Origin of the sequence: Acinetobacter johnsonii CIP 64.6, from assembly GCF_000368045.1 — a bacterium.
Classification (GTDB): domain Bacteria; phylum Pseudomonadota; class Gammaproteobacteria; order Pseudomonadales; family Moraxellaceae; genus Acinetobacter; species Acinetobacter johnsonii.
On record NZ_KB849236.1, the window covers coordinates 550,487 to 608,157 of the forward strand.

Annotated in this window: 60 protein-coding genes and 1 pseudogene (1 of these 61 cut by a window edge); 39 read left to right on the forward strand and 22 right to left on the reverse strand. The window is 40.1% G+C overall.

Annotated elements, in window-relative coordinates:
* The 3 genes from F986_RS13800 to F986_RS13810 form a co-directional block, all read left to right on the forward strand.
* A partial coding sequence (locus F986_RS13800) for an IS3 family transposase (protein WP_004696067.1) occupies positions 1–581 on the forward strand: 581 nt, incomplete at its 5' end.
* A 187-nt stretch (positions 582–768) separates the two neighbouring features.
* The gene (locus tag F986_RS13805; protein ID WP_005100823.1) at positions 769–1,794 is read left to right on the forward strand and encodes an IS30-like element ISAba125 family transposase; all 1,026 of its coding nucleotides are present in this window, start codon (positions 769–771) and stop codon (positions 1,792–1,794) included.
* Positions 1,791–2,870, forward strand: a complete 1,080-nt coding sequence (locus tag F986_RS13810; RefSeq protein WP_004696070.1) for a LysM peptidoglycan-binding domain-containing protein — start codon at positions 1,791–1,793, stop codon at positions 2,868–2,870. The genes F986_RS13805 and F986_RS13810 overlap by 4 nt, the downstream gene beginning before the upstream one ends.
* 1 nt (position 2,871) lies before the next feature.
* Here the strand turns inward: F986_RS13810 and F986_RS13815 are convergent, their stop codons facing one another.
* On the reverse strand, positions 2,872–3,738 hold the full coding sequence (locus F986_RS13815; RefSeq protein ID WP_004696071.1) for a tetratricopeptide repeat protein: 867 nt from the start codon (positions 3,736–3,738) through the stop codon (positions 2,872–2,874).
* 177 nt (positions 3,739–3,915) lie between these two features.
* On the opposite strand from F986_RS13815, the gene F986_RS13820 reads away from it, so the two are divergent.
* The 6 genes and pseudogenes from F986_RS13820 (at position 3,916) to F986_RS13845 (ending at position 7,106) form a co-directional block, all read left to right on the forward strand.
* Positions 3,916–4,164, forward strand: coding sequence for a hypothetical protein (locus tag F986_RS13820; protein WP_227555154.1), 249 nt, complete (start codon positions 3,916–3,918; stop codon positions 4,162–4,164).
* 11 nt (positions 4,165–4,175) lie between these two features.
* Positions 4,176–4,619 carry a hypothetical protein gene (locus F986_RS13825; RefSeq protein WP_004696075.1) on the forward strand — a complete coding sequence of 148 codons (444 nt, stop codon included), beginning with the start codon at positions 4,176–4,178 and terminating at the stop codon, positions 4,617–4,619.
* 16 nt (positions 4,620–4,635) lie between these two features.
* Positions 4,636–5,112: a hypothetical protein gene (locus F986_RS13830; RefSeq protein WP_004696077.1), complete on the forward strand. Its 477-nt coding sequence runs from the start codon at positions 4,636–4,638 to the stop codon at positions 5,110–5,112.
* A gap of 177 nt (positions 5,113–5,289) precedes the next feature.
* Positions 5,290–5,391 (forward strand): annotated as a pseudogene (locus F986_RS18785) (putative type VI secretion system effector); the annotation flags it as partial.
* A 76-nt stretch (positions 5,392–5,467) separates the two neighbouring features.
* Positions 5,468–6,290 (forward strand): IS5 family transposase gene (locus F986_RS18060; protein WP_094148576.1). Its coding sequence is split into 2 segments (ribosomal slippage): positions 5,468–5,848 and positions 5,850–6,290, totalling 822 coding nucleotides; the frame shifts between segments, so codons are not numbered across the junction.
* Positions 6,291–6,314: 24 nt separating this feature from the next.
* Entirely contained in the window at positions 6,315–7,106 is a 792-nt protein-coding gene (locus F986_RS13845; RefSeq protein WP_004696079.1) for a putative type VI secretion system effector, read from the forward strand.
* A 127-nt stretch (positions 7,107–7,233) separates the two neighbouring features.
* On the opposite strand, the gene F986_RS13850 is transcribed toward F986_RS13845, so the two are convergent.
* A complete protein-coding gene (locus F986_RS13850; protein WP_004696081.1) occupies positions 7,234–8,076 on the reverse strand; it encodes a hypothetical protein in 843 nt (280 codons plus the stop codon).
* 251 nt (positions 8,077–8,327) lie between these two features.
* Here F986_RS13850 and F986_RS13855 point away from each other — a divergent pair, with 251 nt between their 5' ends.
* Positions 8,328–8,894: a TetR/AcrR family transcriptional regulator gene (locus F986_RS13855; RefSeq protein WP_004696082.1), complete on the forward strand. Its 567-nt coding sequence runs from the start codon at positions 8,328–8,330 to the stop codon at positions 8,892–8,894.
* Between the two features lie 388 nt (positions 8,895–9,282).
* On the opposite strand, the gene F986_RS13860 is transcribed toward F986_RS13855, so the two are convergent.
* A complete protein-coding gene (locus tag F986_RS13860) occupies positions 9,283–10,083 on the reverse strand; it encodes a DUF2071 domain-containing protein (RefSeq protein ID WP_004696084.1) in 801 nt (266 codons plus the stop codon).
* 108 nt (positions 10,084–10,191) lie between these two features.
* Positions 10,192–10,971: a ferredoxin--NADP reductase gene (locus tag F986_RS13865; RefSeq protein ID WP_004696086.1), complete on the reverse strand. Its 780-nt coding sequence runs from the start codon at positions 10,969–10,971 to the stop codon at positions 10,192–10,194.
* Between the two features lie 102 nt (positions 10,972–11,073).
* Here F986_RS13865 and tsaA point away from each other — a divergent pair, with 102 nt between their 5' ends.
* Positions 11,074–11,781, forward strand: coding sequence for a tRNA (N6-threonylcarbamoyladenosine(37)-N6)-methyltransferase TrmO (gene tsaA / locus F986_RS13870; protein WP_017397215.1), 708 nt, complete (start codon positions 11,074–11,076; stop codon positions 11,779–11,781).
* A 49-nt stretch (positions 11,782–11,830) separates the two neighbouring features.
* Here the strand turns inward: tsaA and F986_RS13875 are convergent, their stop codons facing one another.
* Positions 11,831–12,121, reverse strand: coding sequence for a hypothetical protein (locus tag F986_RS13875; RefSeq protein ID WP_004696090.1), 291 nt, complete (start codon positions 12,119–12,121; stop codon positions 11,831–11,833).
* A gap of 47 nt (positions 12,122–12,168) precedes the next feature.
* Between F986_RS13875 and F986_RS18065 the strand changes: the two genes are divergently transcribed.
* Positions 12,169–13,313 (forward strand): IS3 family transposase gene (locus F986_RS18065; protein ID WP_115613877.1). Its coding sequence is split into 2 segments (ribosomal slippage): positions 12,169–12,433 and positions 12,433–13,313, totalling 1,146 coding nucleotides; the frame shifts between segments, so codons are not numbered across the junction.
* A gap of 39 nt (positions 13,314–13,352) precedes the next feature.
* On the opposite strand, the gene F986_RS13890 is transcribed toward F986_RS18065, so the two are convergent.
* Both F986_RS13890 and F986_RS13895 read right to left on the reverse strand, forming a co-directional pair.
* Positions 13,353–14,150 carry a hypothetical protein gene (locus F986_RS13890; protein WP_004696092.1) on the reverse strand — a complete coding sequence of 266 codons (798 nt, stop codon included), beginning with the start codon at positions 14,148–14,150 and terminating at the stop codon, positions 13,353–13,355.
* 109 nt (positions 14,151–14,259) lie between these two features.
* The gene (locus F986_RS13895; RefSeq protein ID WP_004696094.1) at positions 14,260–15,513 is read right to left on the reverse strand and encodes an MgtC/SapB family protein; all 1,254 of its coding nucleotides are present in this window, start codon (positions 15,511–15,513) and stop codon (positions 14,260–14,262) included.
* A gap of 208 nt (positions 15,514–15,721) precedes the next feature.
* Here F986_RS13895 and F986_RS13900 point away from each other — a divergent pair, with 208 nt between their 5' ends.
* The 4 genes from F986_RS13900 (at position 15,722) to F986_RS13915 (ending at position 20,087) form a co-directional block, all read left to right on the forward strand.
* Positions 15,722–17,479 carry a type IV pilus assembly ATPase TfpB gene (locus tag F986_RS13900; protein ID WP_004696096.1) on the forward strand — a complete coding sequence of 586 codons (1,758 nt, stop codon included), beginning with the start codon at positions 15,722–15,724 and terminating at the stop codon, positions 17,477–17,479.
* A 101-nt stretch (positions 17,480–17,580) separates the two neighbouring features.
* On the forward strand, positions 17,581–17,943 hold the full coding sequence (locus F986_RS13905) for a NirD/YgiW/YdeI family stress tolerance protein (protein WP_004696098.1): 363 nt from the start codon (positions 17,581–17,583) through the stop codon (positions 17,941–17,943).
* Between the two features lie 144 nt (positions 17,944–18,087).
* Complete coding sequence (locus F986_RS13910) at positions 18,088–18,750, forward strand: response regulator transcription factor (protein WP_004696101.1); 663 nt, start codon at positions 18,088–18,090, stop codon at positions 18,748–18,750.
* Positions 18,750–20,087 (forward strand): sensor histidine kinase, encoded by a 1,338-nt coding sequence (locus F986_RS13915; protein ID WP_004696102.1) that lies wholly within the window; start codon positions 18,750–18,752, stop codon positions 20,085–20,087. Before F986_RS13910 ends, F986_RS13915 begins: the two co-directional genes overlap by 1 nt.
* 122 nt (positions 20,088–20,209) lie before the next feature.
* Here F986_RS13915 and hemP read toward each other — a convergent pair whose 3' ends face one another.
* Positions 20,210–20,377, reverse strand: coding sequence for a hemin uptake protein HemP (gene hemP, locus F986_RS18070; RefSeq protein ID WP_004696105.1), 168 nt, complete (start codon positions 20,375–20,377; stop codon positions 20,210–20,212).
* A gap of 150 nt (positions 20,378–20,527) precedes the next feature.
* On the opposite strand from hemP, the gene F986_RS13920 reads away from it, so the two are divergent.
* Complete coding sequence (locus F986_RS13920; protein ID WP_004696106.1) at positions 20,528–21,427, forward strand: NUDIX domain-containing protein; 900 nt, start codon at positions 20,528–20,530, stop codon at positions 21,425–21,427.
* A gap of 12 nt (positions 21,428–21,439) precedes the next feature.
* Here the strand turns inward: F986_RS13920 and F986_RS13925 are convergent, their stop codons facing one another.
* On the reverse strand, positions 21,440–21,988 hold the full coding sequence (locus F986_RS13925) for a tetratricopeptide repeat protein (RefSeq protein ID WP_004696109.1): 549 nt from the start codon (positions 21,986–21,988) through the stop codon (positions 21,440–21,442).
* Positions 21,989–22,009: 21 nt separating this feature from the next.
* Entirely contained in the window at positions 22,010–24,406 is a 2,397-nt protein-coding gene (gene mrcB, locus F986_RS13930) for a penicillin-binding protein 1B (RefSeq protein ID WP_004696110.1), read from the reverse strand.
* Between the two features lie 151 nt (positions 24,407–24,557).
* On the opposite strand from mrcB, the gene F986_RS13935 reads away from it, so the two are divergent.
* Both F986_RS13935 and F986_RS13940 read left to right on the forward strand, forming a co-directional pair.
* Entirely contained in the window at positions 24,558–25,496 is a 939-nt protein-coding gene (locus tag F986_RS13935) for an NAD(+) kinase (protein WP_004696112.1), read from the forward strand.
* 3 nt (positions 25,497–25,499) lie between these two features.
* The gene (locus F986_RS13940) at positions 25,500–25,766 is read left to right on the forward strand and encodes a YeaC family protein (RefSeq protein ID WP_004696113.1); all 267 of its coding nucleotides are present in this window, start codon (positions 25,500–25,502) and stop codon (positions 25,764–25,766) included.
* A gap of 560 nt (positions 25,767–26,326) precedes the next feature.
* Here the strand turns inward: F986_RS13940 and F986_RS13945 are convergent.
* The gene (locus tag F986_RS13945) at positions 26,327–27,322 is read right to left on the reverse strand and encodes a glycosyl transferase family protein (RefSeq protein WP_004696115.1); all 996 of its coding nucleotides are present in this window, start codon (positions 27,320–27,322) and stop codon (positions 26,327–26,329) included.
* A 409-nt stretch (positions 27,323–27,731) separates the two neighbouring features.
* On the opposite strand from F986_RS13945, the gene F986_RS13950 reads away from it, so the two are divergent.
* Together F986_RS13950 and F986_RS13955 are read left to right on the forward strand one after the other, a co-directional pair.
* Complete coding sequence (locus F986_RS13950) at positions 27,732–29,075, forward strand: dicarboxylate/amino acid:cation symporter (protein WP_004696118.1); 1,344 nt, start codon at positions 27,732–27,734, stop codon at positions 29,073–29,075.
* A 142-nt stretch (positions 29,076–29,217) separates the two neighbouring features.
* Positions 29,218–30,360 carry an acyl-CoA dehydrogenase family protein gene (locus F986_RS13955; protein ID WP_004696119.1) on the forward strand — a complete coding sequence of 381 codons (1,143 nt, stop codon included), beginning with the start codon at positions 29,218–29,220 and terminating at the stop codon, positions 30,358–30,360.
* A 55-nt stretch (positions 30,361–30,415) separates the two neighbouring features.
* On the opposite strand, the gene F986_RS13960 is transcribed toward F986_RS13955, so the two are convergent.
* Positions 30,416–30,934: a DJ-1/PfpI family protein gene (locus F986_RS13960; RefSeq protein ID WP_004696121.1), complete on the reverse strand. Its 519-nt coding sequence runs from the start codon at positions 30,932–30,934 to the stop codon at positions 30,416–30,418.
* Positions 30,935–31,389: 455 nt separating this feature from the next.
* Here F986_RS13960 and pheA point away from each other — a divergent pair, with 455 nt between their 5' ends.
* From pheA to F986_RS13980, 4 genes are all read left to right on the forward strand, one after another.
* Entirely contained in the window at positions 31,390–32,499 is a 1,110-nt protein-coding gene (gene pheA / locus F986_RS13965; protein WP_004696123.1) for a prephenate dehydratase, read from the forward strand.
* Positions 32,500–32,566: 67 nt separating this feature from the next.
* Complete coding sequence (hisC, locus tag F986_RS13970; protein ID WP_004696125.1) at positions 32,567–33,658, forward strand: histidinol-phosphate transaminase; 1,092 nt, start codon at positions 32,567–32,569, stop codon at positions 33,656–33,658.
* 3 nt (positions 33,659–33,661) lie between these two features.
* A complete protein-coding gene (locus F986_RS13975) occupies positions 33,662–35,911 on the forward strand; it encodes a bifunctional prephenate dehydrogenase/3-phosphoshikimate 1-carboxyvinyltransferase (RefSeq protein WP_004696127.1) in 2,250 nt (749 codons plus the stop codon).
* 108 nt (positions 35,912–36,019) lie between these two features.
* Positions 36,020–36,385 carry a hypothetical protein gene (locus F986_RS13980; protein WP_004696129.1) on the forward strand — a complete coding sequence of 122 codons (366 nt, stop codon included), beginning with the start codon at positions 36,020–36,022 and terminating at the stop codon, positions 36,383–36,385.
* Between the two features lie 114 nt (positions 36,386–36,499).
* Here the strand turns inward: F986_RS13980 and F986_RS13985 are convergent, their stop codons facing one another.
* Together F986_RS13985 and F986_RS13990 are read right to left on the reverse strand one after the other, a co-directional pair.
* Positions 36,500–36,940 (reverse strand): DUF2147 domain-containing protein, encoded by a 441-nt coding sequence (locus F986_RS13985; RefSeq protein WP_004696132.1) that lies wholly within the window; start codon positions 36,938–36,940, stop codon positions 36,500–36,502.
* 371 nt (positions 36,941–37,311) lie between these two features.
* A complete protein-coding gene (locus F986_RS13990; protein WP_010327145.1) occupies positions 37,312–37,941 on the reverse strand; it encodes an alpha/beta hydrolase in 630 nt (209 codons plus the stop codon).
* A gap of 126 nt (positions 37,942–38,067) precedes the next feature.
* Here F986_RS13990 and yaaA point away from each other — a divergent pair, with 126 nt between their 5' ends.
* Both yaaA and F986_RS14000 read left to right on the forward strand, forming a co-directional pair.
* Positions 38,068–38,847 carry a peroxide stress protein YaaA gene (gene yaaA, locus F986_RS13995; protein WP_004696136.1) on the forward strand — a complete coding sequence of 260 codons (780 nt, stop codon included), beginning with the start codon at positions 38,068–38,070 and terminating at the stop codon, positions 38,845–38,847.
* A gap of 15 nt (positions 38,848–38,862) precedes the next feature.
* Positions 38,863–39,489 (forward strand): HD domain-containing protein, encoded by a 627-nt coding sequence (locus F986_RS14000; protein ID WP_004696137.1) that lies wholly within the window; start codon positions 38,863–38,865, stop codon positions 39,487–39,489.
* On the opposite strand, the gene F986_RS14005 is transcribed toward F986_RS14000, so the two are convergent.
* The gene (locus tag F986_RS14005) at positions 39,486–40,913 is read right to left on the reverse strand and encodes a cryptochrome/photolyase family protein (RefSeq protein ID WP_004696140.1); all 1,428 of its coding nucleotides are present in this window, start codon (positions 40,911–40,913) and stop codon (positions 39,486–39,488) included. The two genes, F986_RS14000 and F986_RS14005, sit on opposite strands and share 4 nt — an antisense overlap.
* 228 nt (positions 40,914–41,141) lie before the next feature.
* Between F986_RS14005 and F986_RS14010 the strand changes: the two genes are divergently transcribed.
* The 4 genes from F986_RS14010 to F986_RS14025 all read left to right on the forward strand — a co-directional run bounded on the left by F986_RS14010 (position 41,142) and on the right by F986_RS14025 (position 44,560).
* Positions 41,142–41,339 (forward strand): hypothetical protein, encoded by a 198-nt coding sequence (locus F986_RS14010; protein WP_224216868.1) that lies wholly within the window; start codon positions 41,142–41,144, stop codon positions 41,337–41,339.
* Positions 41,340–41,751: 412 nt separating this feature from the next.
* A complete protein-coding gene (locus F986_RS14015; protein ID WP_004696144.1) occupies positions 41,752–43,074 on the forward strand; it encodes an NCS2 family permease in 1,323 nt (440 codons plus the stop codon).
* Between the two features lie 67 nt (positions 43,075–43,141).
* Positions 43,142–44,143 carry an adenosine deaminase gene (locus F986_RS14020; RefSeq protein WP_004696147.1) on the forward strand — a complete coding sequence of 334 codons (1,002 nt, stop codon included), beginning with the start codon at positions 43,142–43,144 and terminating at the stop codon, positions 44,141–44,143.
* Positions 44,144–44,197: 54 nt separating this feature from the next.
* Entirely contained in the window at positions 44,198–44,560 is a 363-nt protein-coding gene (locus F986_RS14025; protein WP_004696148.1) for a hypothetical protein, read from the forward strand.
* A gap of 26 nt (positions 44,561–44,586) precedes the next feature.
* On the opposite strand, the gene F986_RS14030 is transcribed toward F986_RS14025, so the two are convergent.
* Positions 44,587–45,141 carry a cytochrome b gene (locus tag F986_RS14030; RefSeq protein ID WP_004696150.1) on the reverse strand — a complete coding sequence of 185 codons (555 nt, stop codon included), beginning with the start codon at positions 45,139–45,141 and terminating at the stop codon, positions 44,587–44,589.
* Positions 45,142–45,377: 236 nt separating this feature from the next.
* Here F986_RS14030 and F986_RS14035 point away from each other — a divergent pair, with 236 nt between their 5' ends.
* The 3 genes from F986_RS14035 (at position 45,378) to rnhB (ending at position 46,897) form a co-directional block, all read left to right on the forward strand.
* On the forward strand, positions 45,378–45,755 hold the full coding sequence (locus tag F986_RS14035; RefSeq protein WP_017396847.1) for a hypothetical protein: 378 nt from the start codon (positions 45,378–45,380) through the stop codon (positions 45,753–45,755).
* Positions 45,756–45,892: 137 nt separating this feature from the next.
* On the forward strand, positions 45,893–46,255 hold the full coding sequence (locus tag F986_RS14040; RefSeq protein WP_004696154.1) for a hypothetical protein: 363 nt from the start codon (positions 45,893–45,895) through the stop codon (positions 46,253–46,255).
* A gap of 63 nt (positions 46,256–46,318) precedes the next feature.
* Positions 46,319–46,897 (forward strand): ribonuclease HII, encoded by a 579-nt coding sequence (gene rnhB, locus F986_RS14045; RefSeq protein ID WP_004696156.1) that lies wholly within the window; start codon positions 46,319–46,321, stop codon positions 46,895–46,897.
* A 57-nt stretch (positions 46,898–46,954) separates the two neighbouring features.
* On the opposite strand, the gene csrA is transcribed toward rnhB, so the two are convergent.
* The 3 genes from csrA to alaS form a co-directional block, all read right to left on the reverse strand.
* On the reverse strand, positions 46,955–47,209 hold the full coding sequence (csrA, locus tag F986_RS14050) for a carbon storage regulator CsrA (RefSeq protein WP_004696158.1): 255 nt from the start codon (positions 47,207–47,209) through the stop codon (positions 46,955–46,957).
* A 273-nt stretch (positions 47,210–47,482) separates the two neighbouring features.
* Positions 47,483–48,763 (reverse strand): aspartate kinase, encoded by a 1,281-nt coding sequence (locus tag F986_RS14055; protein WP_004696161.1) that lies wholly within the window; start codon positions 48,761–48,763, stop codon positions 47,483–47,485.
* 66 nt (positions 48,764–48,829) lie between these two features.
* Entirely contained in the window at positions 48,830–51,523 is a 2,694-nt protein-coding gene (gene alaS / locus F986_RS14060; protein ID WP_171057585.1) for an alanine--tRNA ligase, read from the reverse strand.
* Positions 51,524–51,916: 393 nt separating this feature from the next.
* On the opposite strand from alaS, the gene gap reads away from it, so the two are divergent.
* Both gap and F986_RS14070 read left to right on the forward strand, forming a co-directional pair.
* Entirely contained in the window at positions 51,917–52,951 is a 1,035-nt protein-coding gene (gene gap, locus F986_RS14065; protein WP_004696165.1) for a type I glyceraldehyde-3-phosphate dehydrogenase, read from the forward strand.
* Positions 52,952–53,064: 113 nt separating this feature from the next.
* Positions 53,065–53,370 (forward strand): hypothetical protein, encoded by a 306-nt coding sequence (locus tag F986_RS14070; protein WP_004696167.1) that lies wholly within the window; start codon positions 53,065–53,067, stop codon positions 53,368–53,370.
* Positions 53,371–53,379: 9 nt separating this feature from the next.
* On the opposite strand, the gene F986_RS14075 is transcribed toward F986_RS14070, so the two are convergent.
* A complete protein-coding gene (locus tag F986_RS14075) occupies positions 53,380–53,679 on the reverse strand; it encodes an AzlD family protein (protein WP_004696169.1) in 300 nt (99 codons plus the stop codon).
* Positions 53,676–54,422 (reverse strand): AzlC family ABC transporter permease, encoded by a 747-nt coding sequence (locus F986_RS14080; protein WP_004696170.1) that lies wholly within the window; start codon positions 54,420–54,422, stop codon positions 53,676–53,678. The genes F986_RS14075 and F986_RS14080 overlap by 4 nt, the downstream gene beginning before the upstream one ends.
* A gap of 165 nt (positions 54,423–54,587) precedes the next feature.
* Here F986_RS14080 and F986_RS14085 point away from each other — a divergent pair, with 165 nt between their 5' ends.
* Positions 54,588–55,043, forward strand: coding sequence for an Lrp/AsnC family transcriptional regulator (locus tag F986_RS14085; protein WP_004696172.1), 456 nt, complete (start codon positions 54,588–54,590; stop codon positions 55,041–55,043).
* An 88-nt stretch (positions 55,044–55,131) separates the two neighbouring features.
* Here F986_RS14085 and F986_RS14090 read toward each other — a convergent pair whose 3' ends face one another.
* Positions 55,132–55,644 carry a hypothetical protein gene (locus F986_RS14090; protein ID WP_004696174.1) on the reverse strand — a complete coding sequence of 171 codons (513 nt, stop codon included), beginning with the start codon at positions 55,642–55,644 and terminating at the stop codon, positions 55,132–55,134.
* A 429-nt stretch (positions 55,645–56,073) separates the two neighbouring features.
* Between F986_RS14090 and F986_RS14095 the strand changes: the two genes are divergently transcribed.
* Together F986_RS14095 and F986_RS14100 are read left to right on the forward strand one after the other, a co-directional pair.
* A complete protein-coding gene (locus F986_RS14095) occupies positions 56,074–57,240 on the forward strand; it encodes an ATP phosphoribosyltransferase regulatory subunit (protein WP_004696176.1) in 1,167 nt (388 codons plus the stop codon).
* A gap of 69 nt (positions 57,241–57,309) precedes the next feature.
* Positions 57,310–57,671 carry the start of an adenylosuccinate synthase gene (locus F986_RS14100; RefSeq protein WP_004696178.1) on the forward strand. 958 nt of this gene lie beyond the right edge of the window, so only the first 362 of its 1,320 coding nucleotides appear in the window; its start codon is at positions 57,310–57,312; the stop codon falls past the right edge of the window.

Here is a 57,671-nt window from a genome sequence, read left to right on the forward strand (position 1 = left end):
CGTTATATTGCAAACCAAATTTAAGCCAGGCTAATCAAGCTCACCGCAAATATCCATATCTGCTCAAAGGATTGGCTATTCAGCGCAGTAATCAAGTGTGGTCTACGGATATAACGTATATCCCTATGGCAAAAGGCTTTGTTTATTTATGTGCTGTGATTGATTGGCATAGCCGCAAGGTACTTGCGCATAGAGTATCGATTAGTATGGAGGTTACATTTTGCATAGAAACATTAAATGAAGCTATTGAAAAATATGGTCGACCTGAAATATTTAATACAGACCAAGGCAGTCAGTTTACCAGTGATGCATTTATTGATGTATTGAAATCAAATGGCATTCAAATCAGTATGGATGGTAAAGGTCGATGGGTTGATAATGTGATGGTTGAACGATTATGGCGGAGCGTTAAATATGAAGAGGTGTATCTCAAAGCCTACAGCAATGTTTTGGATGCGAAGAAGCAATTAAACGCATATTTTGAATTTTATAATTTGAAACGACCTCATTCGAGTCTGGACAAAATGACTCCAGATGAGTTTTACTATGACCAGCTACCACAACAAAATAAGGTAGCTTAACTAGAGCAGAGTATCACTTATAAATAAGCTTTTAGTTGTTCAAACATGTGGGACCACCTCTAACTTTATATACACATTCTGAAAAAGGTATATTAAGAGTTTTTGTAAAAGATGGACCAACAAAATATAAGAGGGCAGAGTAAAACTTGAAGTGCGACATAAACCACCTAATTAATTTAAAGGGTTTATGGAGTATATAAAATTGTCATACCATCATCTTAACTTTGAAGATCGTACTGCATTAATGCTTGAGTCAAGAAAAGAAGGCTTTTCAGCCAGAAAATTTGCTGAACTCATTAAAAGACATCCTAGTACGATCTATCGTGAGCTTAAAAGAAATAGCATCAATGACGTTTATCAAGCTCAATATGCTTCTGATAACACCTTCGCTAGACGTAGACGTGGTCACAGAAAACTCAAAATCGATTCAATCCTCTGGAAATTTATTGTTGAAGCGATCCGTTGTTTATGGTCTCCTCAGCAAATAGCAAAACGTTTAAAGACATTTCCTGATTTGGATCAAACAATGAATGTAAGCCATACAACGATTTATTCAACGATACGAGCATTACCAAAGGGTGAGTTGAAAAAAGACTTATTATCCTGTCTGCGTCATGAAAATAAAAAGCGAAAAGCTAACGGTGAACCTAAAAAAGATTCTATATTACAGGATATTAAAACTATTCATGAGCGCCCAGCCGAAGTTCAAGAAAGAAAAATACCGGGTCATTGGGAAGCTGATTTAATTAAAGGTAAAGACAATAAAAGTTCGATAGCAACACTTATTGAACGAAATACACGGCTCTGTATCTTGGCAACATTACCTGATGCAAAGGCAGAATCAGTGCGCAAGGCTTTAACTGAAGCTCTGAAATATTTACCTGCAGAACTGCGTAAAACGTTGACCTATGACCGTGGACGCGAGATGGCAGAACATAAAATACTTGAAGAAGATTTAGGCATAGATGTATATTTCTGTGACCCACATTCACCCTGGCAAAAAGGCACATGCGAAAATATGAATGGTTTAATTAGGCAATATTTACCTAAAGGGATTGATTTAAATCAGGCAGATCAGCATTATTTAAATCAAGTTGCCATGTCACTGAATACTCGTCCTAGAAAAGCGTTAGATTGGCTTACACCATTAGAGAAATTTGCTCAGCTTGTTGATTATCATAAGACTTTTCAAACTGTCGCACCTCATGTTTGAATTCGCCGAGCTTCACACAAATTTATCAGCAGAATATTGAGAAAGATTATTTCCTCAATGGAGCAACATTAACACTACCATTAAGTTTAATGAAAATTTTGGTTACAACAGAAGTAAAAGGGCAATCTAAAACTTATGAAAGTGACTATCATCAGGTGAAATCTGGTGAAAATTTAGCAAGTATAGCTAAAAAATATAATAAAGAAATTTCTCTACTTATGAGAAATAATAACATTCCTGATGCAAATAAAATTAAAGTAGGTCAGAAAATATTTATTGGGAGTTCTAGTGCGTCAAATGAAATGATGCTTCAAGTCGTGGCTCCTAAAGAAGGTTATTTTATTGAAATAGATTATATTGTAAATGCTGGGGAGACTTTATTAAGTATCGCAAAAAAATATAATTTAAACGCAGAAAGAATTAAAAAAGATAATAAAATAATTGATGCGTATAGTCTTTATTCCGGTCAAAGACTAAAGCTAATAAATCATTCTGCAAAGTTTTTAGGCCTAAGTAATCAGAAGCTGATATTAAGTAAATTATATACTGAAGGTTTATTCCCAGTTACTAAGGTTGAGGGAGATTATACCCGACAAATTTCTGTAACTATCGGCGCACAGTTGTGGGAGATACTAGGGACTTCTTTAGAAATAGGGGTTGCCTATGATGCTCGTGGTAACTGGATGCTATACTATGCTGTTGAAGATTCTATAAGTATTGATAAAAATGCGATAAATTTGCATGATGGAAATGTAAAAAAATTAAGTGATGATATTGGATTTTCTCTTGCAGGAAGTAATATTAAAACTAATGCAAAACATGTTTCAGAATTGACTGGAGCAGGTTATAGTTTAACAAATAGTGTTAACTTAGGAGCTTATAATGTGGGAGTTGTAAATGTAAAATCTAAGACAAAAGATTATGAAACTGGAGAGGATAAAGATATTGATGGGGTTGGTGGTGTGGGGCAGATAAATATAGGGAAAAAGAGTATAAAGACCCCAAGTATTGATCATCAAGTTGGAGCCTCAATTGTAATTCCTTTATTTATTTATAATAGAAAGGTTAAAAAGTGATTTAATCGCTCTTATTGGGATTTCTCTTATACTGGTCTAGCCAGTATATAGATTTTCCTAGTTCGTTTTTATCTTTATAGCAAAGAGAAATATTGTATTGTGCAAGATCATAACCCTGTTCTGCATATGGTTTTAATAACTCTATTGCTTTATCAATGTTTTTTTCTGTCCCTTTACCTTTTCTATAAAGAATGGCTAATTTAATTGCAGAGGCACTATAATTTTGATTTGAAGATCTCGTATACCAATCAAATGCTTGTTTGTAATCTTGCTTAACTCCTCTACCATAATAGTATACTTGTCCTACATTAAACTGACCGGCAGCACTACCATGATCTGCAGAAAGTAGAAAATTTTCTAAAGCTTTTGTTGAATCTTGTGGAAAGATAATCCCATTTTCATAATATATACCAATATAATTAATAGCTTCATAAGAACCAAGCTTAGCTGCATTTTCAAAAAGGGTTAATGCTTTTTGATAGTCATGCTCATTTTTTGCACTGTTAAATGCTATTAAGCCTAAGTTATGTATTGATGGGGCATGGTTTTGTTTAGCTGCTAATGTATACCAATGAATAGCTTTTGCTTCATCAGTTTCACCATTAAATCCATATTGATAACTTGCACCAATATCATTTTGAGCGGTTGGATTCCCTTGTTTAGCTAACTCGAATAAAATTGGAAAAGCTTTATCATATTGGTCATTATTGATGAAATTTTCTGCTTGTTTTAGCTTTTTGTTTGTTTCTTGATCATAAACATATACTGTTTCTGAATTTGAGTTCTTCGTATTTGTAGCGTGCTCTTGTTTTGTACTACCACATGAAATCAAGAAGATAAGTGATGCAAGAACCAAAAGATTTTTCATAGAAATTTTAAACTTTAATGGAACATAGATAACAATGAATTTTAATTTAAATTTTTATATATAACAATTAATTAGAAGATTTATTGTTTGTTTTTTTGTAACAAGATAACCTATTTTTATAAAAATTAAGAAGATTAAATACTACAAACTATAAAGCATGAAGCGTACATCGTTAAAGTGAAACCAGTAAAAAATTATAATATCAGTGGAAACATGTTATTAGGAAATTTTGGACTGTATGGGGGGACTATAACAGGGGCAAAAATTGGCTTAATATTAGCGCCTACAACAGGTGGGACATCAATTTTACTTGGCAGAGTAGTAGGTGCTGGAATTGGTGCTGTATTATTAGGTGTTGGGGCTGGTTTTTCGGGTAGCTATGGTGGAACAACGATTGCTAGAAAATATACTGGTGTGTGTGATTAAAGGGTTTGTTTATGAATGAGGTTTTATCAGTAATAAAAGAAATGGTCTTTAATAATAGTATTTTGTTTAATGCAATTTTTTTTATTATTATTTTTAATATTTTTTTGATGCTTTCTACATACATTTATATAAAAATTTATAAAGATGTTTTTTTTGATTTGTTTTTTGGTAAAGAAAATGGTTTGGTTTTTAGAGGAGCTGGTGGGGATTTGGTTGTTGTTGCATATTGGTTTTTAATGCGTTATTCTTTTGAGGTTTTTTCAGCAAGAAAAACACGATTTCCTTCTTGTAAGGATGTTTTAAATAAACCATTTTACATGACACCTAATGCTTATAAGGAAAATATTGATTTATTTAAAATAGAAAGAAATAGCTGGTTGGTTGTTAATTTAACTTCATTATATATAACATATTTTCTTGCTATTTTGTTTTTGTTTTATTTGGTTTTTTTTTGAAATTTTTTAATTTGTTATGCTGGGGTTTTTTGAAGGTTTAAAAAATATTGGAATTAGAGATATTGTAGTTGCTGATGACATATTTCTTGTTTGTGTTTTTTTAATTATTCCTTTTGGTCTTTTATTGCTGTTATTTACATATATGTATAATAAAGTCTATATAAAGAATAATAAGAGAGATTTTTTGGTTTTTTTCTTTGGAGAGAGAGGTGGGGAAGGCTTTTCTAGAGTTGGAGGAGATTTGGTTGTGGTTGCTTATTGGTTTTTAATATATTACTCAAATTATAAAACTTTGTCTGTAAAGTTACACTTTCCATCTATAAATGATGAAAAAAATAAACCAATACCAATTATTCCAAATACATATAGAGAAAATTTGAAAGTCTTTGAAGAAAAACATAAGGGGTGGCTATTAATTAATCTTTCATCTATGTATCTAGGATTTATTCTTGGGATTATATTCTTGGTATATGGTTTTTTTATGGAAAGTTAAATTTAGCTAACCTAAAAATTTATTTATTTTAATATGTTTATGTCAAAAATGGGTGGTCGATGAGCCTGTTAAGGCAGTTGCTAAAAAGAATAATCGTATTTACATTTGGAAAGTGGTTTTATTTATACGGCTAAAGTAGAATTTTTTTTAGTGTCTTGAAAGTCAATTTTAAAGTGAGAAGATCATTTATTACTTTGAACCGTGTTTGAGTATCGTAAGCTTATTGAAAGTGCTCCCTATCCAGAAAATTATATAGAGCAAAAAGAACGGAATGTATAACTAACTAGAAATTAAAAGGTTATTTAAGGTAAATTAGACCTCTTGCGAAAGTAAAAACCACCTCAATATAAATTTCATGAGATATCAGAAATTAAATCGTTTTTCAGATTCTGAATTCAAACGCTTGGTTGGCGTACCTCGACATGTTTTTACTGAAATGGTAGAGGTTTTAGAAAAAGCAGAATCACTCAAAAAGAAATCAGGTCGTCCTCATACTTTAGATATAGAGGATCAGTTGTTATTAACTCTCAATTACTTACGGAACTACAGCACTCAACTGGAATTAGCGGCAAATTACCATATCGCTGAAAGTAATGTGAATCGAACCATTAAAAAGGTTGAAGATGCATTGATGAAATCAAGACGTTTTACTCTGCCAAAACGAAGCATTACCACGGCAGACGAACACTTTAACTGGGTAATTATTGATGCGACAGAATGTTCAATAGAACGTCCGAAAAAAAAATCAGAGTAAATTCTACAGTGGTAAAAAGAAGAAATATACGCTAAAAGTACAAGTGATCTATCATCCGAACAGCAAACAAATCATAGGGCTAGATATATCGAATGGCAGTCAGCATGACATTAAATTGGCAAGAAAAACGGTTAAGAAATTCAAACATTGTGAATATGTTATGACTGATCTAGGGTACTACGGATTAGAGCAAGATGGCTTTAAATTATTGATGCCAATAAAGAAAAAGAAGAATTTACCTTTATTTGATGTTGAGAAAAAGTACAATAAAATGGTTGGAAAAATACGAGTTGTGATCGAACACATTAATAGTCAATTGAAAACATTTAGAATATTAAGTGAACGCTATCGAAATAGACGGAAAAGATTCGGCTTACGCATTAACTTAATTGCTGCACTCGTAAACCGGATAAACTTGCAATAATGACTTTCGCAGGAGATCTATTATTTGAAACTAAATTTAAAGCTTGTTCAAGGCCCAATCTATTCTTTAGAAAAAGCCAAGTCCAAAATACTAGTAAATCAAAATGTAGGAGGAATCGCAACTGGCACCGCTTTTGCAGGTGTACTGGCTGAAAGTAGTTCTTTGCTTACCAGTGCTCCTATACTAGTGATGGCAGGCAAAGCTAAAGATGGCATCACGTTTACAGGGGAAATAGAAGGATATTCCGTATTAGGGCAATTTACGACGACACGTTTTAAAGAAAATGATGAACTTATTGCTGTAATTAGTGAAAAACCTGTAGATGGACGTCATCAAGTTTATGCCATTCTGGATCCTAAATCTGGTTTGCTTTATATGATCTATGAAATGGGCCGTTCAATAAAAATGGGTTATAAGGCTATTATGATACAAACTTATTACTTCACCTTAATTACATGGGGAGTAATAGCAATTTTAATGCTACTGTTTTATATATTTAAGTTTTCTTATTCTTGGGATTCTTTTTTACGCCTAATTATATGGACATTTTGGGGGATTTTTGGAGTGGGTACCTTAATGGGATTTGTAAACTATTTTGGCTATAAGAAGTCATATGAAAATTTCGGAGCATTATCGGAGCAAATATTTGAAAAACTAGGTTTTGAATACCCTAAAGAGCAGGATTTTTATAATGAATTTTTAACGGATGGAGGTGTTCAGATTAGTGTAATGAAATATCGTAATAAGTTAAAAGGTCAAGACCCTTATCCAGAAGATTATTTTGATAAAAAAAGAGCGGTTGAAACTTTAAATTAAGCGTTGAGAAGGCTTTTCACACAATGTTAGTGACTTCAATACTTATTCCAGCATGGCTTTTCATGTATGAATTGAATGCTTTTACCAAGCTTTAATATGCCATGTTGGACTAAATTTAGATTAAAGTTTAGCTTAATACCAAATTCATCTTGCTCCAAAAATTATTCCATAGACTTAAATATTCAGTTTGAAGTTGCTGGAAATACAGAGCTTGTTCAGGTTTATAGCATTGTGTGAATAGCAACCAAATATCGTCTTCATGATTGTCATCGTTAGCAAGGGTTGTATCACATGTTTCTGCAAGGCCATGACATGCATAGTAGCCTTGGGTAAATAAAGGATCATAGGCTGTGAGATTAGTTCTGAGTGCTTCACTAAACTTAATCACTTGTAGTTCAGTACAAGCCAAAATGAGCAGCAAGTCTGCATAAGAATGAATATGTTCTTGAATAAATTGTGCGATTGCAAATGCTTCAGGCTCGGTCTGTTTTTGATTGGTGACATTGAGTTCAAGTTGCTGCATCAGTTGAAGGAAATAGACCAAATGCGATTTAGAGGGCGAGCTTTTCTCAAGTTGGTGGGTATTAAAACCCAATTCATCTAGAAGATTTAGCGACAACAAATAACGTGCATATATCTTAGCTGCAATCCGGTCTTGCTCCACGATATTGCTGTCGTGCTCAAGTTGCAGCGCTTGATATATAGCCATACTCAAAGCATCAGTGAAAATTTTAACAATAGCAGTAAAATAATTCAGATGAATAAACTTCAGCTGTTCAAGGCTCAGTTGGCATTGATGCAGCCGTGTCAGTATCGGATGTTGGAATAAAATATGTTCAGCTGTCGTTTGCTTTAAATGGCTGATCGCTTGAGTATTGGTTGCCCATGATGCTGGGCTTAAGGATCGTTCAATAAAGCGCAAAACTTCTGCGCGGGTATGTTCAGACTGGGTGAAGGAGAGAGCATTCATATACGAGGTAAATTTTAATTGTCATCATTTTTATCATAGTGAAAAAGACTCGATTCTTCTAGTGTTTTATTTATCTTAAAAACTATATATTTCAAATGTTTATTTTAATATTGGTATTGTTTTTTATAAAAAAACGGCGTTGATCTAAATTTGATATATAATATCGTCTTCAATCGATGTATTTCGTTTTCATGTGCTGTTCTTTTGGGTTAATGGCTTAATTTTAAAGTTTTGTGCATCAGGTAAAATAAATGTCAAAAAAAGAAGACATCATTAACACAGCGCTTAATCTCTTTAACTCACATAGTTATAATTCTATCGGTGTGGATCGGATTATTAGCGAGTCTGGCGTTGCTAAAATGACGTTTTACAAATACTTCCCATCTAAAGCTAAATTAATTGAAGAATGCTTAGTGACAAGAAACCAAAATTTACAGCAGTCGCTTGAAGCGACGATTGCTGCATGTGACCCAAGTGATTATCTCTCCCATATTCGTGCAATTTTTGAATGGTACCATGCTTGGTTTCATAGCGCGGATTTTAATGGTTGTATGTTCCAAAAGGCAGTTGAAGAAATTTCAAAAATTTATCCTTCTTCGCTACAGCCTGCAATTGATTATAAAGAATGGTTAAAAGGCAAGTTATGTCAGGCTTTGAATCGTCTAGGTGTGAAGCAAGATGAACAGTTGGCGGCTTTTTTATCCAGTATTTTGGATGGCATGACCATACAAGCGCAAATCGATCCGGACCAAGTGCATTTGGAAGATTATTGGAAGCGTGTAAACACTTTAATCCAAATGGAACTTTCAGCTGCCTAATATATAAATTTTGATTTTAAGGTTAACCTAATACACTCATTATATTGCTGGCTTAAATGCGCTTAAAATAAATCACGTACAAATAAATAAGCGCGATAACGGTTAAGTTATCGCGCTTTGCTGATAATGATTATGTTCCATATCGCACATTATTTGACAATAATGCATGATATGAATATGAGCAACTTAATGTGCTTTCTTATATTTTTGTACCCTCTGAATGTTTTCGGTCATTCAGTATTTCAGCAAAAATAGACAGACTTGTCTGTTTTGTTGAATTATAGAGACTTTGTGGAGAAAAACAACCAATCTCTCATTATTTTGGCTGAAATTTATTCATCATGCTTAATATCCCTTAAAATATGTAGGGTATTCATTATTTATTGTGTTATTCAGCCGAATGATTAAGGCACCTTGGGGGTAAATAAATGGTAAATTCATTGATTGGTTCAATCAGAACACTATAGGGTTTGAGCTGATCTTCATAGCATACAAGATTGAGCCTTGCTAAAAGTTCAAAGCGAGCATAATGCAGCGTTGCAGGTTTTGGATGTAAGCGCCCATGCCACACACGATAGCTGCCGAGTTTTCCATCGCGGCGATGGTAAAATCCTGCCAAAGGATGAGTCAAGAAGACCTGATAACTTTCTAAATTGGGAAAGCCTTCAAAATGCCATGGGTCATGTTCGGACTGAGACAAATGCACATCTGAAGTGGCCCATGCCGATTGGGTACGCATTTTATATTGTGTATATCGACCCTCTGCATCTTGCTGGCAATCAAACTCAATCTGTGCAGAATGCCACGGTAGTTGCCAAACATAACGAGGAACGATCAGTGTCCAAGAGTCCAAAGTCGTTCCTAAAAACCAAACACAACGTTCTTGTGTCTCCTGATCAATCACGTAGACTCGATAATTGGTTTGCCCCATCGTGAATTTTGGAAAAGGGTAAACTGCGGAGCTGAAATCGACATCGATAAAGGGGACTACCGACATCAGTGCATGTTGTTTGCCTTGGTACTGGACCGTGTCTAACTTAAACCGTGCTGGAATGATCTCTTTAAACCGCGCTGGGTCGACGGTATAAGTAATGAGGGCAAAATGCTGGAGTTTACACGCTACATCAATACCGCTGGGCTTGGGTTTTGGATGTAAATAGTCTTTAAATTTGAGTTCTGGAAAGGTCATGGGTTTAAATTCTAGATTTGTTATTTTTTTAATATTAGATAAAACTATGCGTAGAGTAAATAAAAAACCGAAGCCTAAGCTTCGGTTTTTTAATATATTTATACGATCTTATTTTTCAACGAATGCACGTTCAATCACGTAGTCACCAAGTACACCCATACGTGGCGATTCTTTTAAACCATGTTGGTCTAGAAGTGCAGCAACGTCATCGAGGAATGCTGGGCTACCGCAAAGCATTGCACGATCCGTTTCTGGGTTAAAACGTGGTAAACCGATCTTCTCAAAAATCTCGCCAGTTTCAATCACTGTTGTTACACGACCTTGGTTTGGATACTCTTCACGAGTAACCGTTGGGTAGTAAACCAATTTATCTTTAATGCCTAGCTCTTCAAAGAACTCATTGTTCGGAAGTTCGTCTAAAATGAGGTCTTGGTAAGCCAACTCAGAAATGAAGCGTGTACCATGAACCACAATCACTTTCTCAAAACGTTCATAGGTTTCAGGATCACGAATGGTTGCCAAGAACGGCGCAAGACCTGTACCAGAAGAAAGCAGGTATAAGTTTTTACCAGGGTTTAAATCATCAAGTACTAAAGTTCCTGTAGGCTTTTTAGATACCAGGATTTCGTCACCCACTTTAACTTTTTGTAAAATAGAGGTTAACGGGCCATCAGGAACTTTAATTGAGAAAAACTCAAGTTCTTCTTCGTAGTTTGCACTAGCAATAGAATAAGCACGCATTAACGGTTTGCCATTTACTTCAAGGCCGATCATCACAAATTGACCGTTTTTAAAACGTAGAGCAGTGTCGCGCGTCGTTTTAAAAGAGAATAAAGTATCATTCCAATGGTGGACGTGAGTAATCTTTTCGACGTTGAAAGCAGCCATTAAAGGTCTCAATAAATTATCAAATTAGAACAGGTTGCTATTCTAATCTAAAATCATTCTCGATAAACTGAATATATTTAATTGAGCTTATTAGAAAAAGTGATGATGACTGAGTTAACCTTGCCAATTATTGGCTATATGCACTCTTCTTATAAGGAAAAGTTTGGTATTCCTCGGCAGCCTAATTTGGTTCAAGTGGAATCGTATATTGAAATGTCAGCCCCCTATAATGATGTTCTGGCCTTTGAAGGAATTGAGGCATTTAGTCATTTATGGTTGGTGTGGCAGTTTCATGACAATAAAAATCCAGAAAAAACCCAGTTTCGCCCACAAGTTCGTCCGCCACGCTTAGGGGGTAATAAAAAAATAGGGGTATTTGCTACGCGTAGTATGTATCGTCCTTCACCGATTGGTCTATCGGTGGTAAAGCTCAAGTGCGTCAAAAAAGAGGGGAAGTCGGTTCGAGTGTATGTCACAGGAAGTGATTTGCTAGATGGCACCCCGATTGTCGATATTAAACCTTATATACACTACTCAGATGCCGTTATAGATGCGGAAAGTGGCTATGCGCAAGATGAACCTAAACGTAAATCGGTGATATGGTCGGATCGGGCGATCGAACAGAAGCAGCAGCTTTTGATGAGTGAGAAATTGTCTGTACAGACTGCACAAGAGCTTGAAGCCGTTTTATCTTTAGATCCCAGACCGGCGTATCAGGATGATGAAGCGCGAATTTATGGGATGAAATTTGCAAATTTAGATGTGAAATTTAAAGTGAATGAAACGTGTATAGAAATACAGGAGCTATAAGCTCCTGTATCGATTCAAACTTAAACCCACTGAGTTATTCGAAATAGATTTAAAACTTCAGGTTTTGTTTTAAATAATTTGCTGCAACTGAATTGTATAAATCACAACCTTTATTTAAGCCATCTACCTTAGTTAAACGAGCGGTTTTCTCGTCGGCAGACATATTCATTTGATTTATTCGCTCTTTCTCTGATTGAATATCATTTGCAAGATTGGACTCTACGCCAGCAGTTTCTTTTGAACTTGTATAGTAGGCGCCTTTATATTGCGTGTATCCACTAAAAGCGTGTGCTTCGGTTTCATCGTGGCTGAGAGGTGGATCAGGAAATTTGAACAACACTTATAAGTGATATTTTGCTCCCCAAATGATGTTATAAACATCAATATATGGAGTATTTTATGGCACGTAGACCAAGAAGAAATCATTCAAATGATTTTAAAGCTAAGGTAGCACTTGCTGCGATTAAAGCAGAAAAAACACTTGCTGAATTGAGTGCTGAATTTGATGTTCATCAAAACCAAATTATCGACTGGAAAAATCAATTAATTTCAGCTTCCTCGCAAGCTTTCGATCAATCAAAAGCTCCAACAGAACCACCCATCGATCTAAAAAAACTACATGCAAAAATCGGTGAGCAAGCATTAGAAATTGATTTTTTAGAAGGTGTGTTGAAGAAACTGGGCCGCTTCAACCACAAAAGTTAATCGACGACTCACTTCAGATTTCAGTATCTAAGCAAGCTAAGCTGCTGAAAGTCTCCCGTGGTTGTTATTATTATCGCCCAAAACCTGCGAGTGCATCAGATCTGAAGCTGATGCGGTGTATGGATGAATTACATATGCAATATCCTTTTGCAGGTAGCCGTATGATGCGTGATTTGTTGAATCGTCAAGGACATCATATAGGACGACGTCATACACGTACTTTAATGAAGAAAATGGGCATTAATGCGTTATATTGCAAACCAAATTTAAGCCAGGCTAATCAAGCTCACCGCAAATATCCATATCTGCTCAAAGGATTGGCTATTCAGCGCAGTAATCAAGTGTGGTCTACGGATATAACGTATATCCCTATGGCAAAAGGCTTTGTTTATTTATGTGCTGTGATTGATTGGCATAGCCGCAAGGTACTTGCGCATAGAGTATCGATTAGTATGGAGGTTACATTTTGCATAGAAACATTAAATGAAGCTATTGAAAAATATGGTCGACCTGAAATATTTAATACAGACCAAGGCAGTCAGTTTACCAGTGATGCATTTATTGATGTATTGAAATCAAATGGCATTCAAATCAGTATGGATGGTAAAGGTCGATGGGTTGATAATGTGATGGTTGAACGATTATGGCGGAGCGTTAAATATGAAGAGGTGTATCTCAAAGCCTACAGCAATGTTTTGGATGCGAAGAAGCAATTAAACGCATATTTTGAATTTTATAATTTGAAACGACCTCATTCGAGTCTGGACAAAATGACTCCAGATGAGTTTTACTATGACCAGCTACCACAACAAAATAAGGTAGCTTAACTAGAGCAGAGTATCACTTATAAATAAGCTTTTAGTTGTTCAAACATGTGGGACCACCTCTCTGTAATGATAGGCAAGCGCATTATTAAATTTTGTGTATTTAAAATATTTCTGCCCAGTTTGGCTGGCAAAAGCCGTTGCGTATTCATTAAAGCCCTGTTGATATACATCTTCTGCTTCAGATAAGAGTAAATATTCCTGATTATTTGAATATTCTGTTTCCTGTAAACAGGTTGAACCCGCTGGGAATTTTAATGCTTGGTATGCTTTTAATTTTGTATTGATTGCATCTGGATACTTCACGCTATATTGAGGATAGTCCAAGTTCCAATTCAGGTCAGGGTCTACAGTTGAAAGTACGCTTTCACCAGCAATATTACGCTGAGCCACAGTTGTGGTGAATTCTAAACCTGTAGATCCGATTGCGGAATAAGGCCGAAGTTTGATTTGATTATTGATGAAGTTCATTTGGCCAATTAAAGCGCCATAGCTATTGGTAGGGCCGAATGTTTGATACTCGCCTTGTTCAGTTAAGTAAATTTCATTTGTATCATCATCTGCATCGAAAGTAGCATAAGCTTTGCCATCAGCCAGCGTAATTTTTGTATTTAGCACGCCAAAATCAACAGCTTGAGTATGTGAGTCATACCAATAATCAATACGAACAGTTTCCCATTGTTGGGCTGTATTTGTATTATTAGAGTTATTATTTGAAGAATTACTGGATGTTGAGTTATTGCTAGTACTGGTATTGTTAGAACTCTCAGAACTTCCGCCACCACACGCGCTAAGCATTAATGCACTAAAAACTGCAAGCGATAATATTTTAAATTTCATAAAGATCCCGATTCAAAAATATATTATTAATAAAGTTATTGTTTAAAAATGAAGCGGGCTGATTATAGATTAATATGATGAAAATAAAAAATTAATTATTTAAATCGAATTAATAAATCGTCCACCAAAGTAGCCCAATCAAAACCACCATATGCAAAATCTGAATCGGGGCAAAAGCAATAAAGTATTGTTTCCCACCTGTTAAGGCGGCATTAACGGATTTGGCTACAGCGTGTGCAGTCAAACCTAATATAAATGCAGACATTGCTGCCGTGTCTGTCGGTGCCCCTTGCATGACCACAGTTGCCATCGCTGCATGGATTTCAAATAAAGAAGCCAGCAAAGTCCCAGCGATTAAACCTGCATCTCCCAGCCAAAGGTTAAGTCCATACACTCCGGCTTGGATGAGCGTCAAAGTCAGGGCAATAATGCCAGCCTCTTTTAAGCTAAACATGCGTGAATCAGTGGGTTGATGTTGTTCTTGTGCAGGGGCAGATCGTACTAAGGCATAAGCACAGATCCCTAAAAGGACACTTGCTACAAGGGTCGGAAGCAGTATGGTTTTGAGCCAAAGTATACTCACACCTGCGACTATAATCAGCAGTTGCAACAAGGTCGCAATACAGGACATGAGCGCTGCACCTGCATTGGGTTTGGCGAGTGCTCGACCTGCACGTACTTCCATCCCTAAGCTGGCAACTGTCGCTGTACTCGATACAAAACCTGAAGCGATTGCCGATAAAATCATGGCATTTTTAGTGCTCAGCAGTCGTTTGGCAATATGTGCAAGCGCTTGAACAGCAAGAATGAGTGTGACTAATTTTAAAATAATATAGGGATTCAGCACAGCACCCCATAAAGGCGTATTCGGCGTTAAGGGCAAGGCAACTAGAATCAGTGCTAGAAGAAAGATACCGTCTTTAAACTCAGCCTCAGTAATCCATTTCCCCGCAATGCTGTGCATAGGATGTTTGGTCATTAAAATAATGGTCAGGAGCACGGCTAAACCTGCAGCAAGTGATGTATTCCATAAGCACATGGCACCAATAAAATAAGTCATGACAAAGGCAAGTTCAGTGGTTGAACCCAAATCTTCTGTTTGGTTTTTCATTGAGAATATAACGATGCCGCCGATGATCAACGCACCGACTATGCCAATACTGACACCAAATAAAAAACAAATAGCACCGAGGAGTGCACAAATGGCAAAGGAGCGTAGTCCTGCAAAGCTCTGTTGGTTTTCACGTTGCTTGCTTCTTTCACGTTCTAGACCAATCAACAGGCCACAGCCCAATGCCGAAGCCAAGGTGATGAGGACCTCAGATAACGCTAAACTGTTGATGGAAATTGCGCTGAAGTCCAAGCCTACCTCACAAGAGCTAATGATCTGTCTAAAATATAGGCTAATGCTGAAGGTGGATTCAAGTTAAAAGAGCAAGATTTGTGAGTAAATTCGTGATTATATTGATGAGCTTGGCTACTCCTCGATATTTGTAGGATTTGCTTATGCTTTGTGCGAATGAATACAGAAAATCTTGCTATAGTGGGGTTATGTTTGGGGACGTATAACAATGAATTTTAATTTTGAAATTGATACCACTTGGTGCTTAGATCAACTGTTTAAAGATGGGCGAATTACTGAAAAAGAAAAAAATCTAGTACACACCTCGCACCGTCAACGCGATCAATTGAAGTGGCATCCATTACAGTGGATTGCTCATTTTAATCTGGTGGATCAGTCGCATCCACAGTCGAGACTGACATTAAATCGGCTCTGTCAGTGGTTAGCCGAAAAGACCCAATTACCGTTTTATGTGATTGATCCACTCAAAGCTGATGTGCAAGCTTTGACTTCGGTGATGTCTCAAGAATTCTCCTTCCGCAATAAAATCTTGGCAGTTGAAGTTCAGGCCAATCAAGTGTTGATTGCAACAGATCAGCCGTATATGAAAGATTGGATCGCAAATTTGGAGCAGAATGTTGCACCAAAAAAAATCCAGCGTGTATTACTCAGCCCTGAACAATTACAGCGGTATATGGTCGAGTATTATCAGGTGAGTCGCGCCGTTAGTAATTCACAGAAGTCTGGGAGTTACGAGCGTGATAATAAAGGCGTTGAAGCACTTCTACAGTTGGGCGATAGTCAAAACCCTGATGCGAATGACCAACACATTGTTAAATTAGTCGACTGGGTTTTACAGTTTGCTTTTGAGCAAGGTGCCAGTGATATTCACTTAGAACCACGTAAAGACAACGGCAAAGTTCGTTTCCGTATTGATGGGGTGCTGCATACGATTTATAACATGCCTGCCAATACTTTAACCGCGGTGATTTCACGGATTAAAATTTTAGGTCGAATGAACGTGGCGGAAAAACGTAAACCACAAGATGGGCGTTTAAAAACACGGACACCGAAAGGACAAGAAACAGAACTACGTCTTTCGACTTTACCGACTGCTTTTGGTGAAAAGTTGGTGATGCGTATTTTTGACCCTGAAGTTTTAGTACGTAGCTTTCAGCAGTTGGGTTTTGAAGGGCATTTACTCAGTGATTGGCAAGCGCTGACTTCGCATAGTCACGGCATTATTTTGGTGACAGGGCCAACGGGTTCAGGTAAAACCACCACGCTTTATTCTTCTTTGAAACAATTGGCTACCGAACAGGTGAACGTCTGTACCATTGAAGACCCAATTGAGATGTTAGAGCCGAGTTTTAACCAAATGCAGGTGAATACAGGCATTGATCTTGGGTTTGCTGATGGTGTTCGCGCACTGATGCGTCAAGACCCTGACATTATTATGGTCGGTGAGATTCGTGATCATGATACGGCCAATATGGCGATTCAGGCCGCACTTACAGGGCATTTAGTGCTGTCAACTCTGCACACCAATGATGCACCTTCCAGTCTAACGCGTTTGCATGATCTAGGCGTACAGCCGTTCTTAACCGCGGCAACCATTTTAGGGGTATTGGCACAGCGTCTCGTACGTCGTCTGTGTCCACACTGTAAAGTTGAAAAGCAAATCAATAGCCAAGAATGGGAGCATTTGACTTTTGATTACATTATGGAGATGCCTGAAAAAGTCTTTACCGCAGTTGGATGTGAAGAGTGCCGTCAAACGGGCTACAAAGGACGAGTCGGTATTTATGAGTTTATGCCTGTGAGTTTAGAGGCCAAGCAACTCATTGGTGCCAATGGTGACTTGACTGCATTGCGTCAACAAGCCAAAAAAGAAGGTATTGAGCCTTTAAGAATTGCAGGAGCACGTAAAGTTTTAGAAGGTGTCACGACACTAGAAGAAGTGTTACGTGTTGTCCCACTTAACTAAGCGTTTAATGCGTTACTTGAAGCTTTCTTAAGATTCAGCTCATCTAGTTTTGGTTTAATGACTTCATCAAATAGATGAACAATTAAATAGAGGTACTGGATATGAATATGATGATGAAAGCATTATTGGTTGCTGGTGTTATTGGTTCAACGACTGTCGCTGTAGCAAACACCGCAGTGAACCAAGCGGCAGTTGCTGCTTCAACACCAACCACGGTTAAGCATGCGTTAACATTAAAAGATGACAGCCACGTCCAGTTAAAAGGCTATGTGGTCAAAGCCATTGGGGATGAGAAGTATGAATTCCGTGACCAAACTGGTTCAATTACTGTCGACATTGATGATGAATTATGGGGTGGCAAAGCAATTTCGGCTAAAACACCTGTAACCATTATCGGTGAAGTAGATATTGACTACAAACCAGCAAAACGCGTTGAAATTGACGTAGATCAAGTGAAATTCTAAACACACTTGCCCAAGCTCAATTCAATTTTGATTGGGCTTTCTTAAAAAACCACATGGCTAAGATTTGATCTTAGCCCTGTGGTTTTTGTATTTTGAGCCATTTCACGGCATGATCTAAACAATAGTGATTAGGCAGGTTAAGCAGTGCGGATATTATTGGCAGAAGATGATGCCTCTCAAGCTGAGAGTATTAAAACTTGGCTTGAAATGGATGGCTACAGTGTCGATTGGGTGGAACGGGGCGACCATGCCATTTTAGCCATTGAACAGCATCAGTATGACTGTGTGCTTTTAGATCGTGGTTTGCCGCATGCCACAGGCGATGACATTTTGCTGAAAGTCCGTGGCAAGAACCTCTCGACTCCTGTGATTTTTCTCACAGCGCGTGACAGTATTCGAGATCGAGTCGAAGGTCTAGACTTGGGCGCCAATGATTATTTGGTCAAACCTTTTAGTCTAGAGGAATTATCTGCTCGAATTCGCTTACAACTTCGACAGCAACAGCATAGCAGCTCGCAGGTATTGAGTTATGCCAATATCCAACTCGACCCACAAGCCAAAAGTGTGACTCAAAATGGTCAAGCTGTTAATTTAACTGCCAAAGAGTTTCAAATTTTGCATAAATTGATGCTCAAGCCCGAATATGTTGTTACGCGGGAACAACTTGAGGAAAGTCTTTATGCATGGGGCGATGAAATCGAAAGTAATGCGATTGAGGTCTTTATTTATCAATTACGAAAAAAACTCGGTAGTCATTGTATTAAAACCATACGTGGTTTGGGCTACAGAATGAATCAGGACACATAATGGCTCAGCCAATTTCACTGCAGCGTCAGCTTGTTAAAAGTTCGCTCCTCAGTTCGATACTGGCGGGGCTTTTGGCATTGCTGATGTTTATTGGGGTGTCGGTTTATCAGACCATGACTATGCAAGATGAAATCATGGATGAAATGGCCGATATGTTGCTGGCAGATGATTTAACGGTCAGCAATGGTCAAGCCTTGGCAGAGCTTAGTGATGAGTTTGATATTCGCTATCGACTCGATAATGCGCAGCAACTTTTGACTGCATCCGAAGATGTACCTGAAAAAATAACTGTGGATCATTTGAGTTTGGTTTCCGATGAACCTTATGGTTTTTATTGGTCAGAGCAGAAACTGTGGCGTATTTATACTGCACAGGATAATCACGGTTTACAGGTTCAAGTGACCCAGTCGATGTCCGAACGTTTCAATGCATTTTGGCAAAGCATCCTAGTTTTCAGCGGTGTGTTGTTTTTAGTCTGGTGTGTACAGTGGTTGTTGATGCATTTTGCTATTCGACGTAAATTTCGGGTTATACACCAAGTTTCAGAGCAGATTTCAAATAAATCAGTCAATGATTTAGCACCTATTTCTATGCCAGAACCTGAGCTGATTGAGTTGCAACCGATGTTGTCTCAGCTGAATGCCTTATTGGCGCGTTTAGACCAAGCTTTAGTGGCAGAGCAGCGCTTTACCGCGGATGCTTCACATGAGCTACGTTCTCCATTGTCTGCGATACAAATGCGACTTCAGGTGCTCAAGCGCAAGTTTCCTGAACTTGAAAGTGAGTTCAAACCGATCCAACAAGATGTTAGTCGTGGGGTGCAGGTGTTGGATAATCTGTTGTTGCTGGCACGTCTTGACCCTGAGCAAAAGGAAAGCTTGGCGAAGACTAAGTTTGACTTCAGTCTGCTAATGCATGACGTGATTAAAGCTTTACAGCCGTTTGCGGACTCAAAACAGATTAAAATTAACGTGGTGCTTGCAGAGCAAGCCTGTGTCTTGGCGAATGAGCAGCTATTATTTAGCGCACTTCGCAATTTACTCGACAATGCCATTCGCTATAGCTCCGAGCAGGAACAAGTCTTTGTTAAGCTCACGATTGAAAAACAGCAGCTCAGACTGAGTATTGAAAATAGTGGACATGGGGTCGATTCTGCAGTTATCCAGCGCTTGGGTGAACGCTTCTATCGGGCTTTAGGTACAAAAACACAAGGTTCAGGCTTGGGTTTATCGATTTGTCAGAAGATTGTCGATTTACACGCAGGGCAGTTGTTATTTAGTTCATCCGACTTAGGCGGTTTAAAAGTGGAGCTGCTGTTAAATAGGGTTGAGCCTTAGATGTGCAGATTGTGATCTGTGATAAAAAAAGCATAAATGATCAAACTTAAAGACATTAAAAAGCAGTACGCGCTGACATACTGCTTGTTTCCACGATTATTGTTATTGGGTTTTTATAGTTCTTATTTGGTAAGAATGAGTCGATTATTGCGAGTGAGTCGTAGACGATACTCTTCTCCAGCATGCATAATGCGAATTTCACGGCCTAGGGCAAATAAGTTGTTTGAGTGTAGCATTGGTAGTGAATGGGCTGTTTCGTTACGAGTAAATAAGCTAAATGGTGCGTTCATTCTGGCGACTCCGTGGTGTATGTTGAACGATTTAAATGATAATCATTATCGAATGAGGCTGTCAACATTTTCTCGCTGAAAATATAAAAAACTTCAATATCGTTACATGCAATCACTCAATACACTACACATCTGAAATGGAATCTGATTATGTCAAAACCTTTGGTTCAAGTTGCTATAGCCATCCTTTTACATCAAGGCAAAGTGTTGGTGGGCTGGCGCCAGGCGGAACAGCATCAGGGCAATAAGCACGAATTTCCTGGGGGGAAGGTGGAAGCAGGTGAAACGCCTGAGCAAGCTTGTCGCCGTGAAGTGTTAGAAGAGGTTGGAATTGATATACAAGATTGGCATGCTTTTGACTGTATTCAGTTTGAATATGACGATGTGATTGTCAATTTGCATTTATTTCATGCTGTGGTATCAAATCATCTATTGGCAGACATTCACTCACCATGGGCGTGGTTCAAGCGTGCCGAATTACAAGACCTTAACTTTCCAAAAGCTAATCAGGCCATTTTGAAGCGACTTTATGCTGCACCCGTGATTAAAATTTCAGATCAAATCGATGTGTTGAAGGATTTGCCTGAACAACAAGTGCTGTATTGGCGAGTGCCTGCCAGTCCTGACCATATTTTAAAAATTGCAGAACTGAGTGTAGAACAATTGGCACGAGTGATTGTAAATATAGAATTATGGAAAGGTTTAAATTCACTACAACAGCAGGCAGTTGCGGCCATACACCTGAAACAATCTCAACTGATGCAATTGAGTAAAGGAGAGCTGAATGTTGGGCAGCGTTATATAGCGGCCTGTCATGACCGTCGCAGTGCCGAACATGCACAAGAAATTGGCTGTGATGCTCTTTTACTCAGCCCTGTACTTGAAACGCTCAGCCATCCAAATAGTGAAACTTTGGGTTGGGAACAGTTGAGCTTGATTGCAGAAGAGATTCATATCCCGATTTTTGCTCTGGGCGGCTTACAGTTAGCCGATTTAGCCAAAGCACAAAGTTATGGCGCTTATGGTATAGCAGGGCAGCGCTCCATCTAACGGAGCGTGCTTTTAAGACAGACTTTTGATGGCTGTTTGGGCTTGTTGAATGGTTTTCTGATTCTTCTGCATTTGACCTGCTTTTAAGATAATGCTCCAAAGCTGCTTTTTCATGGCGTTGCTTTGGGCATAACTCAAGCCGCGACGTGCAAGCGATTCCGCATTTGCAGGTTGTTTTTGTTGATTGGCAATTAAAGCCAAATACAAAAAGGTCTCACTCGACTGTGGCGCTAAACGCTGTGCTTGCATGGCGTAGCTTTGTGCTTGACTCCACTGGCCTTGGCGATAGGCCGTTTGTGTTTTTTGCATCAGACTTTTAAAAGCAGGAAGCTGTCGCCCATCATCAAACTGTTGTTTGCTTTTCTGTTCAGGAATCACAATCTTCTGACGTTGAATTTCTTCGCGGTCATAAGGGTGAATTGTGACCCCTGAGGGTGTTTTCTGTTCTTTAGCCGCCTGTGTCGGCTTTTCAGGTATCTTTTTTTCAGATGGCTGTGGGAGGCTTTGACAGCCTGCCACAGTCACGATGGTTGCTAAGATACTTAAACGTTTAAACCACATCAAAATTTAAATCCGTCCTATTTATTCAGGTTGATAGCTACCACTCGAAATGACTTGCGTCTCATCTTCTAAGTTACGCTGCATATTCGATTCACTTTCACGAATATAGTTGTCTATGCTGTCGCCTTGTTCAGGTGTAGCTTGGTAACCATCTGTTTCAGGATTGTAAGTGGGTTCAACTTGATAATGCGGTAAGCCACATGCGGTTGCTTTGCGTGGTACGGTATTTCGCAAGAGGGGAATATACATTGCGCCCTCACAACCTTGAGCAGCAAGATAACCCGTGCCACGATCAATCCAATGCCATTGCACATCATCAGGTTGGCGTAAGTTGACTGGTTTTTGACGTAGCTGGCTCATCACATTGGTCCACACTGGCAATGCGCCTGAAGAACCTGTTAAGCCAGTTTGTTTGTTGTCATCTAAACCTAGCCAAACCACAGAAACGTAACTGCCCGAGTAACCTGCAAACCATGAGTCTCGGGTATCATTGGTGGTTCCAGATTTGCCTGCAAGCTTAAGCGAGTTCGGTAGAGTGTTATACGCTGAACGACCTGTACCTGAAGTCATCACTTGTTGTAGACCATAATTCAGGACATAGGCAGAAGCAGGGTCAATGGTTTGTTGGACATTTAAACCGTAACGGGTCAGCAAGCGACCATTTTGATCGACAACAGTACGAATGGATTTAGTCGGATACTTAAAACCGCCTGTGGCAAAGTTGCCATAAATGCTGAGCATTTCCATCGGAGACATGTCTACTGCACCCAAGAAAATGGATGGATAGGTTGGAATATTACTGGTCACACCAAAACGTTTTAGGTGATTGCTAAATGTTGATAAACCAAACTCTTGACCAAGGCGAACAGCTGATAAGTTATATGAATTAGACAGTGCTTGTACCATTGGCACAACGCCATGTTCACCACCACTATAGTTCTTAGGTGTCCATGCTTTACCATTGGCTTGAATACTTATGCTACTGTCTTCAATTGGGCTGGCCCAGTTGTAACGTCCCGATTGAATCGCACTGAGGTAAATCACAGGTTTAAGTAGTGAACCGACTTGACGTTTGGCATCGAGTGCACGGTTAAAACCCGTAAAGTCTTGGGTTGAACCAACAGCTGCGACCAATTCACCATTTTCAGGATGAGCAACCAACACCGCACCTTGTAGCTCTTTTAGACGGCTTGAGCCACGGCTTAAGCGACCAACAGTCGATTTAAACGCATCTTGAATTTTGGTTTGGGCAATCGGATCGAGCGTTGTAAAGATGCGTAGACCTTGGTTGGTCAAATCACCTTCTTGGTATTCGGTACGTAACTGACGACGTACAATGTCTAAGAAATCTGGGAAACGTGAAGGGCCGAGAGTCGGTTTGGCAATCACATTTAAAGGGCGAGCTGTTTCAGTTTCATATTGTTCTTGGGTCAGATAGCCCATGACCAACATGTTGTTTAAAACAATATTACGGCGCTTTTTCGCAGCTTCTGGGTTACGCCAAGGGTTATATAAGGTTGGACCTTGTACCAAACCCACCAAATAAGCTTGTTGCGCAATATTTAGCTCACGCAAAGGCATGCCGAAGTAAAACTGTGAAGCCAAACCATAACCATTAATAGAATAGTTGCCGTTTTGCCCGAGGTTCACTTCATTGAGATAGGCTTCTAAAATTTCATCTTTGTCATAGTGAAACTCAACCAATAATGCCATAAATGCTTCATTGACTTTACGCTTAATGGTTTTTTCAGGGGTGAGGTAGAAGTTTTTCACCAACTGTTGGGTCAGTGTTGAACCACCTTGACGTTTTCCACCCGTTACATTACTCACAATCGCACGTGCCGTACCACGAATTGAAACGCCGTGGTGACTATAGAAATTACGATCTTCTGTTGCAATTAAAGCCTCAATTAAAGGCTTAGGGACTTTGTCGAGTTTAATCAGGACACGGTCTTCATTATGCTGCGGATAAATCCCGCCAATCAGCATCGGCTCTAAACGTGCAATCCCTGTAGATGAGGGTTTAGTTGCACTGACTTCAGCCACTTGCTCATTGGCAAAGGTGACTTTAAGCACTTGTTCAGGCTCGACACTATCACCGAAGTCAAAGCCACGGGTATGTACATATAGCTCATTGCCAGAACTGACAAAGTTCCCTGATTTGGTATAGTTTTCCGAGGACTTATAGCCCAAAAGTTTTAACTCTTGAGTGAAGTCAGCCTGATTGACAGGGGCATTGGTATACACTTCGAGTGGGCGTGCGAATACCTTCGCAGGAATGTCCCAGCGCTTGCCTTCAAACTTGTCACGTACAACGGAGTCGAGTCTTATTAAATAAATACTAAACACCAAGAATGCTGCAATGACTAAGATGCAGAAGATCAGTGCAATTAAACCTATGCCACGTTCTGACTTCATAAATACGAATAAGATCCTGAGAAATTGTGCTAATCATGCGAAGCTTTTCGCTAATTTGCAATAATTAAACTGTGAACAAACTGAAATATAGACAATTCCGCGTGTAGCAGCAGTCACTTTAGTTTTTGAATCAATTTAAATAAATAATGTTATGATAGGCGGGAATCGTAGCGGAGCGATGTTGCAGGTGCAAATTTCACATAAAACATTTCGAAACATAGGCTTAATTGGACGTCCAGATAAGTCTTCAGTTGTCGAAACCTTATGTCTTATTCATGATCATCTACTCAGCTTAGGGTTACATCCCGTTTTTGATGCGCAAACCGCTGAACTGGTTCCTTATAAAAACACACAAACGGTGAGTCGTGCACTTCTGGGTGAAGTGGTCGATTTGGTGATTGTGGTGGGCGGGGATGGCTCACTTCTGCATGCTGCACGTGCCTTGGTTAAATTTAATACCCCTGTAATGGGTGTAAACCGAGGGCGTTTGGGTTTTTTAACCGACATCAAGCCGACTGAAGTGATTTTTAAGCTCGATCAAGTCTTAAAAGGTGAGTTTCAGTTAGATCGTCGTTTCTTATTGGAAATGGAAATTCGCTCAAAGGGCGAGACGATTTATGATGCGATTGCCCTAAACGATGTGGTATTACACTCGGGTAAGTCGGTGCATATGATTGACTTCGAACTGAATATCGATGGCCAATATGTCTACCGTCAACACAGTGATGGTTTGATTGTATCAACGCCCACGGGTTCAACAGCCTATTCGTTGTCAGGTGGTGGCCCAATCGTGCATCCGGGGATGGATGCGATTGCTTTGGTACCGATGCATCCGCATACCTTGTCTTCACGCCCGATTGTGGTGGGTGGACACAGTGAAATTAAGCTTCTGATTCGTGAAAACCGTGTCTTGCCGATGGTCAGTGCCGATGGTCAACACAGTGTTTCGCTCAATGTAGGTGACAGCTTACATATTCGTAAGCACCCCTTTAAACTGAATTTATTACATCCACCGGGTTATGATTTTTATATGTCATGCCGTACTAAACTCGGTTGGAACCAAGATTTTGACTCTTTTCAACAGGATTAAATCATGAATATTGAACAGATGCTTTCTATTTTAGATGCCGATATTGTTGAGCGTTTAAAAACAGCTGTAGAAATTGGTAAATGGCCAAATGGCGTTGTGTTGACTGCTGAACAACGTCAAACTTGTATGCAAGCCGTTATTGCTTGGGAGCATCAGAATACTCCTGAAAAAGAACGTACGGGTTATATCGATAAAGGGCATAAAGAAGAAGGTGAGGAGTGTGATTCTCATGTGCCTGAACCAGAATTTAAACCTATTCGTTTTATTTAATTGATTAAAAATACGTTGAATCGCTTAGCAACAGATGCTTGGTGATTCAACAACTCAATCTAACAAGAATACCTTCAAACTGTTTCAATCATTATGCTTATAAAAATAATAAAGCTCACTCGACTCAGTTTATTCTTCATTACTGTAATTTCGACCAATGTATTTGCTGAGCGAACAAGTGATGCAAGAAAAATTGAATGTTTATTAGATGTTTCTGTGTTACCGAGTCAAAATTTTCAAAATCCCGTCACACGATACACATCAATGAAAAATGATGGTTATCCGATGTTATTGATTGGAATAAAGATCATAACACCCATGCAGGTGAAGCATCGAAAAAGATAAAAAGCCATCAAATCTATTGTTCAAACCTAATTGGACAATAAAAAATGTTTATTTATCTGGTCCTCATGAATCTCAAAAAATCGACATTCATATTGGTGATCAGTTGATTCTCAGAAATATTCATTCTTCAGGAAAGCGTTATCCTTACTGGGCTGACTTTTATTGGATCGAAAAGCGTGACGAATAATGTTCACGCTTTTGTTTGTCCCTTCAGCTTAGAAACGGGTGTGCCAAAGCTGCTTGGCCTGTTGCATGGCATCGCCATACGTATCGCAAGCGCCCATGGTATAGAGCGCAATGCCAATGGTTTCAGTCACTGCCATTTCACCATACTCATGCTGTTTTTCACCCAGCCAAACTGCTTTAAACTCAGCCAAATCTAACTCTTTTTCAATTGGACTTCGATTGTCGGTAAGTTTGGGTAGCTCATGTTCGTAGAGTTCACCATTTTTAATGCCGCAGATCAGTGTTTTGGCATCTGGGTTACGCTCAAATTCACCGCCTTCACCTTTAATGACCGCACTATTTTTATAGCCCAGTTTAAATGCTGCTTGCTGATGCGAACCACGATAAGCAGGGTGGAAAATAGCTTGCAAGGTCGCTTTGGCATTAAAAGGATTGATCAGGCGCGCAAGGGTATGAATGGGTGAACGAAGGCCCATAACATTTCGTAGGGAAATTAAGTCACTTAAAATTGGGGAGATGGCGTGCAGCGGTAAATATGCAAAATTACGCGACGATAATTCCTGTTCCACATCTGCTTGAGTTTGGCAAATATTAAAATCGAGATATTCCAATACCTGTTCAGTATAAATACGGTTAATGGTATGACCTGATGCACCGTGCATCACGACCTTATAACCTGCTTTAGCTAAAGTCAGCGCCGCTAAGAGAAACCAAGGATAGTGTTTACGCTTGCCTGCATAAGAAGACCAGTCTAAATCGACATCTAAAGGCGTGAATGGCAGTTGATCTCGTGTGGCTTGAACAAAGCCTGCCAGTTCATCTACAGACTCTTCCTTAACTCGTAGTAGCATCAGAAATGCACCGAGCTGTACATCTAACACTTGATTTTTCAAGATCATATCAAAGGCTTGGTAAGCTTCTTCATAACTGAGTGAGCGCGCCCCATTTTTTCCTTTGCCAATAATGCGAACAAACTGAGCAAATGGGTGCTCAGCATCTTTATAAATATTTCTTTTGTTGTTCATGAAAAAACCAAAGTAAGTGAAGGCTGTGTTGAGTTATTTTAGTGGAACAATCAAAAAAACAGCACTTTTAATTTTAAATAAATTTTCCACCATTAGACTAAAGTATGAGTCATATTGTTTAGATTTTATACATTATGATTAAAATCAGTTTACTTTGATTAAAGAATGTTAGGTAAAATTTACCCAATTATTGTGACTCGCTAGTTTTTAGTCTCTCCCATTGCAGTAAATGTGAATGAACTGTGATTTTTGTCACAGTGCTGTTGTTTGTACACCATGATTTTTTTACCCGGTGTTTGGATGCGGTCCAAACTGTGGGCTTTTTTGTGTTTATCAGAAAGCCAACTACCTATGAGGAAGTATAGGTATACCGATTTTTTCAGTCTTTTGATTTACAGAAGTATTCGTTATGACTAAGAAACCAATCTATAAGTCACTATATTTTCAAGTTATTGTCGCGATTATTGCGGGTATCTTAGTAGGACATTTTTTCCCTAGTGGTACGCAAGTTATCAATGGCGTTGAAAAATATGTACCCGGCTGGGGCGAGCTTTTTTATCCTCTAGGTCAAGGCTTTATTAAGCTGATCAAGATGATTATTGCGCCAGTAATTTTCTGTACTGTCGTGAGTGGTATCGCGGGTATGGAAAGTATGAAGTCTGTGGGTAAAACAGGCGGTGTTGCGCTACTTTACTTTGAAATTGTATCGACTATTGCACTATTGATCGGTTTACTGGTCATTAACATCTGGAAGCCAGGTGTGGGCATGAACGTTGACCCTTCAACATTAGATACTTCTGGTATCTCAAAGTTTGTTGAATCTGGTCAGCAGCAATCGACTGTCGACTTCTTTATGCATATTATTCCAAACACTGTGGTTGGTGCATTTGCTGAAGGTGAAATCCTGCAAGTGCTGCTCTTTGCCTTGATGTTTGGTTTTGCATTACACAAGTTGGGTGATGCAGGTAAACCTGTACTGAAGTTCATCGATCAAATTTCGCATGTGTTCTTTAACATTGTAAACATGATCATGAAACTTGCTCCAATTGGTGCTTTTGGTGCAATGGCATATACCATCGGTAAATATGGTATCGGTAGCTTGGCGCAACTTGCTCAGTTGATCATCTGCTTCTACATTACCTGTCTGCTTTTCATTTTCTTGGTTCTCGGCACAATTTCACGTCTTTGTGGCTTCAGCATTTTGAAAATGATTCGTATGATTCGCGAAGAGCTGTTGATCGTACTGGGTACGTCATCTTCAGAATCGGTTTTACCGCGTATGCTGAAAAAGCTTGAAATTGCGGGATGTGAAAAGTCAGTGGTTGGTTTGGTTATTCCAACAGGTTATTCATTTAACTTAGATGGTACCTCAATCTACTTAACGATGGCTGCGATCTTCATTGCACAAGCGACCAATACTCAGCTTGATCTTATGCACCAAGTGACTTTATTGGGTGTGTTATTGATTTCATCGAAAGGTGCTGCGGGTGTAACGGGTTCTGGTTTTATTGTGATGGCAGCGACTTTGTCAGCCGTTGGTCATATTCCAGTGGCGGGCCTTGCGCTCATCTTAGGTATTGACCGTTTCATGTCTGAAGCACGTGCTTTAACCAACTTGGTGGGTAACTCATTGGCAACGATTGTTGTTGCGAAATGGGTCGGTCAGTTAGACCAAGAAAAATTAAACTTCGCACTTGCAAATCCAGAAGAAGTAGACCGCTTGATGGCTGTTGAAGAAAATGCTCACGCATAATTTCAGTTCATCTTAAAAAGGAAGCCCAAGGGCTTCCTTTTTTATTGGAATATAAAATGGCCTGATGCGTTCATGACAGTTGCATTAAAAATGGCTAGCATGTGAGCTGAATAATAAAATAACGTCACTACAAGGAAGAAACATGTTGAATTACGATGCAGACCTAGAACTATTTCGCGATAACTTTCGCCGTTTTATGAATGAACACATTGCGCCACACTATGAACAGTGGGAACGAGAAGGCTTAATGCCGCGCTCAGTCTGGAATGTCTTGGGTGAAAATGGTTTCTTATGTGTCGATGTACCTGAGGAATATGGCGGTTATGGTGTTCCAACGCATTATTCACTCATGTTGGTGGAAGAGTCAGCACGTGCAGGTTTTAGTGCTTTATCGACAGGTATTTCTTGTCACTCTGAAATTGCTGCGCCTTATATTTTGCACATTGGAACGGAAGCACAGAAGCAGTACTGGTTACCGAAAATGGTGTCAGGTGAAGTGGTCGGTGCGATTGGAATGACGGAACCGGGTGCGGGTTCAGACTTACAAGCCATGCGAAGTAATGCCATTTTGCAAGGGGAGCATTATATTTTAAATGGCTCTAAAACCTTTATTTCAAATGGGCAGCATGCCGACCTTGTGGTGTTGGCAGTAAAAACTGATCCGCAAGCCCGCGCAAAGGGTGTTTCGCTGATGTTGGTCGATACCCACTTGGATGGGTTTAAAAAAGGCACCAACCTCGACAAAATTGGGCTACATTCACAAGACACTTCTGAGTTGTTTTATGACAATGTGAAAGTCCCGAAAGATCAATTGTTGGGACAAGCAGGTCAAGGTTTTGCTTATCTGATGCAAGAGCTACCACGAGAGCGTACAGCAATTGCAGCAACGGCTATAGGGGCAATTCGTGGTTCGATAGATGTCACTATCCAATACGTCAAAGAGCGTCAAGCCTTTGGTCAACATATTTCGCAGTTCCAAAATACACGTTTTGTTTTGGCTCAAGCCAAGATTGATGAACAAGCCACAGCTGCTTTTTACAATCAAAACGTTGAGCTTTATATGCAAGGTAAGCTGGATGTCGAAACCGCAGCTGCGCTAAAAAGCTTTTCAACAGATATGCAAATGAAGGTGGCAGATAATTTATTGCAGCTCTTTGGTGGCTATGGCTATATGAGTGAATATCCAATTTCACGTTTCTTTGTCGATGCGCGTATTCAACGCATCTACGGTGGGACCAATGAAATTATGAAAGAAATTGTCGCACGTAGTTTGCTTGGGCGCTAAGCCTTAGGTGTTGATATAAACATGTGTCTAAAAAGAGCCTCAAGTAGGCTCTTTTTTATCGGTTCAGTACCAATAAACTTTCTTGTATAAAGGCGGGTAGGTCATATTGGGTTTGCGATGAAATGTATAAATTATTGTCATTCACAACACCTGTGTCATAAAGCACGGCACCTGCATCTTTTAAGTCTTGATGAAGGTGATGGATACACGTCATGCGTCTACCTTTCACAACTTCAGCATGCATTAAAATTTGCGGAGCGTCTGCACTGCATAAAATAGGTTTTTGCGTGTTTGCAAAGTGCCTGACAAATAAGACATAGCGTTCATCTTGGCACAGGTTGTCTGGCGAAAAACCGCCCGGGATGAGTAAGGCATCGAAATCATGCACGGAGGCATCATCGATACTTTGATCGATGGTGACAAAAGCTTTACGCTTTTTGCCATAAATGATTTTGCCCGCCTGACTTTCAAGATTAATAATACTATGCCGAGCTGCTCGAAATGCTTCTACGGGTTCAGCATATTCAGCATCCTCAAAGTCATAGGTGACCAAGACTGCAATTTTTTTGTGCATGACAGTACCTACAGTTCATTATTGTTTTGTTTTATTGAGACTATAGAGCAATCGCTACTGCTGCATACTCTCTTTGTTATGAATACGTCAACTTAAGTAAAGCATATTTTAAAATAAAGTCTAACACACTGAAATACAGATAAATGGTGATTTTGGTGAAGGTGTAGCAAAATTTTTCAAAAGCAAGACAGGGCTTTAAAAGGGAAGAGCTAAGACTCGCAAAACATCGTCGTGGTATTTTGCTTGAGCGATGTTTATGCATAACAGTAAGAAGAAAATAGGCAGGGCTCAGTGGTTTTACTGATGTCTATTATTGGGGCAGTTTATTGATAAACTTGATGATTAAATCAACTGTCTGTTTTTAGCACTGAAACATGCAAAGTCTTATTGCGCAAGATTTCAAAGCTAACTATTGTTATACTATTTGCACAATGTTTATGAAGGGCGACATAACAATGATCCAAGACGATCAAAACACAACGACTTCTCTTGACCTCAACCAAATCCGTCAGGATATCGACTCTGTTGATCAACAGATTCAACAACTTATTAACCGTCGAGCGAAACTGGCGGAAGCTGTTGCAAAAGCAAAATTTGCTTCTGAAGAGAATCCAATGTTTTACCGTCCAGAACGTGAAGCGCAAGTTTTACGGAATGTTATGGAGCGTAATGAAGGTCCTTTGTCTGATGTGACCATGGCGCGTTTGTTCCGTGAAATCATGTCTGCATGTTTGGCTCTTGAAGCACCGCAAAGTATTGCATTTTTAGGCCCTGTTGGTACGTATACACACTCTGCGGTGTTGAAGCACTTTGGACATGATGCTGTGGTTCGTCCTTTACCGACCATTGATGAAGTGTTCCGTGAAGTGGAAGCAGGCAGTGCACACTATGGTTTAGTGCCGGTAGAAAATTCATCAGAAGGTGTGGTCAACCATACTTTGGATTGTTTTAAAGCCTCACACTTAAATGTGATTGGTGAAGTTGAATTGCGTATTCATCACCAGTTTCTTGTGTCTGAAAACACGCGTAAAGACAGTATTAAACAAATTTATGCACATCAGCAAACTTTGGCGCAGTGCCGTGCATGGTTGGACGCGCACTATCCTGGTGTGGAACGTGTAGCTTTAAGTTCAAATGCTGAAGCGGCACGTCGTATTCGTACCGAATGGCATTCGGCTGCTATTGCATCTGATGTTGCAGCAAGTATTTATGATTTAGAAATTTTACACAGTAATATTGAAGATAATCCTGAGAACACTACACGTTTCTTGGTGATTGGTCGTGAAAGAATCCCGCAAAGCGGTAATGATAAAACGTCATTGCTGATTTCTGCACATGATCGCGCAGGTGCGTTATTGGAAATCCTTGCACCATTTGCAAAGCACAACATTAGTTTGACCAGTATCGAAACGCGTCCTGCATTGCCTGAAAAATGGGCTTATGTCTTCTTCATCGACTTAGAAGGTCATGTGGAACAAGACAATGTTAAAGCGGCGATTGAAGAGATTCGCCCATTGGTGAAAGAAGTTCGAGTATTGGGTTCATACCCGATTGCAGTACTGTAATCTCTAAGGTGGTTGGGTTTACTCCAAACTCAACCATGTACACCACTTGTAAGAATGGAAAGGTCACATGTCGTTTGCTCCAGCCAATGAAGGTATTGCGAAGTTAAAACCATATCAACCGGGTAAGCCAATCAGCGAATTAGAGCGTGAATTGGGCATGACCGATATTGTTAAACTTGCCTCAAATGAAAACCCTTTGGGTTGTTCGGACAAAGTAAAAGAAGCAGTTGCTGCTGAATTGGCGGAAATTGGACGATATCCAGATGGTGGTGGTTTTATCTTGAAGGATCAAGTGCATACGCAGTTTGGTGTAGCACATGATTGTATTACTTTAGGCAATGGTTCAAACGATTTACTTGAAATTTTTGCCCGTGCATTTGTTTCAGAAAAAGATTCGGTGGTGTATAGCCAACACGCATTTGCAGTCTATGCTTTGGTCACACAAGCGATTAATGCCGAAGCGATTGAAGTACCTGCTCAAGGTTTTTCGCATGACCTTGACGCGATGGCGGCAGCAATTAAAAACAATACCAAATTGGTGTTTATTGCGAATCCCAATAATCCGACAGGAACTTGGTTTGAAGAGGCTGAGTTTGAGCGCTTCATGCAAAAAGTACCGAGTCATGTGATCGTGGTTTTGGATGAAGCTTATGTGGAATATTTCCCAGAAAACTTTAACAGCTTAAAGTTTTTAGCACAGTATTCAAACCTGATTGTTAGCCGTACCATGTCGAAGTGCTTTGGTTTAGCGGCATTACGTGTTGGCTTTGCTTTAGCATCGACAGAAGTGACAGACTTCTTAAATCGTATTCGTCAGCCGTTTAACGTCAACCATTTAGCCATGGTGGCAGCAGTTGCTGCACTGAAAGATGAAGATTTTATTAAGAAATCACGTGTGGTCAATAAAGCGGGCATGGTGCAACTTGAAACAGGGTTTAAAGCGCTAGGCCTAAACTATGAGCCTTCTCGTGCCAACTTTATTTTGGTCGATATACAAGCCGATCCTGCACAAACTTTTAATGCTTTATTAAAAGAAGGGGTGATTGTTCGTCCTGTGGGCATCGCCAATCATTTACGAGTATCGATTGGAACTGAAGCTGAAAATACGAAATTTTTAACGGCTTTGGCCAACGTACTAGGTTTAGAGGCGAACGCTTAAATTATGTCTGCGCCACTGTTTGAAAAAGTTGCATTTATTGGTCTTGGGCTGATTGGTTCGAGTCTTGCACGGGTGATGATGGCTGAGGGTTTAACCCAAAATATTGTAGCTTCTACACGTTCGGAAAAAACTTTACAGGATGCCAAAGCTTTGGGCTTAATCCAACAAGGCTATAGTGATCCTGTACAGGCGGTTCAAGGTGCGGACTTGGTGGTTTTGGCCTTGCCTGTTCGTGCAACGCAAAAAGTCTTGGAAACCATCAAACCATATTTGCAAGAACATACGATTATTACCGATGTAGGCAGTACCAAAGGCAATGTGGTCGACGCGGCCAAAGCCGTGTATGGCGAAGCATTACCTGCTGGCTTTGTACCAGGGCATCCCATTGCGGGGGCAGAACACACGGGTGTGCATGCAGGTAAGGTCGATTTATTTGCAAATCATAAAGTGATTTTGACACCGTTACCGACCAGTGCTGATTGGGCTGTAGAGAAACTGATTCAACTATGGCAAGCTGCGAAAGCAGAAGTGATTTGTATGGATGTGGCCAAGCATGATGAAGTCTTAGCGCATACCAGTCATCTTCCGCATTTGATGGCATTTAACTTAGTTGAACAACTGGCAAACCGTGAAGATAATTTGGACATTTTCCGCTATGCTGCGGGGGGATTTCGCGATTTTTCTCGAATTGCGGCAAGTGACCCGCAAATGTGGCATGACATCTTTTTTGCCAATAAAAAAGCCATTTTAAATGCCGTAGATGGTTTTGAAAACCAACTGGCAACGATTCGTAAACTCATTGAAGATGAAGATTCACATGCTTTAATGGGCTTGCTCGGACATGCGCAAGCAGCACGCCAGCATTTTAACCATATGCTCGCTCAAAAACCTTTCATGGAGAACAATAAAGTGACGACACAGCAATTCACCATATTACCGGGTAAAAAGAGTTTCCAAGGTAAGTTTAGCGTGCCAGGCGATAAATCTGTGTCACACCGTTCAATCATGTTTGGTGCAATTGCGGAAGGAACGACGCATGTGACAGGTTTCTTGGAAGGTGAAGATGCGTTAGCAACCTTACAAGCGTTCCGTGATATGGGTGTGAGCATTGAAGGTCCTAAAAATGGTGAAGTGACGATTCATGGTGTCGGCGTAAATGGCCTAAAAGCACCAGCAAGTGCGCTTTACATGGGTAACTCAGGGACTTCGATGCGTCTGCTTTCAGGCATGCTCTCTGCACAAAAATTTGACTCTGTCATGACGGGTGATGCATCACTGTCAAAACGTCCAATGGAACGTATTGCTAAACCATTACGTGAAATGGGTGCACAGATTCAAACCACAGGTGAGCGTGGTACACCTCCTGTTTCGATCACTGGAAACCAAGCTTTGCAAGGCATTCACTATGATTTGCCAATGGCATCTGCGCAGGTGAAGTCTGGGATTTTATTGGCAGGTTTGTGGGCGGCAGGTGAAACATCAGTTACAGAACCTGAACCTACACGTGACCATACTGAACGTATGCTACGTGCATTTGGTTATGACGTGAAAACAGAAGGCAACCGTATTTCACTGCAAGGTGGCGGTAAGTTAGTTGGTACAGAGATTCAAGTGCCATCAGATATTTCATCGGCTGCTTTCTTTATGGTGGGTGCGGCGATTACTGAAGGTTCAGATGTCACTTTAGAAGCAGTGGGCATTAACCCAACGCGTACAGGTGTGATCGAGATTTTGAAGCAAATGGGTGCGAACATTACCGTTGAGAATGAACGTATTGCAGGCGGAGAGCCGATTGCAGACATTCGTATTCAAGGTACACGTACACTCAAAGGTATTCATATGCCTGAAGATCAAGTGCCATTAGCGATTGATGAATTCCCTGCATTGTTCATTGCCGCTGCCTGTGCAGAAGGGCGAACCGTATTAACGGGTGCTGCTGAGCTGCGTGTGAAAGAATCAGACCGTATTCAAGTGATGGCGGATGGTTTAAAAACCATGGGTATCGATTGTACACCGACTGATGATGGCATCATTATTGAGGGTAAAGGTCATTCGGGCGAGTGGGGCGCGATTTTTACCGGTGGCGAAATTGAATCACATCATGATCACCGTATTGCGATGAGTTTCTCAATGGCCGGTTTACGCACCTCTGGTGAAATTAAAATCATTGGCACTGAAACGGTTGCCACAAGTTTTCCGACCTTTACGCAATTAAGTAATCAAGCTGGTTTAGCGATTCAAGTCACTGAATAAGACTAAAGCTTAGATATTTTGTGTGAGAACAGCCAAGCTTTTGCTTAGCTGTTCTGTGTTAAGCCATTATGCTAAACCCATATAACAAAAAAGCCTTTGGGATGATCAATGAGAAAATTACAATTTACAGCACAGCATGGACAGCAGCAGGATGTAAATGAAAGCAGTGCAGTACAGAAGCAAGTACAAGACCTACTGGTTCAAAAGTTAGGTCAATTTGGTTTTGAAACTTTGCCACAAAGTGGCGATCAGGTGGCTGTGAGTGTCGATAATCATACGTTGCCACTGTCTATTACGTGCCAAGGTCATGACAGCGAAGGAAATCTGGTGTGCGAAATTGCCTCTTATCCAGATGAAGAGCAAGACTGGTTAGACCGAATTGCTGAACGAAGCTTGTTAAATCAATTGGCACAAGCGGTTGAAACTACACTAAAAACAGATAAAAGTTTTACTGAATTTGAGTGGAAAGGCTAATTGAATAGATAAAAAATGCTGAATTGGTTTTTCACAATTCAGCATTTTTTTAGAACAGAACACGTTTAATATTTTGATGGGGAAATGTGCTTATAACTGTATTTGCTAGAAGCCTTATTCCACACGTAACCACGTCTGGCTGCGTCCCACAGCAGAAACGCCTAAATAACCTCTTAAGAATAGTTTTTTCCCATTTGGGCTAATTTTACCTTTTAGGCTATATAGCTTGCCTGAAACGGGATCAATGATTTTGCCATGGGTATAATTAATATTATTCTCAGTCTTTAAACCTGTAATCACTTGCATGCCAATAATAGGCTTATCGGTGTAGGGTGCAGGGCAGTTGGTGCAGAACTCTTTTGCTGTATAACCTGGACGAGGTGTTGCTTTCAGTGCAGTTCCAGCATAAGTCCCATTGGTTTGCTTTTCAATTTTCACCAGACCTTTGGGTTCTCCAGTTTTATCATCGATATAACACCAAGTTCCTATAATGTCCTGAGCACAGGCTGATGTGGTGGCTATAGTGACTAAAACTGCCCCGAGAATTGTTTTCATAAAATCCCTGAATATTTTAAAAATTATTTAAATGAATAGCTCTCTCGAGCTAAGATGTTGATTGTATAACTTATTATTTGAATAATGATGTGCAGAATATATCAAGTTCAAGCGTAGATTGTTGCATAAAGTACCATTAGCAGGGTTCAAGCCTCACTGATTTTTAAAACAGGTATTTGATGGAGGTAGTGCTGATTGAGTTTAGCGCTCAAAAGGGAGCTTAAAATTATTTTGGGAACAGAATAGATATAACGGACGGCTAATGAAGCGTTGGAATAGAAAAAGAGATACGTCTAGATTAAAAATAAAAAGTTCAAGAAAGAAAGGGGCTAATGTTAGACAGTCATTTCTTTCCTGAACTGAGTGATGCGTTAAATCCACAGGAAACGTGTAATCGCAATACGTAACTGTTTTAAGTAACCGGTAAAGAAATGGTTTGCACCAGGTAATACAGTCACTAAATGGCGCTGCGGTTTAGCCCATGTAATCATGTCAGACAGTAAGGTCACTTCATCGGCTTCGCCATGGATAAATAAGATGTCACCTTTAAGTTGAGGTGTTACATAGTGGCGCACACCTGCGACCGTTGCCGTTGGTAGACCACATAAAATGGTTTGTTTTGGTCGAATTTCTTCTTGTAAAGCATCATAGCATTTTGCCATGACATGCGCACCGAAACTAAAACCACCTGCATAGAAGGGTAAAGTTGTATGTGCTGCACGAGCATGCTTAATCACTTCAAGAACATCATCAGTTTCGCCATGACCTTCGTCGTGTAGACCAACACTTTGACCTGAGCCACGGAAACTTGGACGGTACACAATACAACCGCGTTCTAAGAACATTTGCGCAAGCAATGCTGGAACCTTGTGTTGAGGCGTACCACCTTGGAGTGGATGGGGGTGAGTAACTACCGCGAATCCTTTCACTTCACCCTGTGGATAATCTACAAAAACTTCAATTTGCCCAACTGGACCTTGAATGAACATCTGCTCAGACATAGAGAATCGATACATATAACAGGAGAATGGGCTAGTTTAACCGTTTATGCTTATTAAAAACACAGATTGGCAATAAAATAAGTCTACTGATATAGTCTGTTTAATTGTTTTTTAATCAGGTTATCTATGCTTGCCCTTGTTTCTCCTGCCAAAACTTTAGATTACCAAACTGCTTTACCAACCGATGCGTATACACAACCCAGATTGCTACAACATTCCCAAGAATTGATCGAAGTTAGTCGCAAACTGTCAGCAAGTGAAATTGCAAGCTTAATGAGTGTCAGTGAAAAAATTGCCACCTTAAATGTCGATCGTTTTCGCGATTGGCAGCCAGAATTCAACTTTGCAAATGCCCGACAAGCTATGTTTGCTTTTAAGGGCGATGTCTATACTGGTTTAGATGCTTATCATTTGTCAGAGTCGAGCATTGAATACGCACAGCAACATTTAAGAATGCTCTCTGGGTTATATGGTTTGCTACGTCCATTGGACTTGATGATGCCGTATCGTTTAGAGATGGGAACTAAGCTAGCTAACCCACGCGGACATAATCTGTATGAGTTTTGGGGCAATCACATTACCGATTTAATTAACCAAGATTTAGAACAGGCAGGTTCGAAAATTTTGCTGAATATTGCTTCGGATGAATACTATAAATCTGTGAAAGAAAGCAAAATTCAAGCAGAAATTATTAAACCTGTGTTTTTAGATCAGAAAAATGGCAAATATAAAGTCATTAGTTTTTATGCCAAAAAAGCGCGTGGTTTGATGGCGCGTTATATGATTGAAAACCAAATTGATCAAATTGAGGGGTTAAAATCATTCCAAACAGATGGTTATTATTTTGATGCAGATAGCTCATTAAAAAGTGAGTTGGTCTTTAAACGAGATGAACAGGCAGCATAACGAAAGGGCATTCCAATGGTGCAGTATACAAAACAGTTTCAGGACTATTGGGCGCTCACCGCAAAGCAATTGAGTTTGGATGACGATACCACTCAAAAGTTCCATGCCTCGCTGTATAACGCCTATAGTGAAGTACAGCGGCATTATCATAGCATTCAACATATTGTTGAATGTTTTGAGCATTTTCATCAGATCAAAACCTACCTAGACGATCCTTTGTCTGTTGAGTTGGCCATTTGGTTTCATGATGTCATTTACAACCCGCAAGCACATGATAATGAGCAGCAAAGCGCCGACTATATGCAACGGATGCTTAAAAATGTGCTTGGAGCTGAGCAAATTGCAAAGCTCTACGCATGGATTTTGGCAACAAAAGCACATGCACCGACAGTTGACACTGATTTGGCTTATTTATTGGATATTGATCTGGCTATTTTAGCCAGTGATCCTATGCGTTTTGCTGAATATGAACGCCAAATTCAGCAAGAATATGCTTGGGTTGAGCCCGCACTTTATGTGCAGAAGCGCCAGCAAGTGTTAAGGCACTTTTTAGAAACGCAACCACTGTACCAGACGCCATTTTTCCAAAAGTGCTATGAGCGTCTTGCTAAGCAGAACTTAGCCCAAACTTTAGGTGTTTAAAGCCCTTTAAATGCTTCGATGGCACGAACACGACTGGATTTTAAATCGACGATTGGTTTGGGGTAGTCCAAATCCATATTCTGCTGCTTCGCATAAGGCTCATGAATGTTTTTGGCATCTAAATGTGCAAGCTCTGGCAGCCACTGTCGAATATAATCACCATTGCTATCAAATTTCTGAGATTGGCTCACAGGGTTAAAGACTCGGAAATAAGGCACAGCATCGGTGCCCGTGGAGGCACACCACTGCCATCCGCCATTATTGGCAGCTAAGTCACCATCAGCCAAATGTTGCATAAACCATTGCTCGCCCAGACGCCAATCAATCAACAAGTTTTTAGTTAAGAACATTGCGACAATCATACGAACACGATTGTGCATCCAGCCTGTCGCAAGTAGTTGTCGCATACCTGCATCCACAATTGGAATACCAGTACGACCTTGTTGCCACGCGTTTAAATCTTCAGGCGAATCTCGCCATACAATACGCTGTGTATTGGCTTTAAATGGCCGATGTTTAGAGACATGTGGAAAATCAAATAAAATATGCTGATAAAACTCTCGCCAAAGTAATTCATCTAACCAAGTCTGCTGACCTGTGTTATCAATCATAAATTGGCCGTGTTGAGCACGAAACAGGGCATTGAGACACTGTCGAATCGACACGATCCCGAGATTTAAATAAGTTGAAAGTTGACTGGTGCTATTTAAAAATGGAAAGTCTCTCTCTTTTTGATAGTCACTAACTTTGTGATCAATAAAATCATCGAGCATTGAAAGTGCATAGGCTTCCGTTTCAGGCCAATAGGCTTTAATTTGATTTAATTCATTCGTATTTGCATCAATCAGTGATTCAATGTGAGGAATGCTTGTATTTAAATCGGTAGGAAGCTGTATGTGCTGCTGTGCAGAAGGGAGTGGGTAGCACTGAGGTAAGCCAATATTTAAACGTTCATAACAGGTTTTTTTAAAAGCGCCAAAGACTTGATAGGGCTTACCAGATTGGTTACGAATACTGTTTAAGGGAAAGAGGGTTCGATCTTGGAAGAGCGTAAATTCAATGTGTTGCTGATTTAAGCATTGTTGAACTTCGGCATCCCGCTTAAGCTCATTCACGCCCATTTCGATATTTGCAAAGATCTGTTGTACTTGCAGTGTATGACACAAAGATGAAAGCTGACGTGGAATATCTTGCCACAGCGGAATATTTAGAATGAGCAAAGGAATATTCAGCTGAGCAAGGCTCTGTTTTAAATCGTGCAATTGTCTGACATATAAATCAATTTTTACAGCCGCGTCATGATGTAATAGCCACTGTTGTGGGGATAGGATCACTAAAGCCAGCATAGGTCCATGTTGGTTTGCATGCCAAAGTGCAGCATGGTCGTGTATGCGAAGATCTTGTCTAAACCAAATTATGTTCATAAAAGGTTAATCAACTGTAATTTTTTGAAATATAAAATATTACAAAATTGAGCACTTTGATCATATTTTTTTCTCACTCATTTAATTTAATCTTATATTATTGAAATAATTAAATCAGAAAAAACTATAAAGTGTGAAGATACTTTTTATCTGATAAATGTGTGGCCCTTTGTATTATTTGTTATGATTTGTAATCATGCTAAAGCAGTTGTGGATATTGTGAATGTCATGAAAAAAATTCTAATCCCTATTTTTGTGGCTGCTGTTTGTTTGCTTGGGTTTGTTGTTTTTCAGGATACAGAAACGAAAAAACAGCAACAGTTGAATCAACTCATGAACAGTACTGAGCCTAAAGTGCAAAAGTTGAGTCCTCTCTCAAAGGCAAACGTCGTGCCTGAAAAAGTCAATAGCTCGTTTTCAAAGTGATGCTGAAGCAATAATCGATCAGGTCTCCATTAAAGTAATTTGAAGCTTAAGATAGAATAAAATCATGTATAAATGACTTATCGTGTTGAATTTTAATTAAAAATAAATTTAAAACAATTAAAAATCAGTGTGTTATAATTCGCGCCAAGATATATTGAATTTTAGACTTTGAGTCTAAAATGACGTTTTTGTTGAAAGCTGCATACGGTTTATGCGGCTTTTTTGTTTAGGTATATATGGTTCGACCCTGCGTTTGAATCATTCATGGCTAAATAAACTTTTCCTGAATTGAGGAAATTTGGCATATTCATTGCTTTAACTTCCAGAAATTTAATCAGATTTTCATCGTACTGAGTGTCGAAATTTTTTGGCAGTTATACAGTTTTAAAAGTTTATTTACAGGGGCTAGGTCATGACGACTCCTAATCCATCTTCAGAAAATATGCTCGAGCGTATGTTCAAACTGAGTGAAAATAAAACCAGTTTTCGTACAGAGCTTCTTGCAGGTGTAACCACATTCTTAACCATGTGTTACATCATTATTGTGAATCCAATGATTTTATCCGAAACGGGGATGGATCATGGTGCTGTCTTTGTAGCGACTTGTCTTGCAGCCGCAATAGGCTGTTTGGTTATGGGTATTGTTGCAAATTATCCAATTGCATTAGCACCAGGTATGGGCTTAAACGCTTACTTTACCTATTCGGTGTGTATGGGTATGGGTGTGCCTTGGCAGACTGCTTTAGCTGCAGTGTTTGTATCAGGTTTGGTGTTCATTGCGATCAGTATGTTTAAGATCCGTGAAGCCATTGTGAATGCAATCCCAATGTCGCTTAAGCTTGCGATTGGCGGTGGAATTGGTTTATTCCTTGCGTTGATTGCTTTAAAAAATGCAGGCGTTATTGTGGACAATCCAGCGACTTTGGTTGGATTGGGCGACTTAAAGCAACCGACGGTTCTTTTGGCTTTATTTGGCTTCTTGATGGTGGTTGTACTGCATCACTTTAAAGTGCGTGGTGCCATCATTATCAGCATCTTGGCTTTAACTGCAATTTCAACAGCAATGGGCTTAAGCGAGTTCAAAGGTGTTGTTGGTGAGATTCCATCAATTGCTCCAACATTCATGCAAATGGACTTTGAAGGTCTATTTACGGCAAGCTTAGTTGGTGTCATCTTTGTATTTTTCTTGGTCGATTTATTTGACTCAACAGGTACATTGGTTGGCGTGTCACACCGTGCAGGCTTACTGAAAGATGGCAAGCTTCCACGTTTGAAAAAAGCATTATTTGCAGACTCAACCGCAATTGTTGCAGGTGCAGCACTAGGTACATCTTCGACGACACCATATATTGAGTCGTCTGCTGGTGTTGCTGCTGGTGGCCGTACAGGTTTAACCGCAGTTGTGGTCGGTGTGTTATTTATCTTATGTTTGTTTTTAGCACCCTTAGCTCAATCTGTACCCGGTTTTGCAACAGCTCCAGCATTGTTATTTGTTGGCGTGTTAATGATTCAGGGGATTACCCATATTGATTGGGATGATATTACTGAAGCTGTACCTGCGTTCTTAACCATTGTATTTATGCCATTTACCTATTCAATTGCAGATGGTATTGCGATGGGCTTTATTAGCTATGCATTGGTTAAATTGTTCACAGGTAAAGCGGCGACTGTACCGTACATGGTGTGGATTGTGGCTGTGCTTTGGGCATTAAAATTCGCGTTATTTGGCGGCTAATTCATCAAATAGTGATAAGGGTGTAAACTCAGTTTACGCCCTTTTTTATTTTTAAAGAGGAAAAGATATGAGTCAATTGGAGCTCATTCGTGCTTTACCAAAAGCTGAATTGCATGTGCATATTGAAGGGACATTTGAGCCAGAACTCATGTTTGCAATCGCACAGCGTAATCAAATAGACATTCCTTATAAGTCGGTTGAAGAAGTGAAACAGGCTTATAATTTTCACAATCTACAATCATTTTTAGACATCTATTATGCAGGTGCAAATGTACTGATTCATGAGCAAGACTTTTATGACTTGGCTTGGGCATACTTTGAAAAATGTGCCGAAGACCGTGTAGTGCATACCGAAATGTTCTTTGACCCACAAACGCATACAGACCGCGGTATTGCCTTTGAAACAGTGATTAATGGTCTGCAACGCGCATGTGATGATGCCAAGGCAAAATTTGGCATTAGTTCGCATTTGATTATGTGTTTCTTGCGTCATTTAAGTGAAGAAGAAGCCCTTGAAACTTTAGCACAGGCATTGCCTTATAAAGATCAAATCATTGGTGTGGGCTTGGACTCAAGCGAAGTTGGACATCCTCCTTCAAAGTTTGAACGTGTCTTTGCTAAAGCTCGTGAAGCAGGCTTTTTAGTGGTTGCGCATGCGGGTGAAGAAGGTGCAGCAGAATATGTGTGGGAAGCTTTAGATTTGCTTAAAGTGAATCGTATTGACCATGGTGTGCGCTCTGAAGAAGATCCTGTATTAATGCAGCGTTTGATCGCAGAGAAAATGCCACTGACAGTTTGTCCGCTCAGCAACTTAAAGCTATGTGTCGTTAACGATATGGCACAGCACAACATCCGCCGTTTGTTGCAACAAGGTGTGCAAGTGACAGTAAATTCAGATGATCCATCGTACTTTGGTGGTTATATGAATGATAACTTTATTGCCATTACAGATGCGTTAGACTTAACAGCAGCTGAGCTAAAACAATTGGCGCTGAACTCTTTTGAGGCGTCGTTTATTTCGGCAGAAGAGAAGCAAAAATGGGCGGCTGAAATTGCAGCCATTGCTTAATCTGATGCCCTTTTAAAGACAGAGTTCGCTCTGTCTTTTTTATGTGAGATCAATATGAAAAAAATGATTGCAGTGCTTGTGGTTATTTTTGTGCTCTTTGCAGTTTATTTGCTCAAAACCGATACAGGGTTAACTCAAAAGCTATTAAAGCCAGTGGTGGTGTATCAGTGCGGTGTTGAGCTTGAAGCGACAAGGCTGTGGAAAGTCAGTAAAGCATTGCTTGGTGAAGAGAAAAAGAATCAGCTCCAAACGCAAATCTGTGGTTGCGTGGGTGAAAATGCGTTAAAGGATATTCCAGCAACAACCTTGCTACATGCCGTAGTTGATGAACAAGTCAAAAAACAGGTGGTCCAACAGGGTGTGTTGAATACGCTGAAAGGATGTGTGGTGGATGAAGTCCTAAAAGCAACAGATTGATGCTTTTAGGCTGGTTCAACTTGGTCTTACTTTGCCTGTTTGGTCATGCTATTTAACACATTATCTTTATCAATAAAGTGGTGTTTCAGTGCTGCTGCAATATGCCCTACCAACAGTAATCCAGCTGCCCATGAAATCCAGATATGTAAAGGTTTTACGATCGCGAGTAATTCAGGGTTATCTTGTACTAAACGGGGAATTTCAAAAAGGTACAATACCGGTGCAGGGTGCCCAGCACTCCAGCTAAATAAACAGCCAGTAATTGGCAAAGCCAACAAAATGAAATATAAAGCCAAATGACCGAGGTGGGCCATTTTTTGCATTAACGGTGACATGCTGTCTGGAAGTTTGGGTGCAGGGTGGGTATAACGCCAAAAGATACGAATTACCACCAGAAAAATAATCGTGGTTGCAATGTTCTTATGCAAGGTAATGACATCCCCTTTAAAGCTACCGTCAGCATCATAGCTGAGGAAGTTTCCGCTATAAAAACCAATCAGCCAAGCAGCAATAAAGATAATTGCCATGAGCCAATGCAGGATTTGAGCAGTACGCGTGTAATGGGTATTTGCCGAGTTCATTAGATTCACATCCATTTTTATGTTGCGCCATTTTATAGAACTATAGGTAGGTCAAAAATGTAGTAGATGCAACATAGCATTGATATTCTGCAACGCTGCACAGACCAATGGTGCATGACTGATTTAAAACTGTGCAATAAGCGAAAGATATTAAAATGGCATGGAAATAGTGTTTCCGTAAACAGTAAAGTTTCGGCAAAATACGCGCACTTTAACTGTTATAAATGGATAGATCCGTGAAAAAAATGATTGCAGTGCTTGCTCCTTTGGCTTTGATCCTTTCGGCTTGTACAACGACTGATATGGCAACGACCAATACGACGACCACCACGCAACAACTGGGTACAGCAGCGCTTAAAATTGCCATTAATGCAAAATGTACGACTGAGTTGAATAATCTACCAGCATGGAAAACAGCAACCAAATTTATGACGGCTGATCAAAAAACCGATATTCAGGCTGAAATTTGTGGTTGCGTAAGTGAAAAAGCCCCACAAAATATTACCGCTGTCGATGTGGCAACAGCGGCCATTGACCCTGCGGCACGTACAACTATTATTAGCAATGCAGTAACCAAAACCATCAATGCATGTGTGGCTGAAGCGGTGAATTAAGTTGTGATATATCAAAGAAGCGGGGACATGCCTGGCTTCTTTGCAGTTTTTTTGTACTTTTTGGCGTTTATCTTTTATATTGATGTGAATAATAACAATTGAAGCCTGATTTCTTTTACAACAAAGGGTGTATCTGTATGAAAAATGATAAGTTAATTCTCTGTTTGTTTGGCTCGCTTATGCTTTCCGCGTGTGTGTCGAATCCTTTATCTAGCTCAGATGATGATGGAATCTCGGCTATTAAAATGGCCTCACATGCAAAATGTATGGATGAAATCGAAACTAATCCGACATGGATCATGGGTAGTAAGCTGTTATCAGAAGACCAAAAACAAAAGAAAAAACGTGAAGTATGTAACTGTGTAGGTGATAACTCTCCCAAAGTATTGTCTAAAGAGCAGTTGGCTTTGGCGGCAATTGATCCCAAAGCAAAGGCAACCTATGGCGCTTTAGCCGCAACAAAAACAACAGCCACATGCGCCTCTGAAATGCTAAACTAAGCCGAATAAATTGTTAAGTTTTTAAAATGGCTGTTGATCAGCCATTTTTTATGAGAGTAGAAAATGCAAATTGCAGGTGCAGATGAGGCAGGGCGCGGCCCTTTGGTGGGTTCAGTGGTCGCTGCTGCGGTAATTTTAGACCCGAATAACCCAATACAAGGGTTGAATGATTCCAAAAAATTGACTGAAAAAAAACGTGAAAAACTTTTTGTCGAAATTCAGGAAAAAGCATTGGCATGGGCCATTGCTGAGGCGAGTGCTGCTGAAATTGATGAGATCAATATTTTACAAGCATCTTTGCTTGCAATGCGCCGCGCGGTTGAACAGCTTGCAATACAGCCCGAACATGTCTTGGTTGATGGTAATAAAATTCCACAAGGCTTAAGCATGAGCTGTGAGGCAATTGTGGGTGGGGATGCTTTACATGCTGAAATCTCAGCGGCGAGTATTTTGGCCAAAGTGACACGTGATCATCAAATGATTGAGATGGATCGAAAATATCCTCAGTTTGGATTTGCCAAACACAAAGGTTATCCAACCAAAGCGCACTTTGAAGCGATTGCTGAACATGGGGTTATCGACGAGCATCGTCGTAGTTTTGGGCCTGTAAAGAAAGTGATCGAGGTACTTGAGCAAAAATAGACTGGGTAAAAATTTAAAGCGGCCAATCGGGCCGCTTTATATCTGAATGTTTCAATCTTAACGATTGAAATTATTCTGCTGTGAACCTTCATCTTCAAATGCAGGCTGGTAATCCTGATCAAGATGTTGAAGATGTTCATGCATTGCACGTTCATGCTGAATGCGTTGATAAATCTCTTCACGATGTACAGATACTTCTTTGGGAGCATTGACACCAATACGAACTTGGTTGCCTTTGACACCAAGTACAGTAACACTTACTTGATCCCCAATCATTAATGTTTCACCGACGCGTCGGGTCAAAATCAGCATGTTTATCTCCTTGCAAAACGCTAAACCTGCAGTTGTACTAAAGTAAAATACATAATTTTTTGTATTTAAAAAAATTTAAACAAATGTTTAATACAACCGCATGACACTTGAATTTTTAGATATCTAGTGACATTAGGTATAACATTCATCTAAATTTAAGAAAGCCTCGGGCTTAATATAACAGAGCCACTATAGAAAAAACTATAGTGGCCCCTGATTTTTGTAGTCTTTTGCAAAAACTGTCAGACAATGACAAGTTTTTCGCAAGATTGCTTAAGCACGTGCGCTTGATTCACCGTGTTCACGGTCTAAACCGAAAGCAGTGTGTAGAGAACGTACAGCAAGTTCTAGGTAGTTTTCTTCAATAATCACAGAAATTTTGATTTCTGAAGTTGAGATCATCAAAATGTTGATGCCTTCATCAGCCAGAGCAGTAAACATTTTACTTGCAACACCTGCGTGTGAACGCATACCCACACCTACAATTGACACTTTCACAATGTCATCACGTGTAGCAACTTCGCGTGCACCAATAGCTTGAGCAGTTTCTTGAAGAATTTTTGTTGCTTTTGCAAGTTCGCTGCGGTTTACCGTGAAGGTGAAGTCAGTCGTACCATCTTCTTCAACATTTTGGATAATCATATCCACTTCAATGTTGGCATTACCAATTGGCGATAAAATTTTAGATGCAATACCTGGTTCATCAGGAACACCTAGAATCGTAAGTTTAGCTTCGTCACGGTTAAATGCGATACCGGAGATAATTGGTTGTTCCATGTTGTCTTCCGCCTCAGTGGTGATTAGTGTTCCGACATTCTTTTTAAAGTCTTCGTCGAATGCGCCATCATCGTCATTATCAAAACTTGATAATACGCGTAAAGGCACTTGGTATTTTCCTGCAAATTCAACCGAACGAATTTGTAGAACTTTAGAACCAAGTGATGCCATTTCCAGCATTTCTTCAAATGAAATACGGTCTACTTTTTTCGCTTTTGGTGCAACGCGTGGGTCAGTGGTATAAACGCCATCTACATCGGTATAGATTTGGCATTCATCTGCTTTTAATGCTGCAGCAAGTGCTACACCAGAAGTATCTGAACCGCCACGGCCGAGGGTGGTGGTGTTACCATCGGCATCGAAGCCTTGGAAACCAGCAACCACGATCACACGACCAGCATCTAAATGCGCAGTCATGGTGTCAGTATCAATCGACTCGATACGTGCTTTGGTAAACGCATTGTCTGTTTTGATACCGACTTGGCGACCCGTAAGTGACTTAGCTTCAACGCCAATAGAATTGAGCGCCATTGCTAACATTGAAATCGTTACCTGTTCACCCGTAGAAACCATTTGGTCTAATTCTCGTGGGTCAGGGGTTTCGGTAATGGCTTTCGCTAAAGCAAGTAGACGATTGGTTTCGCCACTCATTGCTGATACAACCACTACAACCTTGTGGCCGTGGTCATGCCAACGCTTTACACGACGAGCAACATTTAAAATGCGCTCTGGAGTACCCATAGAGGTACCGCCATATTTTTGAACGATTAATGCCATAGTTGTTCCATATAAACCATGACCCTGAATGTATCATTCAGGGTCAGTTACACAAAAGGTGAAGTTTTATTTCGCTTCAAGCCAAGCAGTTAAATCTGCCATCACTGTTGCAAACTTCTCGTTTAGTGGCGCGCCACCTTGTGCTAAGTCAGGTTTTCCACCACCTTTACCACCAAGCTCAGTTGCTAGATGTTTGATGATGTCACCTGCTTTAATAGAAGCAGTAAAGTCTTTTGCTACAGATGCGATCAGGCTAACTTTGTCACCTTCAACACCAGCAAGTACGATGACTGCATTTTCTAATTTGGATTTCACACCGTCATGTAGGTTGCGAAGTGATTTCGCATCCATGTTTTGAACAGTCGTGATTAGCGTTTGACGACCCGCAAGCATTTGAACTTGGCTAAGCAGTTCAGCGGCTTGGAAACTGGCAAGTTTTTGATTAAGTTGCTCAATCTGTTTTTGCAAGCTTGATGCTGTGTCGACTAAGGCTTCTACTTTTTCTAAAGTTTGGTCTTTTTGAGCTTTCAATAAACCATTGATGGTATTGATATCACGGTCAGCTTTTTGAGTAACTTCAATGGCTTTGGTACCCGTTACCGCTTCAATACGACGTACACCCGCAGCTACACCACCTTCAGAAGTGATTTTAAACAAGCCAATGTCGCCTGTGCGTTTAACGTGAATACCACCGCATAGCTCGATTGAGAAGTTCTTCTCTTCAATGATTGAACCCATTGAAAGGACACGAACTTCATCGCCATATTTTTCACCGAACAGCATCATCGCACCTTTTGCTTTCGCAGATTCGATGTCAAGAAGTTCAGTGGTCACAGCGCTGTTTGCAATCACTTCAGCATTGACCAAACGCTCAATTTCTTGAAGTTGTTCAAATGAAACAGGTTGATCGTTGGCAAAGTCAAAACGTAAAATGTCTGAAGCAACCAATGAGCCTTTTTGTTGCACGTGTTCGCCTAAAATTTGACGTAGTGCAGCATGCAAAAGGTGAGTTGCAGAGTGGTTGCGCGCAGTTGCAGCGCGGATATCTGCTTTGACTGTTGCTTCAACATTTTGAGCAAGCTTAATGCTACCTACAGTCACGATACCTTGGTGGACAAAAGCGCCGCCAGATTTCTTGGTGTCTTGGACTTCAAAAATACCTGTATCGTTTTTGAAAATACCTGTATCACCGATTTGACCACCGCTTTCCGCATAGAAAGGGGTTTGGTTTAATACAATCAGTGCTTCATCACCTTCAACGACTTCGTCAACCTGTTCGCCATCTTTATAGATCGCGATAATTTGACCTTCACCAACCGTTGCGTCATAGCCGTCAAATTGAGTTTCGCCTTCAACTTTAACAACAGAGTTGTAGTCAATTGCGAATTTACCTGCATCACGTGCACGTTGACGTTGAGCAGCCATTTCAACTTCAAAGCCTGCTTCATCAATGGTTAAATCACGTTCACGTGCAATGTCAGCAGTCAGGTCAGTTGGGAAACCGTAAGTATCATACAGTTTAAACACCACTTCACCGGGAATCACAGAACCTTTCAGTTGAGCCAATTCACCTTCAAGCAATTTCAAACCTTGCTCAAGTGTTTTAGCAAACTGTTCTTCTTCTTTAAGAAGCTGTGCTTCAATACGTGCTTTTTGTGCTTCAAGCTCAGGGTATGCAGCGCCCATTACATTAATTAATGGTTGAAGCATTTTGTGGAAGAATGAACCAGTCGCACCTAATTTATTACCATGACGAACTGCACGGCGAATAATGCGGCGAAGTACATAACCACGACCTTCGTTCGATGGGTTAACACCATCTGCAATCAGGAATGAACATGAACGTGCGTGATCCGCAACCACTTTAAGTGATGCAGGATATTGAACTGGTGTGCCTTTCTCAGCAGCTTCAGCTTCAAGCGCTGTAGTATCCAGACCAATAATTTCAGCGGCTGCTTTGAGTAAGTGTTGGAACAGGTCAATTTCGTAGTTTGAATTCACATGTTGTAAAACAGCAGAAATACGCTCTAAGCCCATACCTGTATCTACAGAAGGTGCAGGAAGCGGGTGTAATACGCCATCCGCAGTACGGTTAAACTGCATGAATACGTTGTTCCAAATTTCAATGAAACGGTCGCCATCTTCTTCAGGTGTGCCTGGTAAGCCACCCCAAATGTGATCGCCATGGTCAAAGAAGATTTCAGAACATGGACCACATGGACCTGTATCGCCCATTGCCCAGAAGTTATCTGATGCGTATTTTTCGCCTTTGTTATCACCAATACGGATGATACGAGAAGCATCTAGACCAATTTCTTTGTTCCAGATGTCAAATGCTTCGTCGTCAGTGTGGTAAACCGTTGCGTAGAGTTTGTCTTTAGGCAGTGCTAACCAAGCTTCACCAGTGAGGAAATCCCATGCAAATTTGATCGCATCACGTTTGAAGTAGTCGCCAAATGAGAAGTTACCTAACATTTCAAAGAAGGTATGGTGACGTGCGGTATAACCGACATTGTCTAAGTCGTTGTGTTTACCACCTGCGCGGACACATTTTTGTGAAGACACTGCACGTACATAATCACGTTTTTCTAGGCCTAAGAAACAATCTTTAAATTGGTTCATACCCGCGTTGGTAAACAACAAAGTAGGGTCGTTGGCGGGAACTAGAGAACTCGACGCGACACGTGTATGCCCTTGCGATTCAAAGTAGCTTAAAAAAGCTTCGCGAATTTCAGCTGATGTCATAAAACGAGTACTCACAACCAAGTCACTCCATAATTTCGATTTGGCTAATAGTAGCTGAAGAAAGTCTTATTCTAAATACGCTGACTTCAGATACTGGCTTAAAAATTTTAAAACGCCAAATTATAACGGAAAAAGGATGTTGCACCAATCACTTTAAGGTGAATTGATGACATTTCTATGTATTCGATAGTTCTAAGATTTTGCTTGTTATTGTTGGATATTTATATCATTTCGTTGAGATGAGGTGATTAGTGCGAGGCGGTCAGGCTGGTCAACTTATGACTTAAGGGTTCATATTCATCATCTTCACTGATGGGTTATAGAAAAAAGAAAGCTTAACCAAATCTGTATAAATCCATTAATATAGGCTTGCTTTATCTTTCATCATTTTATAAATAAGGGCAAGTCATGCAACGAGTGGCGATAAATGGATTTGGTCGAATCGGACGTAATGTACTTCGCGCTTGGTTTGAAAATCCAAAGAACTTTCAGTTTGAAATCGTCGCGGTAAATGATGTAGCAGATGTAGAAACCTTATTGCATTTATTTAAATATGACACCACGCATGGGCGCTTTCCGGGAAAAGTCGATTTAAGTTATGAAAATGAACGTATTTATCTGCATTTATCAAATAATCAAGCACAACTTAAAGTTGAAGTCTTACGTCAGGAAAACCCGCAAGATTTGCCTTGGGCAAGTCTCCATGTAGACGTGGTTCTAGAGTGCACAGGTTTATTTCGCTCGCGTGAAGCAGCAACAGGGCATATCAGTGCAGGTGCAAAGCGGGTCATTATTGGCGCGGCACCTTTTGACTCGGTTGATGCCGCAATTGTGTATGGGGTGAATCACCATGAGGTCAAAGTCAGTGACCAAATCATTTCCAGTGTGTCATGTACTACACAGGCCTTAGTGCCTTTGGTTAAAATCATTGATGATGCTTTTGGAATTGATACTGCGCTCATGACCGAAATTCATGCAGTGACTGCCGATCAGTCTGTATTGGATCATGCGCATCGTGACCTAAGGCGTGCCCGTGCTTCAGGTCAAAACATTATCCCAACGACATCGTCAGCCCTTGGTGCTTTAAAACAAGTGATGCCTAAGATGGCTGATCGTATTGATGGTTATTCGATTCGTGTGCCAACCATTAATGTGGCTGCAATTGATTTAACTTTTATTTCGCAGACACCAATTACCGATCATAAAATTAATGAAGTACTGATTCAGGCGGCGAAGTCAGACTACCGTGAAATTATGGATGTGACGGATGAACCTTTGGTGTCTTCAGATTTTAACCATTCACCCTATTCACTCATTGTTGATTTAACGCAAACCATGGTGGTCGGGCATCAAGCCAAAGTCTTTGCGTGGTATGACAATGAATGGGGCTATGCAAACCGCTTATTAGATTTGTGTGAATCTTTTAGTGCGTCAACCACCTAAAGGTCTTTATTTTTAAGCATCTTTTACTCTGAAAACAAGATGATAGGCATAGACCGAATACAGACTTGTGGTTATCATGAATTTATAAACGAAAATAATGTAGAGCGGTGCTTATGTTGATCTTAATTTGGGGATTTATTTTGCTGTTGGCGGTTGCTGTCGTATTTTTAATTTGGTTTCAATTTAAAAATCAGGCAGATAAAACTGATCCAAGCGTAGAGCAGAATCAACTGCAAGAAAAAGTACATCATCTTGAAGAAAACTTAAAAAAGACCTTGGAAATTATGCAAGATCTTGCAAAAAAGATGCATGTGCAACAGGAAGTGATCGAACAGACCACGTCTAAGTTGCAAAAAGTTGAGTTACAAAACGCTGAATTGGTGAATATTCTCGCTAAAGCCGTACAGCCTGAACGCTAAAAATTAAGTTTAGATGAGCACGGTACGTAATAATGCCGCGCTCAGCATACTAATCACAACGGTTGGTAAAAGTGAAAAGCGTGAAGCTGCAATCAATGTGATGGCAATGGCGAGTAGGTCTGCGACATTGTCTTTGACAAAATAAGGTGCAATTACTGAAATAAGTACGCAGCCTGGAACAACTTCCAAAATTTTTCGTTGTTTGTTGCTTAAAGTTTTATTTTTCAGCAAAACATAGCCCAATATACGCGTCAGATAAGTGGTTGCTGCGACTAATAAAATTGCGACAAGTGTAGTGCTGTGGATCATAGCTCATCCTCCTGAATAAATAAGAAGGCAGAGGCGATGCCACAGATTGCACCAATAGGTACATACCAACCCGTCGGTAAATATAAATAAGCAATGGCCGCACTGATGAGACTGACGAGCCAAGGGCGTGCCGAACTGAATCCTTTCCACATACCACGCAGTAAAACCAAAAATACTGCAGCAAAGGCCATATCAAATCCATAACGGTGAACATCGCCTAGCAAAGGACCAAGAATGGCACCTAAGCTGGTAAAACTGACCCACATCAAGTACAGAGCAAAACAGATGCCTGCGTAGTAGGACATGCTAAAGGCCTGTTGTAGCCCAAATCTTTTCTTCTTTTCTGCATCGGCAAGCGCTGCGGCCCAACTTTCATCACACATGAAAAACAGGGCAGGGAAAACCTGTCGATTAGGCAAATGGCGTAAATAGGGCACGAGACTTGCACCCATGAGTAAGTGACGGCTATTGACTAGGAACGTAATGAAAATTAAAACGAGAAAATTTGGTGGATTGGTCCAGACCTCGAGCACTGCAAACTCGGAACCGCCCGCAAAGTTTAGGCCAGTAAATAATGGAACTTCTAAATGGCTAAAGCCTTTTTGAGTGGCTTGTGTTCCTAAGACCAAAGCAAAAGGGATAATGCCCAGCAGCATGGGGATAGATGTTTTAATACCACGTTTAAACTCGACGTAATCGGTAGAGTCATTGAGTTCTTGAGTTGTATTTCTAAGGGAGAACATTTTTAAATCGCCTATGCGTGCTAGGTTTTGGTGCAGTAGGTGAATAAGTGTAGGCTTTTTTTGAAGATATTTTTTGCTTTATTTAGCTTAATATAGGGCTTGTTTGGAATAATATGCTGTAATTGGTTAAATATGAGCAAAATTATGCTTTAGGAGGTGAAATTTATGGATCAAACCGATAAACGTATATTGCAAGTGCTACAAGTTGATGGAAAACTTCAAAATAATGAGTTGGCTCAGCGCATCGGACTGTCTGCCTCACCGTGTTTAAGACGAGTAAAACAACTAGAAGAAGACGGAATTATTCGGGCTTATGTGGCTTTGGTTGATCCTGTTAAAGTGAATCTGCGATTGACCGTGTTTGCACGCATTTGGCTAAAAAGTCAGGATCCGCAAACTGTGAACCAATTTGTTGAATCAATTCGTGAAGTTCCTGAAGTGGTCGAGTGTCATTTAATGGCAGGGGATTGTGATTTCTTTTTACGTATTGTGGTTGCAGACTTAGACGCCTATCGACAGTTTCAAATCCATCGTCTAAATAAAATCCCCAATATACAAAGTATTAAAACAGAAATTCCATTGCAAAATATTAAACAAACCACAGAATTGCCGATTTGGTAACTCAAAAGTTGATAGCGAAATTGCCCGTGAATGTGACAGCATGACTCAAAGTGATAGGACTTGTACTCTAGTCATGCTACTTAGGATATTATGACTCTTCGTTTAAAAAGCCTTCTTTAATTTCTTTAGGCAGATCTGCGTGCCACCATGCATAAATACTGGCTTTAATTTCTTCATCTTCTTCAGGGTCATTTAAAGGTTCATCATCTTCACGAACCAGTTCATCACCTTCAAATTTGAACCAAAACTCCCAAGGATCATCATCACCGCAACCCCATGCTTGCGCATGGATGTCTGGAAGCAAGGCTTTCAGGAAGAATAAAATAGCTTCCATGAACTCATCACCTGATGAACCATGGACAAAGTGTGCGATGGAATAACCCGCGAGGGAGTATAGCGATTCAGGACCTAAGTCAAACTCGATATTATCGACGGTATTTAAAATATCTTCGGCCAGTTCAGCACCATGTTCTGGATTGATGTCACAGACTAAAGCCGTAAATTGACTCGCATCGCCGCGATGTTCTTGAAATAATCGGTCTAATTTTGACATGATTTGAGCATCTGGATGCTTGTAATATAAGTTGCTGTGCATTTCCATCGAATTTTCCCCAAGTAAAAAATATGTGATTAAAAGTGTTATCGGTATAACGACGTAGTATTTATTGTTGCTGTTAAATTGAGCTGAAGTATAAAAGAATGTGCCTTTTGTGCAAGCATAGGTATAATTGGAAATAAAATATAAAACAAAGTCTTATATGAATTTTTCCAATCTGTGCAGAGCACTAGGATGAGTTAATATTATTTATTCTGATACTTGGGCATTGTCTAAAGTCATGTTTAGAATGGCTCACTCAAAATCGATAAGAATGTATAAAGTTGTTAATGATGACATCGAAACGATAAATTAAATTTTCCGAAATTGTCTAATGCACAGCACATTGTATCGTGATAGACTAAGAGAAATCGGGTGTGCCCCGATTTTTTTATGCGGATTCGTTCCGCGCAGACAAGATTTTAGGTTTACAACATGCCCATTTCAGAGACATGGTTATTACCTGATGGTGTAGCTGATGTACTACCAGAACAGGCGCAAGTGATTGAAACTTTGCGTCGTCAAGCATTAGATTTCCTCGCAACTCGAGGTTATCAGTTGGTGTACACGCCATTCATTGAATACATCGAATCGTTATCTTCTCTATCAGAATCGAATCAAGATTTAGACTTAGCCACTTTTAAAGTGATTGATCAGCTTTCTGGTCGTTTGCTTGGTGTACGTGCCGATATGACACCACAAGTGGCTCGTATTGATGCGCATGTACATCCAGTTGAAGGCGTTGCTCGTTATTGCTATGCAGGAACAGTCCTACATACCAAACCACAAGGCTTTAATACCACGCGTACACCTTTGCAATTAGGTGCTGAGCTATTCGGTTCAGACAGCATCGATGCCGATGTTGAACTGATTGATGTGATGATCAGCCTGCTTGAAAAAACAGGTTTTGCAGACGGTATCCATTTGGATTTAGGCCATGTGGGCTTATTTCGTAGTATGGTGAAGGTTGCAGGTTTAAACAAAGCGACTGAACGCCAACTCTCTGATTTATACCAGCGTAAAGCTCTGCCAGAATTGGCTGAATTTACCCAAGGTTTAAACTTTGGTGCTGACTTTTATACTTTAGGTCGTTATGCAAGTGACTTAGATGCCTTGCAAACGCATTTAAGTGCAGAAGTCATTGCCGATGCGGAATTCAAGCACGCTTTTGATGCATTAAAAACTACACAATCTGAGATTCAAGAACGTTGGCCAAATCTTCAGATGGGTATTGATGTGGTTGAGCTGCGCTCATATCACTACCATACGGGCTTAATGTATGCCGTTTATGCACCAAACCGTGCTGCGCCATTGGCACAAGGTGGACGTTATGACGGAATTGGTGAGCACTTTGGGCGTGCACGTCCAGCAACAGGCTTTAGTTGTGACTTATATGCACTTAGTGCAGGTCGTTTTCAGCAAAACAGTCTTGTGGTTGCACCCAAAGGTACTCAAACAGATTTGATCCAAGCGATTGAACACACGCGTGCTCAAGGCATGAGTGTGATTCAACTTTTGGGGCAGGATGATTTAACTACGCTTCCATATGCAACGCACCGGTTGGTGAATGTTGCAGGTCAATGGACTGTAGAACAAATTTAATCACTTCTTTAGGTAAGCTAAAACCTGAGAAGTTCTTCAATTTTAACAGCATGATGCAATGAGGCTATTATGGGCAAGAATGTTGTGGTACTCGGTACCCAATGGGGCGACGAAGGTAAAGGTAAAATCGTCGACCTGCTCACAGATCAAGCGGCTGCGGTCGTTCGTTATCAAGGCGGACATAACGCAGGTCATACACTTGTCGTTGGTGGTAAGAAAACTGTATTACACCTCATTCCATCTGGTATTTTACGTGAAAACGTACTGTGCTTAATTGGTAATGGTGTGGTGCTTTCTCCTGAAGCGCTCATCAAAGAGATGGACATTCTTGAAAAAGAAGGCGTGCCAGTTAAAGAACGTCTACGTATTTCTCCGAACTGTCCACTGATTTTGCCAAACCATATTGCACTTGACCAAGCGCGTGAAATCAA

Excerpts from the sequence above, each read along its gene's own strand:
- F986_RS13920 (WP_004696106.1), top strand. The coding sequence starts at position 20,528 with ATGTCAAAACCTTTGGTTCAAGTTGCTATAGCCATCCTTTTACATCAA.
- F986_RS14015 (WP_004696144.1), top strand. The coding sequence starts at position 41,752 with ATGACGACTCCTAATCCATCTTCAGAAAATATGCTCGAGCGTATGTTC.
- F986_RS14040 (WP_004696154.1), top strand. The coding sequence starts at position 45,893 with ATGAAAAATGATAAGTTAATTCTCTGTTTGTTTGGCTCGCTTATGCTT.
- F986_RS13830 (WP_004696077.1), top strand. The coding sequence starts at position 4,636 with ATGCTGGGGTTTTTTGAAGGTTTAAAAAATATTGGAATTAGAGATATT.
- F986_RS14080 (WP_004696170.1), bottom strand. The coding sequence starts at position 54,422 with ATGTTCTCCCTTAGAAATACAACTCAAGAACTCAATGACTCTACCGAT.
- pheA (WP_004696123.1), top strand. The coding sequence starts at position 31,390 with ATGATCCAAGACGATCAAAACACAACGACTTCTCTTGACCTCAACCAA.
- F986_RS13900 (WP_004696096.1), top strand. The coding sequence starts at position 15,722 with ATGAATTTTAATTTTGAAATTGATACCACTTGGTGCTTAGATCAACTG.
- F986_RS13825 (WP_004696075.1), top strand. The coding sequence starts at position 4,176 with ATGAATGAGGTTTTATCAGTAATAAAAGAAATGGTCTTTAATAATAGT.
- F986_RS13940 (WP_004696113.1), top strand. The coding sequence starts at position 25,500 with ATGAATATTGAACAGATGCTTTCTATTTTAGATGCCGATATTGTTGAG.
- F986_RS13975 (WP_004696127.1), top strand. The coding sequence starts at position 33,662 with ATGTCTGCGCCACTGTTTGAAAAAGTTGCATTTATTGGTCTTGGGCTG.
- gap (WP_004696165.1), top strand. The coding sequence starts at position 51,917 with ATGCAACGAGTGGCGATAAATGGATTTGGTCGAATCGGACGTAATGTA.
- tsaA (WP_017397215.1), top strand. The coding sequence starts at position 11,074 with ATGATGACTGAGTTAACCTTGCCAATTATTGGCTATATGCACTCTTCT.
- F986_RS14095 (WP_004696176.1), top strand. The coding sequence starts at position 56,074 with ATGCCCATTTCAGAGACATGGTTATTACCTGATGGTGTAGCTGATGTA.
- F986_RS14020 (WP_004696147.1), top strand. The coding sequence starts at position 43,142 with ATGAGTCAATTGGAGCTCATTCGTGCTTTACCAAAAGCTGAATTGCAT.
- hemP (WP_004696105.1), bottom strand. The coding sequence starts at position 20,377 with ATGAACGCACCATTTAGCTTATTTACTCGTAACGAAACAGCCCATTCA.
- F986_RS13855 (WP_004696082.1), top strand. The coding sequence starts at position 8,328 with ATGTCAAAAAAAGAAGACATCATTAACACAGCGCTTAATCTCTTTAAC.
- F986_RS14055 (WP_004696161.1), bottom strand. The coding sequence starts at position 48,763 with ATGGCATTAATCGTTCAAAAATATGGCGGTACCTCTATGGGTACTCCA.
- F986_RS13905 (WP_004696098.1), top strand. The coding sequence starts at position 17,581 with ATGAATATGATGATGAAAGCATTATTGGTTGCTGGTGTTATTGGTTCA.
- F986_RS14070 (WP_004696167.1), top strand. The coding sequence starts at position 53,065 with ATGTTGATCTTAATTTGGGGATTTATTTTGCTGTTGGCGGTTGCTGTC.
- F986_RS13945 (WP_004696115.1), bottom strand. The coding sequence starts at position 27,322 with ATGAACAACAAAAGAAATATTTATAAAGATGCTGAGCACCCATTTGCT.
- F986_RS13985 (WP_004696132.1), bottom strand. The coding sequence starts at position 36,940 with ATGAAAACAATTCTCGGGGCAGTTTTAGTCACTATAGCCACCACATCA.
- F986_RS14010 (WP_224216868.1), top strand. The coding sequence starts at position 41,142 with ATGAAAAAAATTCTAATCCCTATTTTTGTGGCTGCTGTTTGTTTGCTT.
- F986_RS13925 (WP_004696109.1), bottom strand. The coding sequence starts at position 21,988 with ATGTGGTTTAAACGTTTAAGTATCTTAGCAACCATCGTGACTGTGGCA.
- F986_RS13950 (WP_004696118.1), top strand. The coding sequence starts at position 27,732 with ATGACTAAGAAACCAATCTATAAGTCACTATATTTTCAAGTTATTGTC.
- csrA (WP_004696158.1), bottom strand. The coding sequence starts at position 47,209 with ATGCTGATTTTGACCCGACGCGTCGGTGAAACATTAATGATTGGGGAT.
- F986_RS14005 (WP_004696140.1), bottom strand. The coding sequence starts at position 40,913 with ATGAACATAATTTGGTTTAGACAAGATCTTCGCATACACGACCATGCT.
- F986_RS13915 (WP_004696102.1), top strand. The coding sequence starts at position 18,750 with ATGGCTCAGCCAATTTCACTGCAGCGTCAGCTTGTTAAAAGTTCGCTC.
- F986_RS13805 (WP_005100823.1), top strand. The coding sequence starts at position 769 with ATGGAGTATATAAAATTGTCATACCATCATCTTAACTTTGAAGATCGT.
- F986_RS14000 (WP_004696137.1), top strand. The coding sequence starts at position 38,863 with ATGGTGCAGTATACAAAACAGTTTCAGGACTATTGGGCGCTCACCGCA.
- F986_RS13990 (WP_010327145.1), bottom strand. The coding sequence starts at position 37,941 with ATGTCTGAGCAGATGTTCATTCAAGGTCCAGTTGGGCAAATTGAAGTT.
- F986_RS14025 (WP_004696148.1), top strand. The coding sequence starts at position 44,198 with ATGAAAAAAATGATTGCAGTGCTTGTGGTTATTTTTGTGCTCTTTGCA.
- F986_RS14075 (WP_004696169.1), bottom strand. The coding sequence starts at position 53,679 with ATGATCCACAGCACTACACTTGTCGCAATTTTATTAGTCGCAGCAACC.
- hisC (WP_004696125.1), top strand. The coding sequence starts at position 32,567 with ATGTCGTTTGCTCCAGCCAATGAAGGTATTGCGAAGTTAAAACCATAT.
- F986_RS13960 (WP_004696121.1), bottom strand. The coding sequence starts at position 30,934 with ATGCACAAAAAAATTGCAGTCTTGGTCACCTATGACTTTGAGGATGCT.
- F986_RS13955 (WP_004696119.1), top strand. The coding sequence starts at position 29,218 with ATGTTGAATTACGATGCAGACCTAGAACTATTTCGCGATAACTTTCGC.
- F986_RS14090 (WP_004696174.1), bottom strand. The coding sequence starts at position 55,644 with ATGGAAATGCACAGCAACTTATATTACAAGCATCCAGATGCTCAAATC.
- F986_RS13860 (WP_004696084.1), bottom strand. The coding sequence starts at position 10,083 with ATGACCTTTCCAGAACTCAAATTTAAAGACTATTTACATCCAAAACCC.
- F986_RS14085 (WP_004696172.1), top strand. The coding sequence starts at position 54,588 with ATGGATCAAACCGATAAACGTATATTGCAAGTGCTACAAGTTGATGGA.
- F986_RS14030 (WP_004696150.1), bottom strand. The coding sequence starts at position 45,141 with ATGAACTCGGCAAATACCCATTACACGCGTACTGCTCAAATCCTGCAT.
- F986_RS13865 (WP_004696086.1), bottom strand. The coding sequence starts at position 10,971 with ATGGCTGCTTTCAACGTCGAAAAGATTACTCACGTCCACCATTGGAAT.
- F986_RS13980 (WP_004696129.1), top strand. The coding sequence starts at position 36,020 with ATGAGAAAATTACAATTTACAGCACAGCATGGACAGCAGCAGGATGTA.
- yaaA (WP_004696136.1), top strand. The coding sequence starts at position 38,068 with ATGCTTGCCCTTGTTTCTCCTGCCAAAACTTTAGATTACCAAACTGCT.
- mrcB (WP_004696110.1), bottom strand. The coding sequence starts at position 24,406 with ATGAAGTCAGAACGTGGCATAGGTTTAATTGCACTGATCTTCTGCATC.
- F986_RS13890 (WP_004696092.1), bottom strand. The coding sequence starts at position 14,150 with ATGAAATTTAAAATATTATCGCTTGCAGTTTTTAGTGCATTAATGCTT.
- rnhB (WP_004696156.1), top strand. The coding sequence starts at position 46,319 with ATGCAAATTGCAGGTGCAGATGAGGCAGGGCGCGGCCCTTTGGTGGGT.
- F986_RS13815 (WP_004696071.1), bottom strand. The coding sequence starts at position 3,738 with ATGAAAAATCTTTTGGTTCTTGCATCACTTATCTTCTTGATTTCATGT.
- F986_RS13935 (WP_004696112.1), top strand. The coding sequence starts at position 24,558 with ATGATAGGCGGGAATCGTAGCGGAGCGATGTTGCAGGTGCAAATTTCA.
- F986_RS13850 (WP_004696081.1), bottom strand. The coding sequence starts at position 8,076 with ATGAATGCTCTCTCCTTCACCCAGTCTGAACATACCCGCGCAGAAGTT.